This window comes from Geobacillus thermopakistaniensis, assembly GCF_000498995.1.
GTDB lineage: Bacteria > Bacillota > Bacilli > Bacillales > Anoxybacillaceae > Geobacillus > Geobacillus thermoleovorans.
Genome location: NZ_AYSF01000089.1, coordinates 1 through 53,001 on the forward strand (window position 1 = coordinate 1; position 53,001 = coordinate 53,001).

The following is a 53,001-nucleotide window of genomic DNA, read 5'->3' on the forward strand; positions in this document are numbered from 1 at the left end:
TTCCCATCCCGAACACGGAAGTTAAGCCCTCCAGCGCCGATGGTAGTTGGGGCCAGCGCCCCTGCAAGAGTAGGTCGCTGCTAGGCAATAAACGAGCAGCCAGTTGCATTGGTGCAATTGGCTGTTTTCGTTTTTTGAGGAAAAAACGATAAGGACCCGCTCAATGTCTCTCTTCCTTTCATCTACTAGTATAGAATGTTAGCAATGTGGGAAACATAGAGGATGGGAGGTGGAGAGCGTGAGGACATCAATAGCAGACCGGAATCAACGCGAACATGTATGCATCGTTTGTGAACAGGAAAAAAAGGAAGGGATTTTCCTTTTTGGCCATTTTCTTTGTTTGGACTGCAACCGGGCGATTGTGCAAACGAATACGGACGACCCGAACTACTCGTTTTATGTGCGGCAGCTGCGCAAAATGTTTACATCGAAAATTCACTCGTAATCAGGTCCTGCATTTGGGCCTGTTTTTATTTGCGATTGACGCGACTCGTGCGTTTTTTCGGGCGTTTGTGATACTATATGTTTGATGTTTCTCCTGCATATCCCATGCATTTCGGCAGTCTGCCCGGATGATGGCCGTTCTGGGACAGACAGCAAGGAAAGAGGATGATGATGGATCAAACGAAAACTCCTTTATATGACGCTCTCGTGCACCATTGGGCGCGCCGCCCGGTTTCGTTTCACGTGCCGGGACATAAATACGGCGCTTTGTTTTCGAAACGAGGGAGAGATATGTTTGCGCCGCTGTTGGCGTTGGATGCGACGGAAATTTCCGGCTTGGATGACTTGCATCATCCTGAGTCGGTGATTGCCGAGGCGCAGGCGCTGGCGGCGGAGCTGTATGGCGTTAGGGAGACGTTTTTCCTTGTGAACGGTTCGACGGCAGGGAATTTGGCAATGATCGCCGCCGTGTGTGATGGAAAGAGGAAGAAAGTGATTGTACAACGCAATTGCCATAAATCGGTGATGCATGCATTGCAACTCATGGAAGCCACTCCTGTTCTACTTGCTCCCGAGTTTGATCGTGATGTGTGTGTCGCTTCGCACATTCGTCCTAAAGCGGTCAAAGAGGCGTTGGCGCTTCATGATGATGTTGCTGCGGTTGTATTGACGAACCCAAATTATTATGGAATGGCCGCCGATTTGACAGAAATCGTCCGTCTAGTTCATGAACATGGCATTCCGGTGCTGGTTGATGAGGCGCATGGCGCCCATTTCGTTGTCGGCCCCCCTTTTCCGACATCGGCGCTTCGCTATGGCGCCGATGTTGTCGTGCAGTCGGCGCATAAAACGTTGCCGGCGATGACGATGGGAGCGTTTTTGCATGTAAACAGCGAGCGGGTTGATCTTGAGCGGTTGAAATATTTTTTGCAGTTGTTTCAGTCAAGCAGCCCGTCTTACCCGATTATGGCGTCGCTCGATTTGGCGCGGAGTTATGTCGCCCAGCTTTCAAAAAGCGATGCGGCGGCGATCGTGGCAGAAATTGAGAAGTTTAAAGCAGCCTTGGCCGATATTGACGGGGTGGCAGTCGTTTGTTCCCGCCATTTTGGCGTACAGACCGACCCGCTGAAAGTAACGGTGCAGACGCGCTGTTCCTTGACCGGGTATGAACTGCAACGTTGGCTTGAGCGCGAAGGGGTGTTTGTCGAGCTTGCTGATCGAATGAACGTGCTTTTCGTTTGCCCGCTGGCGGTAACCGGGCGGCTTCAGGAAGCAGCGGAGAAAATCAAACGAGCGTGGCGCGATTTGCCAGATGGCGAGGCGCCGGTGTGTGACGCTTCGCCTTTTCTCGGACCGCTTCTATCGGTTTTAGTCCCGTATAATGAACTGCGCCATTTGCGGACAAAAGCTGTGGCGCTCGAGGAAGCTGAAGGACATATAGCGGCGGAAACGGTCATTCCATATCCGCCTGGGGTGCCGCTCGTGTGGGTCGGAGAACGGATCGGCCGCGGCCATATTGAACAGATCCGCCAGCTTCTTTGTCAGCGGGCGCACATACAAGGCGGAAGCCGGCTGAAAGATGGTCAGCTGGTTGTATACGAATAGGAAGGATGGAAAGGATGCCGCGAGTGATGAACGGATGCTTTTTTTCGTTTGAAGGACCGGAAGGAGCCGGCAAAACGACGATGATCAGCAAATTGGAGTCGTTGTTGCGTGAGCGGGGGATTGACGTCGTGGCGACGAGGGAACCGGGCGGGGTGCGCATTGCCGAGGCGATTCGCTCAATCATTTTAAACCGTGATTATACGGAAATGGACGGGCGGACGGAGGCGCTTTTGTATGCGGCGGCGCGCCGGCAACATTTGCTTGAGAAAATCGTGCCGGCGCTTGAGGCTGGGTGCGTCGTCCTTTGCGACCGGTTTGTTGACAGTTCCCTCGCCTACCAGGGATTTGCCCGCGGGCTTGGCATTGAGGAAGTATGGAAAATTAATGAGTTCGCTATTGATGGGTATATGCCGTCGCTGACGATTTATTTTGATATCGATCCGCAAATTGGGCTTGAACGAATCCGACGAAACCGCAGCCGGGAAGTGAATCGGCTTGACCTTGAAACGTTGTCTTTTCATGAGAAGGTGCGAGAAGGGTATCGGGAACTCGCCAGACGGTTTGCCGACCGCATTGTCGTCATCGACGCGAACCGCCCGCTTGATGATGTATTCGCTGAAACAACGGCCGCGGTGCTTTCCCGTTTGAAAGGAAGATGACAGCGCCATTTCCATGAATCCGACCGTGATGATTCCTAGTGGACATGATAGAATAGAAATAAGAAATCAAGGAAGAGTGATGGCGATGCGATGGGAACAGCTAGCGAAACGCCAGCCGGTGGTGGCGAAAATGCTGCAAAGCGGCTTGGAAAAAGGGCGGATTTCTCATGCGTACTTGTTTGAGGGGCAGCGGGGGACGGGCAAAAAAGCGGCCAGTTTGTTGTTGGCGAAACGTTTGTTTTGTCTGTCCCCAATCGGAGTTTCCCCGTGTCTGGAGTGCCGCAACTGCCGGCGCATCGACTCCGGCAACCACCCTGACGTCCGGGTGATCAGCCCAGACGGAGGATCAATCAAAAAGGAACAAATCGAATGGCTGCAGCAAGAGTTCTCGAAAACAGCGGTCGAGTCGGATAAAAAAATGTACATCGTTGAGCACGCCGATCAAATGACGACAAGCGCTGCCAACAGCCTTCTGAAATTTTTGGAAGAGCCGCATCCGGGGACGGTGGCGGTATTGCTGACTGAGCAATACCACCGCCTGCTAGGGACGATCGTTTCCCGCTGTCAAGTGCTTTCGTTCCGGCCGTTGCCGCCGGCAGAGCTCGCTCAGGGACTTGTCGAGGAGCACGTGCCGTTGCCGTTGGCGCTGTTGGCTGCCCATTTGACAAACAGCTTCGAGGAAGCACTGGCGCTTGCCCAAGATAGTTGGTTTGCCGAGGCGCGAACATTAGTGCTACAATGGTATGAGATGCTGGGCAAGCCGGAGCTGCAGCTTTTGTTTTTCATCCACGACCGCTTGTTTCCGCATTTTTTGGAAAACCATCAGCTTGACCTTGGACTTGATTTGCTTTTATATTTATACCGCGATTTATTGCATATTCAAGCCGGGCAGATGGACGGCGTGTTATACCGCGATCAGCTGGACCGCCTGCAACGATGGGCGCTTGCTTGCCCGCAGCGGCGGATTTTGGCTGGCATGGAAGCAATTTTACAAGCGAAAACGCGTTTAAATACAACAAATATGAGCACAGCGTTGCTTGTTGAGCAGCTCGTTCTTCAATTAAAGCGGTAAAGGAGGGAGAGCCGTTGTATACGGTAGTCGGCGTCCGTTTTAAAAAAGCAGGGAAAATTTATTATTTTGACCCTGGCGATGCCGTTATTCCCGTCGGCGAATTCGTCATTGTCGAGACGGTCCGAGGCATTGAGTACGGAAAAGTCGTCATCGCCAATAAACAAGTCGACGAAAACGACATCGTGCTGCCGCTCAAAAAAGTGATCCGCGTGGCGAATGAGAAAGATAAATGGATTGTAGAAGAAAACAAAAAGGCGGCGCGCGAGGCGTATGACATTTGCTTGCGCAAAGTGGAGGAGCACGGGCTGGAAATGAAGCTCGTCGATGTGGAATATACGTTTGACCGCAATAAAGTGATCTTTTATTTCACTGCCGATGGGCGCGTCGATTTCCGCGAGCTTGTGAAAGACTTAGCGTCGATTTTCCGCACGCGCATCGAGCTGCGGCAAATCGGGGTGCGCGATGAGGCGAAAATGCTTGGCGGCATCGGGCCGTGCGGCCGCATGCTTTGCTGTTCGACGTTTTTAGGCGATTTTGAACCGGTGTCGATCAAAATGGCGAAAGATCAAAACTTGTCGCTCAATCCAACGAAAATTTCCGGGCTGTGCGGCCGGCTGATGTGTTGCCTGAAATATGAAAACGAAGAGTATGAGACGGCGAAAGAACAACTCCCGGATTTAGGGGAATATGTCGAAACACCGCACGGCTTCGGCAAAGTCGTCGGCTTGAACATTTTAGAGCGGGTGTTGCAAATCGAGCTTCCAGAATTCGGACGGGTCGTCGAATATACACTCGATGAGCTGATGAAAAACGGGACGTTGTCCATTCGCGTCGCGGATTAATTTGGGGTGGGGCCAGTGGAAAAAGTAGATAAAAAAGAAGTGTTTCGATCAGTGGCCAATATGGAAGAGCAACTTAGTTATTTTTACCGCGAGCTGGTGCAGCTGAAACAGCGCGTAACGGAGCTGTTAGAAGAGAATCACCAGCTGCAAATCGAAAATGCTCATTTGCGCCGTCGGCTTGAACAATTGTCAGAAGCATGGGAAGAAGGCAAACGAAAAGGGGACAAACATGGCAAAAAACTCATCGACATTGGCGAAGGGTATGACAATTTAGCCCGCCTTTACCAAGAAGGGTTTCATATTTGTCACATCCATTACGGAAGCATTCGCACCGAGGGCGATTGTTTGTTTTGCTTGTCGTTTTTGAACAAAAACTAAAGGCAGCGCCACCCTTTCCGTTTCGGAAAGGTTATTTTTTTCAATGGAGGATCGTGCGTCATGGTGGAATTGTACGAGGATGAACGGCTCGATTATTTGTTTAACGAAGAGCTCCGCATCATTCAAAGTCCATCTGTATTTTCGTTTTCCCTTGATGCCGTGCTCCTTGCTCATTTTGCCTATATGCCGATTCAAAAGGGGCAGATTGTTGATTTGTGCACGGGCAACGGGGTGATTCCCCTCTTGTTGAGCCGGCGAACAAAAGGGACGATCATCGGCATCGAAATTCAAGAACGGCTTTGCGACATGGCGAGGCGAAGCGTGCAATACAACGGGCTTGAAGGACAAATCGAGATCATACACGGCGACATTAAAGAAGCGCCGCAACGGATCGGTTACAGCCGGTACGATGTCGTCACGTGCAACCCCCCGTATTTTCCGGCAGTCGGCAAAGACGAACTGAGCAAAAATGAACATATCGCCATCGCCCGCCATGAAATTTATTGCACCCTAGAGGATGTGATTCGAGTCAGCAGCCAGCTGTTGAAGCAAGGAGGGAAGGCGGCGTTCGTCCACCGGCCCGGGCGGCTGCTTGATCTTGTGACGCTCATGCGCCAATACCGTCTTGAGCCGAAACGGCTCCGCTTTGTGTACCCGAAAGAGGGCAAAGAGGCGAACATGATTTTAATTGAAGGGACAAAAGACGCAAGCCCGGACTTAAAAGTGTTGCCTCCGCTTGTCGTGTATAATGAGAATAACGAATATACTGAGGAGACGAAGCGGATCTTATATGGCATTATTTCATCTTAAAGGGGCGGAACAAGGATGCTTTGGCAGCAAAAAAGTTTTACCGAACAAACGGAGCAAGGGACACTGTACATCGTGCCGACGCCGATCGGCAATTTGGAGGATATGACGTTTCGTGCGGTTAGGACGCTTCAGGAAGCTGACGTCATCGCCGCCGAGGACACAAGGCAGACGAAAAAGCTGCTCGCCCATTTCGGCATTCATACGCCGCTCGTCAGCTACCATGAGCATAATAAATACGCGAGCGGCCGGCAGCTTGTCGAATGGCTGAAGGAAGGAAAAACGGTGGCATTGGTGAGCGACGCCGGGATGCCCGGCATTTCCGATCCGGGTTATGAGCTTATTGTTGCGGCGCTTGCCGAGCGCTGCCGCGTCGTCCCTCTTCCTGGAGCGAACGCGGCATTGACAGCGCTTGTCGCCTCCGGGCTGCCCACGGACCGCTTTTTGTTTGTCGGCTTTTTGGAACGGGCGAAAAAAGAGAAAAAAGAGCAGCTGCTGTCATTAAAAACAGCGGCGGAGACGTTAATTTTTTATGAGGCGCCCCACCGCTTGAAAGAAACGCTCGCTCTTATGTATGATATATTCGGCAATCGGCGCATCGCTCTTGGCCGCGAGTTGACGAAACGGTTTGAGGAGTTCATCCGCGGCGATTTAAGCGATGCGGTCGCCTGGGCGGAAGAACATGACACCCGCGGTGAATTTTGCCTCATTGTCGAAGGGGCGCGAGACGGGAATAAACAAGAGCAAGAGGGAGAGGAATGGTGGCAGCCGCTTTCGCTTGTCGAACATGTCGATTATTATATTCGCGAGCACAGCCTTTCCGTCAAGGAGGCGGTGAAACAGGCGGCCAGTGATCGAAATATGTCGAAACGCGACGTTTATCGGCAGTATCATCAACAGCAAGAAGAAGAAAAAAAAGAGTTTCTCTGAAGCCAGAGAAACTTTTTTATTCTTTTTCTTTGTCTGTTGCTGCTTCTAGATGCTGTTGGATCTCCTGCAACAAAATTTCTGCGCCTTCGCGGCTTAAAATGATTTTGCCGCCGGCCAGTTTGAAGTTGTCGTCCGACACTTCGCCGGTGACGACACACGTCATGTTCGGCTTATACTTTTTCAAAATGATGCGGTCATCGTCAACATAAATTTCCAACGCATCTTTTTCGTTAATATCCAACGTACGTCGCAGCTCAATTGGAATGACGACGCGGCCTAACTCATCGACTTTACGCACGATCCCTGTCGATTTCATCGTCGATTCTCCTCTCCGCAAAAAAGTTTTTTGTCGTTTATTCGTCAATATTCGACAAATTTCCTACAACCTAATCATATCAGTGTTTCCATTAAGCGTCAATCCTTTAATATGTAAAATTTAAAAAAAATGTATATTGTTATTTCAAAAAAAGTTTGTTTAGAAAGAAAGGAGAAAACGAATGAATTTGCCCATCTAAACTCTATCCTTGTATAACAAATTCGCAGCGATGGCTGAAAACGCGGCCGTATTTTTGCCGGTTTGGGTATATTTTTTCAGCCCACGAGAAATAGATGTTTTTGTAGAATGAAAAAATTATGTAAAATAGAAGTAACGCCGCTCTCGTCGCCGGACGGGGGCTTTTGTGCTCAACAGTACGAGGGAGGGCCTAACCGATGGAGAAAAAAACGTTTTATTTGACGACGCCGATTTATTACCCGAGCGACCGCCTGCATATCGGTCATGCTTACACAACGGTGGCGGGGGACGCCATGGCTCGCTATAAACGGATGCGCGGCTACGATGTCATGTATTTGACCGGCACCGATGAGCATGGGCAAAAAATTCAGCGCAAGGCGGAAGAAAAAGGAGTAACGCCGCAGCAATACGTCGATGAGATCGTCGCTGGCATTCAGGAGCTATGGAAGAAGCTCGACATTTCCTACGACGATTTTATTCGCACAACGCAGGAGCGGCATAAAAAAGTCGTCGAACAAATTTTTACCCGTCTTGTCGAACAAGGCGATATTTATTTGGGCGAATATGAAGGCTGGTATTGTACGCCGTGCGAATCGTTTTACACTGAGCGGCAGCTTGTGGACGGCAACTGTCCGGACTGCGGCCGGCCTGTTGAGAAAGTGAAAGAAGAGTCCTATTTCTTCCGGATGAGCAAATATGTCGACCGCTTGTTGCAATATTACGAAGAAAATCCCGATTTTATCCAACCGGAATCGCGGAAAAATGAGATGATCAACAACTTCATTAAGCCGGGGCTTGAGGATTTGGCTGTGTCCCGGACGACGTTCGATTGGGGCATTAAAGTGCCAGGCAATCCGAAGCATGTCATCTATGTCTGGATCGACGCGCTTGCCAACTATATCACAGCGCTCGGCTACGGCACGGACAACGATGAAAAGTTCCGCAAATATTGGCCGGCGGACGTCCATTTGGTCGGCAAAGAAATCGTCCGTTTCCATACGATTTATTGGCCGATTATGTTGATGGCGCTCGGCTTGCCGTTGCCGAAAAAAGTATTCGGCCATGGCTGGTTGCTGATGAAGGATGGAAAAATGTCCAAATCGAAAGGAAATGTCGTCGACCCGGTGACGCTCATCGACCGGTATGGGCTTGATGCGCTCCGCTATTATTTGCTGCGGGAAGTGCCGTTCGGCGCTGATGGCGTGTTTACGCCGGAAGGATTTATTGAGCGCATCAACTATGACTTGGCCAACGACTTAGGCAACTTGTTGCACCGTACTGTGGCGATGATCGAGAAATATTTCGACGGCGTTATTCCGCCATACCGCGGGCCGAAAACACCGTTTGACCAAGAGTTGGCGCAAACGGCGCGCGAAGTGGTGCGTCAATATGAAGAAGCGATGGAGGGAATGGAGTTTTCCGTCGCGCTCGCCGCTGTTTGGCAGTTGATTAGCCGGACGAACAAATACATCGATGAAACGCAGCCATGGGTATTGGCGAAAGACGAACAGAAACGGGATGAGCTTGCCGCCGTCATGACCCACTTGGCTGAATCGCTTCGCCATACGGCGGTGCTGCTCCAGCCGTTTTTGACGCGCACGCCGGAGCGCATGTTCGCTCAGCTCGGCATCACTGATCATTCATTAAAAGAATGGGACAGCTTGTACGATTTCGGCCTCATTCCGGAAGGGACAAAAGTGCAAAAGGGAGAACCGCTCTTCCCGCGCCTCGACATCGAAGCGGAAGTGGAGTACATTAAGGCGCATATGCAAGGGGGCAAACCGGCCGCCGAACCGGTAAAAGAGGAAAAAAAAGCAGCGGAGGCGGCGGAAATTTCGATTGACGAGTTCGCCAAAATCGATTTGCGCGTCGCTGAAGTCATCCATGCCGAACGGATAAAAAACGCCGATAAGCTGTTGAAGCTTCAGCTTGACCTTGGCGGCGAGAAGCGGCAAGTGATCTCCGGCATTGCTGAGTTTTACAAACCAGAAGAACTAGTCGGCAAAAAAGTCATTTGCGTCGCCAATTTAAAACCAGCCAAGCTTCGCGGCGAATGGTCGGAAGGCATGATTCTAGCCGGAGGCAGCGGCGGGGAATTTTCGCTGGCGACGGTTGATCAACACGTGCCGAATGGAACGAAAATCAAATAACGGTTTGCTTGGCAGGGGGGTGTTGCGCTTGACACCTCCTTGTCGCTATTTTGTAATGGAAATGTTAACGAAATGTGACGTATGTAACCAATTTCTATGCTACACTTAACATCAAGGTGGAAAAGAGGGCATTAGTATGCTGTTTGATACGCACGCACATTTGAATGCAGTCCAATACGAAGAAGATTTGGAACAAGTCATTGAACGCGCCCGCGATGAAGGGGTTTCACACATTGTCGTCGTCGGGTTTGACCGTCCGACGATCGATCGGGCGATCGAGCTGGCCGAGCGGTATCCGTTTATTTATGCGGCGGTTGGCTGGCATCCGGTTGATGCGATCGAGATGACGGACGATGATTTGCAGATGATTGAACAGCTCGCCGCTCACCCGAAAGTCGTGGCGCTCGGCGAGATGGGGCTTGACTACCATTGGGATAAATCGCCGAAAGACGTGCAACAAGAGGTGTTCCGGCAGCAAATCCGGCTGGCTAAAAAGGTGAAGTTGCCGATCATTATTCATAACCGTGAGGCGACGGCAGATATTTTAAAAATTTTGCAAGAGGAAAACGCCGCCGAAGTCGGCGGGATTATGCATTGTTTCAGCGGCAGCGTCGAGGTGGCCAAACAGTGCATGGACATGAATTTTCTCATTTCCCTTGGCGGACCGGTCACGTTTAAAAATGCGAAAAAACCGAAGGAAGTGGCGAAGGAGATTCCACTGAGCCATTTATTGATCGAAACCGATTGTCCATATTTAACGCCTCACCCTTTCCGCGGCAAACGAAACGAGCCGAGCTATGTCAAATACGTTGCCGAAGCGATCGCACAGATCAAAAACATTTCTTTTGCCGAAGTAGCGGAAACAACGGCGGAAAATGCCAAAAAATTGTTCGCCATCGACCGCTAAAATTAGGCGTCGAACAGCGGGGAAGCTTGTCGAAGGTGCGGCGAAGACGATAAAATTCTACAAATTCAGCCGATATGAGCCAACCGCGTGTCGACAAGTCTTCCTTCCTTTTTCACTGAATTTTCTGCATAATAGAGTATGCTCGTGCGTACATGTTAAAGGGAGAGGGGAATTCCGTAGAAAAAGGAGGCGTTCATCTGATGTTGCCGAATGGGAGGAAATGGCTGGACTTATGGAGGAAAAACGTGACCGTCACAGCGGGCGGGTTTCTCGCCATCTCCGCGACGACAGGGGTTGCTGGATATGAGATGGCCAAAGACGATGTGACGCTGATCAAAAACGGAAACAAACAAGAAATTCGCACTCATGCGAAAACGGTGAAAGAGCTGCTTGCGGAGCAAAACATTCAACCGCGCAAAGAAGATTATGTTTATCCGTCTCTCCACTCACCGATCACCGACGATCTCCATATCGTTTGGGAAGCGAGCAAAGAAGTGACGCTGACGGTCAATGGAAAAAAGAAAAAGATATGGACGACAGCCGATACAGTCGCGGAGCTGCTCCGTTCGCAGCACGTGGCAGTCGGGCCGTATGACAAAGTGGCGCCGGCGCTTTCGGCGAAAATTCAAAAAGGCATGGACATCGGCGTTGAAAAGGCGTTTCCAGTCCACGTCAATGTCGGCGGTAAACAACAGCAGGTATGGACAACTTCGACTACGGTCGCTGACTTTTTGAAGCAGCAAGGGATTCAGCTAGGTCAACTCGATCGGATAGAGCCCTCCTTGCACGAAATGGTCAAAGAACAGATGACCATTTGTGTGGTCCGAGTAAAAAAAGTCACCGATGTAGTGGAAGAACCCGTCGACTTTGCCGTGGTGACAAAACGGGACGACTCATTGCCGAAAGGAGAGCGGCGCGTCATTCAGCCTGGAGAAAAAGGGATGGTTCAAAAAACGTATGAGGTGACATTGGAAAACGGCAAAGAAACGGCGCGCAAACTAATCGCTGCGAAAACGCTAAAAGAAAGCAAGGCGCGCATTGTCGCCATCGGCACGAAAACTGTGCGCTCAGCTGCCGCGCCCGACCGCCCGTCCTCGCGCGGCTCGGACCATGCCGCGAAGGAATTTTACGTCACCGCCACCGCCTACACTGCCTATTGTGCAGGCTGTTCAGGCATAACAAGCACGGGCATCAACTTGCGCAAAAATCCTTCCGCTAAAGTGATTGCGGTCGACCCGTCCATCATCCCCCTTGGGTCGAAAGTGTATGTGGAAGGATACGGATATGCCATTGCCGCTGACACCGGCTCAGGCATCCGCGGATATAAAATTGATGTGTTTTTCCCGGAACGATCGGATGCGTTTCGTTGGGGCAGAAAGCGCGTGAAAATACGGGTATTGCCATAGAGATGCGATGGGAGAACGAAGCGGAGGGTTTTTTCCCTCTGCTTTTTTTCGCTATAATGGCATTGTGCCGCGACAATGCGCGCCGTTTCTACTAAATTAGACGATGCAAACGGAAAAAAAGTTTCAGCGAAATTCAAAAAATAATAAGGGAATGAAGCGGCTTTCGGCGATGATTCGCCTTACTTTTGATTTTACCGGAAAGGAGGCATTGCAGAAATAGGAAAAAGAGACGATTCCGTTGTTTCTGCAATGGGAGGATGAAGATCAAAGAAGTGATCGTTGTGGAAGGAAAAGATGATACGGCGGCGATCCGGCGCGCCGTCGATGCCGATACAATCGAGACAAACGGAGCAGCAGTGGGCGCGGATGTCATTGAGCGGATCAAGCTGGCGAAAGAGCGCCGCGGCGTGATCATTTTTACCGATCCCGATTTTCCCGGCGAAAAAATTCGCCGCACGATTGCCGAACAGGTGCCGGGGTGCAAGCATGCCTTTTTGCCGCGCGAGGCAGCCAAAGCGAAAAACGGCAAGGGCATCGGGGTTGAGCACGCGTCCCCTGACGAAATCCGTCGGGCGCTCGCCAACGTGTATGAAGAGGCGTCGGATTGGAAGGAAGAAATTACGTTTGCTGAACTGATCGAGGCTGGGTTGATCGGCGGTGCGATGGCGCGCCGGCGGCGGCAGCGTCTCGGCGAGGAGCTGAAAATCGGCTATGCGAACGGTCGGCAGTTTCATAAGCGGCTGCAAGTGTTCCGCATTTCCCGTGATGCTTTTTATGCCGCGTTAGCGCACGTGATGCAGGAGGAGGCAGACGATGTATAAAGATATTGCAACACCGCGGCGGACGAAAGAAATTTTGGAGCGATATGGCTTTTCGTTTAAAAAGAGCCTTGGGCAAAACTTTTTGATCGATGCGAACATTTTGCGGAAAATCGTGGATGTTGCCGACATCTCCCCTGATACAGGAGCGATTGAAATCGGACCGGGCATCGGAGCGTTGACGGAACAATTGGCGCGACGGGCGAAAAAAGTCGTTGCTTTCGAAATCGACGGCCGACTGTTGCCCATTTTGGCCGACACGCTGTCTCCTTATGACAATGTGCGCATCTTTCACCAAGATGTATTAAAGGTCGACTTGCATGCCGTCATCGCCGAGGAACTGGCTGATGTAAGCGACCGGATGGTCGTCGCCAACTTACCTTATTATGTGACGACACCGATCATTATGAAGCTGCTTACCGAGCGGTTGCCGATCCGAGGCATGGTCGTCATGCTGCAAAAAGAAGTCGCCGACCGTCTTGCCGCTAAGCCAGGGACAAAAGATTACGGCTCGCTGACGATCGCTGTGCAGTATTATACCGAAGCGGAAGTCGTCATGACGGTGCCGCGCACCGTCTTTATGCCGCAGCCGAACGTTGATTCTGCTGTCATCCGGCTCGTAAAGCGGCAGCATCCGCCTGTTGTTGTCGACGATGAGGGCGTGTTTTTCCAAGTGGTGCGGGCAAGCTTCGCCCAGCGCCGCAAAACGCTGTTCAACAACTTAACAAACAATTTGCCGGGAGGAAAAGAGAACAAAGAGAAAATTGAACGAGTGCTCGTTGCTTTGGGCATTGACCCGCGCCGCCGCGGAGAGACGCTTGACATCGCTGAGTTTGCTTCATTAAGCAACGCGTTGGCACCGCTTTTCGGCAAATGAAGGAGTCGTAAAGAAAGCGCTCCTCTAGGGGGCAGCGGTCTTTTCGTCAACCAAAGCCGTCCAAACAGGCGTCTATCACCTATTGTCCGCACGTGCATATCGTATGGATGACAACGATTATGCAATGGAGTGAGCGGTGATGGACGTCATTAAAATCGGCGATATTGTCGCCCGCAAGTCTTACCAATGTGATTTATTGTTCCGAGTGATTGATATTAAAGAAAAAAACGGCGAGTGGGAAGCGATTTTGTATGGTGAAGACGTGCGCCTCGTCGCGGACGCTCCGTGCAGCGATTTAGTCGTCATCGATGAGCAGGAGCAACAGGAACGGAAAAAGCGGGAAATCGAGCTGATCGAACAATCGTATCGGCTTTTTCGCCAAGATTATCAGGCGATCAAGCAAAAAGTCGAATATCGGGCGACCGGCGGATACCGGGTGGAGAAAGATTTTTTTCAAATTCCGGGGCGCGTTCTTCATTTGGATGGCGACCCGTTATATTTGCGCAAATGTATGGATTTGTATGAGCGGATCGGCGTGCCGGTGCACGGCATTTACTGCGAGGAAAGCGAAATGCCGGAAAAAGTTGGCTACTGGATCGAGCAGTTTCGCCCTGATATTTTAGTCATCACCGGGCATGATTCGTATTCGAAGTCAAAAGGAAAGGTGCATGAGTTAAAAGCGTACCGCCATTCGCGCCATTTTGTGCAAACGGTGAAAGAGGCGCGCAAAAAAGTGCCCCATTTGGACCAACTGATCATTTTCGCCGGCGCCTGCCAGTCGCACTTTGAGTCGCTCATCCGCGCTGGGGCGAATTTTGCTAGTTCACCAGCGCGGGTGAACATTCATGCTCTGGACCCCGTCTATATCGTTTCGCGCCTCAGCTTCACCCCGTTCACCGAAACGGTCGACGTATGGGATGTGTTGCGCAACACGTTAACTGGGGAAAAGGGGCTTGGTGGGGTGGAAACGAAAGGCGTGCTCCGCACCGGGATGCCGTTTCGCCTCATTGAGAATCGAGAGGAAAACCGCCGCAGTTGATGGGCGGTTTTTTCTATACGTCCGTCACATTTTTTTACAAAAAAGTTCCACATCACACATAAAAAGAAGGATATTGTAGAAAAATATACATTGACAGAAATAAAAATGCCCTGATATAATTTTTATTTTTTGACTTTAGATATCATCTTTGTTATAATTACAAATAGTGAGGTGGATGATGAATGCCAAAGACTTTATCCGATATTAAAAAAACGCTGGATTCCAATATCGGGAAACGGTTGACGCTGCGGGCCAACGGCGGACGCAGAAAAATGATTGAGCGTTGTGGTATTTTGGCGGAAACATATCCATCCGTATTTGTCATTGAGCTGGATCAAAAAGAGAATTCGTTTGAACGCGTATCGTTCAGCTACGCCGACGTATTGACAGAGACAGTAAAGTTGACGTTTTGGGATGATGAGCAAGCAGGGGGGCAGTAGACAGATTTGTTTGCTGCTTTTTGTTTTTTGTTTTGTCATAAATAGGTGACGTGAACTACTCCCACTTCGTTTTGTTTGAAGCGGGAGTTTTCTTTCGGAACTATGATAAAACCGCCCTCTTTATTTCATACTAAAACTGCCGCAGCCGCCTTTTGCCCGGCCAAATGCAAAGCCGGCTTGTTGATGCGCCGGCGGGTTGCCAAACGTTTCATGCCATAGCGCCAATGAACATGGAAAGGGGTTGCTGACATTGGGTCGACGCCGCGGGATTATGTCGCAACGCTTGAAAGAAGAGCTGGCGAAAGAGTTGGGCTTTTACGATGTCGTGCAACGTGAGGGGTGGGGCGCCATCCGCGCGAAAGACGCAGGAAACATGGTCAGATTGGCGATTGAACGGGCGGAGCGGCAGCTGGCCGGAACAACGGAATAGCGCCGGCAGCGGGGCGTGTTGCGGCGAGGGTGTCCCGAACGGGGCGCCCTTTTTTGCATACATATATTGTTTGGCGTCGTCGCCAGAACATGGTAATATGATAAAATGGGTTGACGAAAGAAAGGCGGATGAGACGGGGCAAAGACGGCGGAGACGGAAAGCAGCCGATGGATGCCGATCCGCTTATTCATGATTGCGCGTGGAAGCAGGTGAGGATGAGTGAGGTTGTCGATAAAAGCGCCGGCGAAAATCAATTTGTCACTCGACGTTCTTTATAAGCGCCCGGATGGTTACCATGAAGTGAAAATGGTGATGACGACGATCGATTTGGCCGATCGCATTGAGCTTGTCGCGTTGCCGGAGGAAGATGCGATCCGCATCGTTTCGCAAAACCGCTTTGTGCCGGATGATTGCCGCAACTTGGCGTATCAGGCGGCTAAGCTTCTTAAAGAGACGTTTTCGATCCGCCAAGGGGTGGCCATTTCGATTACGAAGCATATTCCGGTGGCCGCCGGATTGGCGGGAGGAAGCAGCGATGCGGCGGCGACGCTGCGTGGGTTGAACAAGCTTTGGCAACTTGGATTAACGATGGATGAACTGGCAGAGCTCGGGGCGAAAATCGGATCAGATGTCGCTTTTTGCGTCTACGGCGGAACCGCCTTGGCGACGGGACGCGGGGAAATCATCACTCCGATCCCTTCACCGCCGCCGTGCTGGGTTGTGCTGGCCAAGCCCCCGATCGGTGTATCGACGGCGGAAGTGTACCGAAACTTGGAACTTGAGCGTGTCAGCCATCCAGACGTCGATGCGATGGTGAGAGCGATCGAGCGGCAAGATTATGCGGCGATCTGCCGGTTGGTCGGCAATGTTCTTGAGGAAGTGACGTTGAAAAAATATCCGGAAGTCGCGCATATTAAAGAACAAATGAAGCGGTTTGGCGCTGATGCGGTGCTGATGAGCGGCAGCGGGCCGACCGTGTTTGGACTGATCGAGCACGATTCGAGAATGCAGCGGGTATACAATGGGTTGCGCGGCTTTTGTGACCAAGTGTTTGCGGTGAGAATGTTAGGAGAACGACATTCTCTTGATTAAACACGTACATTTTTGTTAAAATATATTTATAATATTCGGTTTCAGGAGGTCGGCTATGAAGCTAAGGCGAAGCGGCCGTTTAGTTGATATGACGCATTATCTTCTTGAACGGCCACATCAGCTCATTCCGCTTACATTTTTTGCCGAGCGGTACGAATCGGCCAAATCGTCGATCAGCGAAGATTTGGCCATCATTAAGCAGACGTTCGAGCAGCAAGGAATCGGAACCGTTCGGACGCTGCCCGGCGCTGCCGGTGGCGTGCAATACATTCCAAAAATGGCTGCTGAGGAAGCGGAAGAAGTGGTTGCGTATTTGTGTGAACAACTGTCGCGTCCGGATCGGCTTCTTCCCGGCGGATATTTGTATATGACCGACATTCTTGGCGATCCCCGTATTATGAACAAAATCGGCCGCCTTTATGCGTCGATGTTTGCCGACCGTCCGGTGGATGTCGTCATGACGATCGCCACCAATGGGATTCCGTTCGCGTATGCCATCGCCAACTTTTTGTATGTGCCCGTTGTCATCGTCCGCCATGACAATAAAGTGACAGAAGGACCGATGGTGAGCATCAATTACGTATCCGGCTCGTCCAAACGCATCCAAACGATGGTCCTATCGAAGCGCAGCTTAGCGGAAGGAGCCAATGTGCTCATCGTCGACGATTTTATGAAGGCGGGGGGTACAATCAACGGCATGATCAGTTTGCTGCAGGAGTTTAACGGCAATGTCTCCGGCATTGGCGTGCTCGTCGAGTCGGAGGAGGCGAAAGAACGGTTGGTCGACGAATACATTTCACTCGTCAAACTGTCCGAGGTCGACGTAAAAGAAAAGCGGATCGCTGTCAAAGAAGGCAATTACAAAGCGTTTTTATAGCACTCGCTGCTTGACATAAAAATCAAGAAAGGAGACTGGCTCATGAGAAAGGTAGAGACAACGAAGGCGCCGCAAGCGATCGGCCCATATTCGCAAGGGATCATCGTCAACAACATGTTTTACAGCTCGGGGCAAATCCCGCTCACTCCAGAAGGGGAATTGGTGAAAGGCGACATTCAAGCGCAGACGCATCAAGTGTTCCAAAACTTGAAGGCCGTATTGGAAGCGGCCGGCGCTTCGCTCGATACGGTGGTGAAAACGACCGTATTTCTGAAAAATATGGATGATTTCGCGGCCATGAATGAAGTGTACAGCCAATACTTCCCGAACCATAAGCCGGCGCGCTCGTGCGTGGAAGTAGCCCGGCTGCCGAAAGATGTCCTTGTCGAAATTGAAGTCGTTGCCCTCGTTCCGTAATGATTAGCCCCACTTTTTCCCTACATAAAAATTTATAAAAAATTTTTCGAAAAAAGAAGGAAATGACTCGAGCACGTGGAATTAATTACATCGAGTCTCATATAGGGGAAAAGGTGGTGAGCAAAATGGAAGTGACAGACGTAAGATTACGCCGCGTCAATACCGAAGGACGGATGAAAGCGATCGCCTCCATTACGTTGGACAACGAGTTCGTCGTCCATGACATCCGCGTCATCGACGGAAACAATGGGCTGTTCGTCGCGATGCCGAGCAAGCGCACACCAGATGGGGAGTTCCGTGATATCGCTCATCCGATCAATTCCGCCACGCGCGGGAAAATCCAGGAGGCGATCCTCGCTGAATATCACCGCCTCGGGAAGTTGGAAGAAGAACTTGAAGAAGCTGGCGCTTCGTAAACATATGAAAGGGAGCTTAGGTGAAATTCACCAAGCTCTCTATTTTTTTGGCAACCGCATTGTTTCCTTGAAAAGTGCCACTGATTCATATATATTCAATTATGGATAAAAGGGTAATTGGAGGCCTTTCACATGAAGCGATATGCGGTCATTTTGGCGGCCGGACAAGGGACGAGGATGAAATCAAAGTGGTATAAAGTGCTTCATCCCGTTTGCGGCAAGCCAATGGTTCAGCACGTCATCGACCAAGTGTCGAAGCTTGGGGTGGAAAAAACGATTGCGGTAGTGGGATTTGGGGCGGAACAAGTGAAAGAACAGCTCGGCTCTCAGTGTGAATATGCCCTGCAGGAGGAGCAACTCGGGACGGCGCATGCAGTAATGCAGGCGGCTCCGCATTTGCGCGGCCTTGAAGGAGTGACGATTGTCGTCTGTGGGGATACGCCGCTCATCACCGCTGAGACGATGGAGACGCTCGTCGAGCATCATATGGCCGCCAAGGCGAAGGCGACCGTATTGACGGCCATCGCTGATGATCCGTCCGGATATGGCCGCATTGTCCGCAACCAGGCTGGCCATGTCGAGAAAATTGTCGAACATAAGGATGCGAGCGAGCAAGAGCGGAACATTCGCGAGATTAACACGGGAATCTATTGCTTTGACAACCAGACATTGTTTCAAGCGCTTACAAAAGTGACCAACCACAACGCTCAAGGTGAATATTATTTAACGGATGTGATTGAAATTATCAAAGCCGACGGCGGCGTTGTATCCGCCTATCAGGCGCCGTCGTTTGAGGAAACGATCGGCGTAAACGACCGCATCGCCCTCGCCGAAGCGGAGCGGATCATGCGTGCTCGAATTTGCCGTCAGCATATGAAAAACGGGGTCACGATCATCGATCCGGCTTCCACTTATATTTCCGCCGAGGCGATGATCGGACGCGACACGGTCATTTACCCCGGCACGGTGATTGAAGGCGAGACGGTGATCGGTGAAGACTGCGTCATTGGACCAAATTCGGAAATTAAAAATTGCTATATCGGCCATCGCACATCGATTCGCCATTCGGTCGCCCATGACAGCGAGATTGGTTCGGATGTGACGATCGGCCCGTTCGCCCATATTCGACCGCTGTCAAAAATCGACGATGAGGTGCGGATCGGCAATTTCGTCGAGGTGAAAAAATCGACGTTCGGCAAAGGAAGCAAGGCGCCGCATTTGAGTTATATCGGCGATGCTGAAGTCGGCGCCGATGTCAATCTTGGCTGCGGGTCGATTACGGTCAACTACGACGGCGTGAATAAGCATATGACCAAAATCGAAAATGGGGCGTTTATCGGTTGCAATGTCAATTTGATTGCACCGGTTACGGTAGGACAAGGCGCTTACGTCGCCGCCGGATCGACGATCACGAATGACGTCCCCGGTCGCGCGCTCGCCATTGCCCGCGCCCGGCAAGTCAATAAAGAAAATTATGTCGATCGCCTGCCAGGCAAGAAAAAATCTTAGCGGAGGTCTATCATGTCTGACTGTCAGCATCAATTAAAATTGTTCGCTCTGAACTCGAACATGAAGTTGGCGAAGGAAATTGCAGAAGTCATGGGAATCGAGCTCGGCAAATGTTCCGTTTCCCGTTTCAGCGACGGGGAAATTCAAATCAACATTGAAGAAAGCATCCGCGGCGACGATGTGTTCGTCATTCAATCGACGAGCGTGCCGGTCAATGAGCATTTGATGGAGTTGCTTATCATGATCGACGCGTTAAAGCGCGCCTCGGCCCGCACGATCAATATCGTGATGCCGTATTACGGCTATGCCCGTCAAGACCGGAAAGCGCGTTCGCGCGAACCGATTACAGCGAAGCTGGTCGCCAACTTGCTCGAGACGGCCGGAGCGTCGCGCGTCATCACGCTTGATTTGCATGCCCCCCAAATTCAAGGATTTTTCGATATTCCAATCGATCATTTGATGGGTGTGCCCATTTTGGCGGATTATTTCAAAAGCAAACAATTGGAAGATATTGTCGTCGTCTCTCCGGACCATGGGGGTGTCACAAGGGCGCGCAAGCTCGCCGACCGCTTGAAAGCGCCGATTGCCATTATCGATAAGCGCCGGCCGAAGCCGAACGTGGCGGAAGTGATGAACATTGTCGGGCAAGTGGCGGGGAAAACGGCCATTTTGATTGATGACATTATCGATACGGCCGGCACGATTACACTCGCGGCCAACGCTCTAGCGGAAAGCGGAGCGAAGGAAGTGTACGCGTGCTGCACCCATCCGGTGCTGTCTGGTCCAGCGATCGAGCGCATTCAAAGTTCCAAAATTAAGGAACTGGTCGTCACCAATTCAATTGCCTTGCCAGAAGAGAAAAAAATTGATAAAATTGTAGAGCTGTCGGTGGCTCCGCTTATTGCTGAAGCGATTACGCGCGTGTATGAAATGAAGTCTGTCAGCGTCCTGTTCGACTAACGCAAGAAAACATGTTTAGCCCTTCTTGTTTTAGGATAAAGTAGTCAATAGATTCTAATTCAGGAAGGTGAAGAAACATGGCGATTGTGTTGGAAGCGAAAGAACGCACAGACAAAAAACGTTCGACATTGCGGCGTATTCGTTCGCAAGGCGGCATTCCAGCGATTTTGTACGGCAAAAAAGTCGAAAACAAAATGATTTTCGTCAGCGCCGCTGAACTGGAAAAAGTGCTTCGTGAAGGCGGACGCACAAGCTTGCTGACGCTGAAAGTCGGCGGCGAGGACTACTCGGTGTTGCTGCGCGAGATGCAGCGCGATCCGTTGCGTGGCGAGTTGCTTCACGCCGATTTTCAAGCGGTTGATCTATCGACAGAAGTTGATATTGACGTTGAAGTTCGCTTAGTAGGCGAGGCGCCTGGCGTGAAGGATGGCGGCGTGTTGCAGCAAAACTTGCATGAGCTGTCCATCCGCGTCCTGCCGGCGAACATTCCTCCAGTGATCGAAGTGGACATTTCCGGACTGCAAGTCGGTGATACCGTCACCGTTGGCGACGTGCAAACGGACGGCAAATTTGAAATCAATCATGAACCTTCCGAAGTGATCGCCACGATCTTGCCGCCGCAACAAGAGGAAGAAATCGATAGCGGCGAACAGCAAGAGGCAGGGCAGCCTGACGCTGCGGAAGGAAGAGAAACGACGCCAGAAGAGTGACAGACGTAACCGTTTCGGTTACGTCTTTTGTAGTATCATGCAAAGAGAGGAGCGCGAGGATTGAAGCTGTTTGTCGGGCTCGGCAATCCGGGCAAGGAGTATGAGCAAACAAGGCACAATGTCGGCTTTTTCGTCATCGACGAACTGGCGAAGCGCTGGAATGTATCGTTAAAAACCGCTAAATTTCGCGGCTTGTTCGGAACGGCGTCCGTTTCTGGCGAAAAAGTGGCATTATGCAAACCGTTGACATATATGAATTTATCAGGGGAATGTGTTCGCCCACTTATGGATTACTACGACATTGCCATCGATGATGTCATCGTCATTTACGATGACCTCGATCTCCCGCCGGGAAAAATCCGCCTTCGTCTGAAAGGAAGCTCCGGCGGCCATAATGGCGTCAAATCGCTCATTCACCACCTTGGCACCGAGCAGTTTAAGCGCATTCGCATTGGCATCGGTCGGCCAACGAACGGGCAACCGGTTGCGGATTACGTGCTCAGCCGCTTTACGGAAGAGGAGAAACCGGCGGTGGACAAAGCGGTGCTGCGGGCTGCCGATGCGTGTGAACAGGCGGTGAAGGCGCCATTTATTCAAGTGATGAATGATTTTAACGAGTGAATATTTTCCTCTGAACTGGTGCACAATGTGAGTACGGGAGGCGGCCGAAGCGTCGGCTTCGCCTGCCTTGTGGGCGGAACAGCCCGGTGCCCAGTGAGGAGGTTGGCTTGAATGGCGCTACATTACTATTGCCGCCATTGCGGTGCAAAAGTCGGAACGATTGAGCAAATGCCGATATACAGCGAGAAACTGGGATTCCACCACTTAACGGAAGAGGAACGGCTCGAGATGATTTCGTATGAACCGAACGGTGACATTCATGTGAAAACGATTTGCGAAGACTGTCAAGAGGCGCTGGCGCGAAACCCAGAATGGCATCAATACGAAAAATTCATCCATTAAGGGCGGCTTTGGGCGACCAAAGCGTTTTTGTGTTTGCGCCAGGCCAATGAAACGGAAAGAAACTGGCGTTGAGAGGAGGGAGAATAGGGGTGCTTTCGTTGCATCGCTATTTAGCTGAAAACCAAGATGTCCGTACGATCATCGAGGGGCTCCATGTCCGTTTGAAGGAACAGCTTGTCGCCGGGCTGTCCGGATCGGCCCGGTCTGTTTTTATTTCCACGCTTTACAAGGAGACAGGCCGGCCGCTGTTAGTCGTCTCTCACAATTTGTTTCAGGCGCAAAAAATGTATGACGATCTCGTTTCGTTGCTCGGGCCGGAAGACGTGTTCCTTTATTCAGTAAACGAAGTGATCGCCGCTGAGATGGCGGTCGCCAGCCCGGAGCTGAAGGCACAGCGCCTAGAGATTATGAACCATTGGGCGCAAGGCGGAAAAGGAGTCGTCGTCTGCCCGGTCGCCGGCTTGCGGCGTTTGTTGCCGCCGCCGTCGCTTTGGAAGCAGTATTTGTTCACCTTCTCCGTTGGACAAGAGTTCGATGTAGAACGTTGTAAACAGAAGTTTGTGCAAATGGGGTACAAACGGGTCGGCACCGTTTCCGCCCCCGGAGAGTTCAGCGTCCGCGGCGGCATCATCGACATTTATCCATTGACCGCTGAGCTTCCGTACCGCATCGAGCTGTTTGATACGGAAATCGAATCGATTCGGACGTTCACCCCTGACGACCAACGTTCGCAAGGGCAAATCGAGCGCATCATGATCGGGCCGGCCGATGAAATCATTCTCGATGGTGAGACGCGGTGCCGAGGAATCGAGCGGATTGAAGCGGGGCTTGCGTCGAGTTTGGAGACGATGAAAGATGAGGCCGCCAAACAGCGGATGTATGAACATATTCACGCTGAGCTTGAGCAATTGCGCGAGGGGCAGGAAATCGAGCAACAATATAAATATATGTCCCTTTTTTATGAAAAGGTTGCGAGTTTGCTAGATTACCTGCCAGAAGACGGCGTGCTGCTCATGGATGAAATGAGCCGGCTGCAAGAGGCGGCGGAACGGTTGGACCGCGAAGAGGCGGAATGGTATACGAGTTTGCTTGACAGTGGGAAAATGATTCATGGCGTGCCGCTTTCGCATTCGTTTTCTGAATTATTGCAAAAACATCGATTCCAGCGGGTATACTTATCGTTGTTTTTGCGCCATGTTCCGTATGCCCACCCACAAAACGTCGTCAATATTACGTGCAAACAAATGCAAAACTTCCATGGGCAAATGGCGCTTCTTCAATCCGAAGTCGAGCGGTGGAAAAAGGCAAACTATGCGGTCGTCTTTTTGGCGCCGAATGCAGAGCGGGTGAAAAAGCTGCAATCATTGCTTCAAGATTATGAGATTGACGCGCTGCCGCTCGCGCGCGATGCGGCTTTGCTGCATGGCAAATGCCAGCTCCTTGAAGGAGATTTAAATACCGGGTTTGAATTGCCGTTGCAAAAAATTGCCGTCATCACAGAAGAAGAGTTGTTCAAAAAACGGGTCAAACGCCCGGTGCGCCGGCAAAAGCTGTCCAACGCCGAGCGGATCAAAAGCTACGCCGAATTGCAAGTCGGCGACTACGTCGTCCATGTCAACCATGGCATCGGGAAATATTTAGGCATCGAGACGTTAGAAATCAACGGGGTGCATAAAGACTATATTCATATCCAGTACCAAGGCGGCGATACGCTGTATGTTCCGGTCGACCAAATGGATCAAGTGCAAAAATACGTCGGCTCGGAAGGAAAAGAACCAAAAATTTACAAACTAGGCGGTTCGGAATGGAAAAAGGTCAAAAAGAAAGTGGAATCATCCGTCCAGGATATTGCTGAAGATTTAATCAAGCTGTACGCCGAGCGTGAGGCAAGCAAAGGATATGCGTTTTCGCCGGACACCGAGATGCAGCGCGAATTTGAAGCGGCGTTTCCGTATCAAGAGACGGAAGATCAGCTTCGGTCGATTGAGGAAATTAAGCGTGATATGGAGAGCGACAAACCGATGGACCGCCTCCTTTGCGGCGACGTCGGCTACGGGAAGACGGAAGTGGCGTTGCGGGCGGCGTTTAAAGCCATTATGGACGGCAAACAAGTGGCCTTTCTTGTGCCGACCACGATTTTGGCCCAACAGCATTACGAAACGGTGCGCGAACGGTTTCAAGGGTTCCCAATCAACGTCGGACTGTTGAACCGCTTCCGGACGAAAAAGCAACAAGCCGAGATCATCAAAGGGCTAAAAGATGGGACGATCGATATGGTCATTGGAACGCATCGGCTGCTGTCGAAAGACGTGAAGTTTAAAGATTTAGGCTTGCTCATTATCGACGAGGAGCAACGGTTTGGCGTGGCGCATAAAGAAAAAATTAAGCAGCTGAAGGCGAACATCGACGTGCTCACCTTAACGGCGACGCCGATTCCGCGTACGTTGCATATGTCGATGATCGGCGTGCGCGATTTGTCGATCATCGAGACGCCGCCTGAAAACCGATTCCCGGTGCAAACGTATGTCATGGAATATACGCCCGAACTCGTCAAAGAGGCGATTGAACGTGAGCTCGCCCGCGACGGGCAGGTGTTTTTCCTTTACAACCATATTGAAGATATCGACTTGAAAGCGGAAGAAATCGCACAGCTTGTCCCGGAAGCGCGCGTCACTTACGTGCATGGTCGCATGTCGGAAACGGAGCTCGAATCGACGATTTTGGCGTTTTTGGAAGGGCAATACGATGTGCTGGTGACGACGACGATCATTGAAACGGGCATCGATATTCCGAATGTCAACACGCTTATCGTCTATGACGCCGACCGGATGGGATTGTCGCAGCTGTATCAGCTGCGCGGGCGCGTCGGCCGCTCCAACCGCGTCGCTTATGCGTATTTCACCTATCGGAAAGATAAAGTGCTCAATGAAGCGGCAGAAAAGCGGCTGCAAGCCATTAAAGAGTTTACCGAGCTCGGCTCTGGTTTTAAAATTGCCATGCGCGATTTGTCGATCCGCGGCGCGGGCAACATTCTCGGCGCCGAACAGCACGGCTTTATCGACTCGGTCGGATTCGATTTGTATTCGCAAATGTTGAAAGAAGCGATCGAGAAACGGCGCGGCATCAAGCGAGAAGACGAGCGGCCGGATGTCGTCATCGATGTCGAAGTCGACGCCTATATTCCGAGCACATACATTGCAGACGAGTTGCAAAAGATCGAGATGTACAAGCGATTTAAGGCAGTGGAGACGCTCGAAGACGTTGAGGCGCTGCGTGAGGAAATGGTCGACCGCTTCGGCGATTATCCAGATGAAGTTGCGTATTTGTTCCAAATTGCTGAGTTGAAGGTGTTGGCCAAGCAGCTTGGCGTCGAATCGATGAAGCAACATAAGCAGCAAATTGACATCTTGTTTACTGAACAGGCATCGAAAACGGTGGAAATCCAGCGTCTATCTGACATCGGACGCCGGCATGGCCGCTTATTCGGGTTTGGCATGGACGGAGCGAAGCTGAAAATTGTGCTCTATATCAAGGAAATGAAGCCGCACGAGTGGCTGATGATTTTAGAGGAGACGCTGCGGCGGCTGTCTGGGGTGGAAAATGAGAAGTCGGTGACGGCATAATCAAGAAAAAGTTTTATGATGTTTATCGTTTCCTGCATGTGGCGATAATGAAGGATGGGCAATTTTATCTAAAATGGCCAAAATCACTTTCATCACGTATAGAACGTGGATTGTGAAGGATACTAATGACAACAATGGTGAATTCCCCATTGAAAGGGTTCATCGGAGTATCCTTCAAATCCTAGATGAAAGTGAGGGTATACAAGGCATGAAAGCAACCGGTATTGTTCGTCGCATTGATGATTTAGGGAGAGTTGTCATTCCGAAGGAAATTCGCAGAACGTTGCGCATTCGCGAAGGAGATCCGCTCGAAATATTTGTTGACCGCGATGGAGAAGTCATTTTGAAAAAATATTCGCCGATCAGTGAATTAGGCGACTTTGCCAAAGAGTACGCCGAAGCGCTGTTTGACAGCCTCGGCCAGCCTGTGCTCATTTGCGACCGCGATGTATACATCGCTGTCGCCGGCGTTTCGAAAAAAGAGTATATGAACAAAAGCGTCAGCCCGTTGGTGGAAAAAGCCATGGAAGACCGCAATTCCATCCTCCATACGGAGGAAGGGGAAGTCGAGCTCGTTGACGGGATGACGGAAACGTTGAAGTCGTATACGATCGGCCCGATTGTCGCCAACGGCGATCCGATCGGAGCAGTCATCATTTTATCGCGCGAGAAAACGCTTGGTGAAGTGGAGCATAAAGCAGTAGAAACAGCCGCCAGCTTTTTGGCTCGACAAATGGAACAATAGGCGAAACAACAAGGCAGCTTCACAGGCTGCCTTTTTTTCCGCCCGGCAAATGGGGGCGAGATGCCTTGAATCCCGGAATCGCTTCCACATCCTGCTTTTTCGTCCGCTTGGCTTGCGGAACAGCGCATGAAGCCGTGCGAGTTGACCATCACCTTTGTCCAACAGGCGGAAGTTGCGCTATAATATCGAGCGTAGCCATAATGGCGCTTGGCGGCTTCTATCGCCCTCCGGCGTCTAGGTTGAGTGGGTTGTCTATGCGAGGGGAGAAACTGGATGGGAAACGTATGGAAAGGGGCGGCGATCTTAACGGCCGCCGCTTTGGCCGCGAAACTATTAAGCGCTTTGTACCGTGTTCCGTATCAAAATATGGTCGGGGACATTGGTTTTTATATTTACCAACAAGTGTACCCGATTTATGGCATCGTCGTCGCACTCTCGCTGACCGGCTACCCGGTTGCCGTCTCGAAGCTTGTCGCCGAGCGGTTGGCGGGACAGGATGAAGCGGGCGCTGCCGCTAGTGTGCGCGTCGCCTTGTTGGTGTTAAGCGTCCTTGGCGTCATCCTGTTTGCTTCGCTGTATCTAGGGGCGGGGGTGATTGCCTCGGCGATGGGCGATGGACGGCTTACGCCGCTCGTGCGCTTGCTTTCATTTTCGTTTTTGCTGTTTCCGCCCATCGCATTGTTGCGTGGCTATTTCCAAGGGCGGCATGATATGACGCCGACAGCGGCGTCCCAAGTTGGCGAGCAATTCGTCCGGGTGACGGCGATTTTAGGGCTGTCGTATGGAGCGGTGCAGCGCGGCGCCGACGTCTATGCTTGCGGCATGGCAGCGGTCGCAGGGACGCTAGTAGGCATGGCGGCGGCGCTTTTCATTTTGCTTTTCTTCCTGTCCCGGCGTCGGCGGCTAAAAACGTCGGGCCGCACGCCGCCAGCTTGGGATCGACAGGTGGGCCGGCGTTTATTGACGGCGGGGACGGTCATTTGCTTGACGAATATGGCGTTGACGCTGATTCCACTCGTCGATTCATTTTTATTCGTTCCGCTTCTACAGGAAGCGGGGGCAAGGCTCGATGAGGTGCAGCGGCTAAAAGGAGTGTACGACCGCGGTCAGCCGCTCATTCAGCTCGGCACGGTCGTCGGCACGTCGTTTTCATTGGCGCTTGTTCCACTTCTTTCCGGAGCGCGCCGCCAAGGTGCCGTTTTCGCCTATGGAGCGCTGTCCATCCGGCTTGCCGTTGTCATTGGGCTTGGTGCTTCGTTAGGGCTCATTTGCCTCATTCGACCGATCAATGCGATGTTGTTCGAGAATGACTACGGTTCGTCGGTTCTCGCCGTCTTGTCCTCCTCTGTCTTTTTTACTACGATCGCGTTGACCGCCTCTGCATTATTGCAAGGAATGGGGAGGGAATGGACGGCCGCTGCCGGCGTGGCGTTGGCAGTGGCGGGGAAGGCCGCGCTTATGCATTGGCTTGCTCCGCGGTTTGGAGCGCTTGGCGCCGCCGCGGCGACGACGGGTGCTTATGCGCTCATGGCAGGCTTTTTATGCGCCTTTTTGCCGCGTGAATATCGGACGGCGGGCCGGAAATACATGTACCCAACCGTGAAAGCGGCCGCTATGATGGCCGTCGTCTTGCATGGGTATAGGTGGCTGATGGACAGCTCGAGCGAGGGGCGGCTATGGGCGGCTGCCGAGGCGCTTGGCGGCGTTGCCATCGGTGCTGTCGTTTACCTTGCGTGTATTGTGAAAGGACATGTTTTTTCTGAACAGGAGTTGGAAGCTTTCCCATTGGCTAATAAATTCCGTCTACGATTAGGAGGCAGGTGATCGGCGATGAATACGATTTATGTGTTCGGCCTCGGCGCCGGAGATGTAAAACAGCTGCCGATCGGTGTGTACCGAAAGCTAAAGCGGGCGCATCCGCTCTTTTTGCGGACGAAAGAACACCCGGTGGTCAAATGGCTTACGGAGGAAGGGATTGCGTTTACGTCATTTGATGAAGTGTATGAAAAACACGAGCAGTTTGCGGATGTGTACGCTGACATCGTCGATCGATTGACGGAACAGGCGAAGCGCGGCGATGTGTTTTACGCTGTTCCCGGCCATCCGCTTGTTGCCGAGCGGACGGTGCAACTTCTTTTCGAAGCTGAGCGGCGCGGCGTCTGCCGAATCGTTATCGAAGGTGGTCAAAGCTTTTTGGATGCGCTGTTTACGGCGGTGCGCATCGATCCAATTGAAGGGTTTCAGTTGCTTGATGCGACGACTTTTCGAGGAGAAGAATGGTCGCCTTCACTGCATGCTGTTTTTTGTCAAGTGTACGATTCGTTTGTGGCCTCAAACGTGAAGCTTTCTTTGATGGAGCAGCTTCCCGACGATTACCCGATCTACATTGTCACCGCGGCAGGCACGAAGGACGAGCAAGTAAAGCGCGTGCCGCTTTATGAGTTGGACCGCGAGACGGGGCTTGACAACTTGACAAGCGTCTACGTGCCGCCGGTGAAGGACGAGCCGTTGCTTTACCACCGGTTTGAGACGCTGCGCCGCGTCATCGCCACGCTGAGAGGGCCGAACGGCTGTCCATGGGATCGGAAGCAGACGCATGCGTCGCTGAAGCGCTATTTGCTTGAGGAGGCGTATGAGCTGCTCGAGGCGATTGACGAGGGTGACGATGATCATATGGTCGAGGAGCTCGGCGACGTATTGCTGCAAGTAATGCTCCATGCGCAAATCGGCGCCGACCGAGGGTTGTTTTCGATCGACGACGTCATCCGCACGCTGACGGCGAAAATGATCCGACGCCACCCGCATGTGTTTGGCGATGTCACGGCCGAGACGGCCGAACAAGTCGTTGCCAACTGGGAGAAGATCAAGGAGAAAGAAAAAGGAGGCGGGCTTTCGGAATCGATTCTTGCCGACATTCCGAAAAGTCTGCCGGGGACGATGCGGGCGTACGAGCTGCAGAAACGAGCGGCGAAAGTCGGGTTTGACTGGGATGATGCCGCGCCGATATGGCAAAAAGTCGAAGAAGAAATGGCCGAGTTTCGAGCCGAAACGTCCGGCGGCCGTCGCGATCGGCTTGTCGGCGAGTTTGGCGATCTATTGTTCGCGCTCATCAACCTTGCCCGTTATTACGGGATTCAACCGGAAGAAGCGTTGCAAATGGCCAACGACAAATTTGCCCGCCGTTTCGCTTATATCGAGGAACAAGTGCGAAAAAGCGGCCGGTCGATCACCTCGTTTTCGCTTGCCGAACTCGATCGTTTTTGGGAAGAAGCCAAAGAAAACGAACGGTAAGGGGGATCATGCAATGCGCCTTGATAAATTTTTAAAAGTGTCCCGCCTCATCAAACGCCGCACGTTGGCGAAGGAAATCGCCGATCAAGGGAGAGTGTGGATCAACGGCCATGTCGCCAAAGCGAGCTCCGATGTGAAAGTCGGCGATGAATTGACGATTCAATTTGGGCAAAAGCGGGTAACGGTAAAAGTGACGGATCTAAAAGAAACAACGAAAAAAGAGGAGGCAACCGGGCTGTACGAATTGATCCGCGAAGAACGGACCACCCCGGCGCCGGAACAAGACGACGTCTAATTTGTCCTGCAGGCTTGTTCTAAACCATCCCCCGCTGACATACATATGGTACAAACAACGGATGAGAAAAGGCGGTTGGCCTTGCCGGCTTTCTATACTAAATGGAAATGCGGGGGATGAACATGAGTCGACACGATGAATTTGGCGGAAGCACGAACAAAGGTCCGGTCCAGGAACATGATGTGATCATGCGCGGCCGGCGCCTTCTTGACATCACCGGGGTGAAACAAGTCGAGAGCTTTGACAACGAGGAGTTTTTGCTTGAGACGGTCATGGGCTTTTTGGCCATCCGCGGGCAAAACTTGCAGATGAAAAACTTAGATGTCGACAAAGGCGTTGTTTCGATTAAAGGGCGCATTTTCGACCTCGTTTATTTAGATGACCATCAGGAGAAGGCTAAAGGATTCTTTAGCAAGTTGTTCAAATGAATGTCAGCATACAGCTGTACACCATGCTGGCGATGATTGGCATGGGCGGCTGGCTTGGCCTGGCGTGGGATACGTACAGCCGGATGTTGAAACGGCATGAGCGGGCGCACTGGCTCGTCTTTGTGAATGACGTGCTGTTTTGGGCGGTGCAGGCGCTCATCGTGTTTTATGTGCTTCTTTTCGTCAATGAAGGCGAGCTTCGCTTTTATTTGTTTCTCGCGCTTTTATGCGGATATGCCGCTTATCAAAGCTTGCTCCGCTCCTTTTATGTTCGGGTGCTCGAGTGGTTCATTGGGCTGGCGGTAAGACTCGGACAGACGCTCGTTCAGCTGTTCCGCCTCATGGTCATGCGCCCGCTCATCCTCCTTGGGCAAATGGCGCTGGCACTTCTATTGTTCGCTTGGCGGCTTTTGTTGTGGATCGTTCGGTTTGTGCTGCTGGCTGTTTGGAAGATGATCCGCCTTTTGCTTGCTCCGCTGCGTTGGACGGGCATCATGATTTGGCGGCGGGTGCCGCCGCAAAGACGAGCCGGGGTGGAAAAATTTTTTCGACGTTTAAAAGGATTTGCTGGACAAATCAAGAATACAAAAGAGAAAATAAGCATGTGGTTTGCGAAATGGCGCGAGTAAAAGAGGTGTAAACGCGATGAACGTGCCCCGGAGAACGAATGTGACGAAGCTGTCGTCGACGTACATAGCGGAGCATGAGGAGAAAAAGCAGAAGGCGGCGAGAAGACGGCGGGTTGTCGCTGTCCGTTTGGTTGTCTGGTCGTTGTTGTTTGCGATATTCGCCTCCGCTCTTGTCTACACCTTGCACTCGCAAGCGAAGGCGATCGATGCAAAAACGGCGGAACAGCAAAAGCTGAAAGAGCAGCTTGCGGAGCTTGAACGGAAGGAAAAGCAACTGAAAGAGGAAATGAAAAAGTTGCATGATGATGACTATATCGCCGAGCTGGCGCGGAAAAAATATTACTTATCGAAAGATGGAGAAATTATTTTCGTCTTGCCGGAAAAATAATTTTGCCTGCGAATGCCCGTTTTCTATGGGCATTCGTCATATTGACACGCATTTTTTTCATTCGCTATAATAAAAAAAACACCATCTTTAAAGCGTTTTAAGGAGGAGCACTTTTTTTATGTCGATTGAAGTAGGCAGCAAGTTACAAGGCAAGGTCACGGGCATTACGAAATTTGGGGCGTTTGTGGAGCTGCCGGAGGGGGTCACAGGACTCGTTCACATTAGCGAGGTAGCCGATAACTATGTCAAAGACATCAACGATCATCTGAAAGTCGGCGATATGGTGTATGTCAAAGTCATCAACGTCGGTCAAGATGGAAAAATCGGCCTGTCCATTCGCAAAGCAAAAGACACGCCTTCTTCGCAGCGGCCGCGCCATCGGACAAACGACCGCTCCGCGGCGGACAGCTTAGAACAAAAAATCAGCCGATTCTTAAAAGAGAGTGAAGACCGATTGGCATCGCTGCGCCGTCATACGGAGTCGAAGCGGGGAGGTCGTGGAGCGAGACGAGGGTAACTTGCTGCTGAAAGATTGTTTGAAGGATGACAAATTCGGAAACAAGCATCCGTCGCTATGGATGCTTTTTTGTTTCTGTATGGAATAAGAGGATATATTTCCCCTCTGCATTTTCCGCCTATATGTATTGACAATCGTCATCTCCTCCGTTATGATATAAACTGTTGTCACACGGCGGTGTAGCTCAGCTGGCTAGAGCGTACGGTTCATACCCGTGAGGTCGGGGGTTCGATCCCCTCCACCGCCACCAACAATCCAAAATGGCCCGTTGGTCAAGTGGTTAAGACACCGCCCTTTCACGGCGGTAACACGGGTTCGAATCCCGTACGGGTCATCGCAAACGAGCATGCGCCATCAAGCGACATGCTCGTTTTTCTTTTTTGTCTCTTTCTGTCGGAACAAGCCTGTTGACCGCGTTTTGCCGTGGAAAACGTCGAACGATTTTTTATTTTTCTCTGTGGTTTTGACAAATTTCTGACAATTCAAGCGATATAATAGGGGGTAATAGAAAGGTAAAGGAGAGGATCGGGAATGGAAAGAGTAGAAAGAGGGACGGTGCGCCGCAGCATTTCGGAAGTGCCGATTCATGACACGCAAGCAACGGTGTCGCGCTGGATGCGCCATGTGAAGCTGCGCCTCGGTCATCTGTTCATCCATCAAGGCTTTTTGCTTCTTCTTGTCGGCTTTTTGCTTGGACGAGCATTGATTTTATCGAAGCTGACCCCGTTCGCTTTGCCATTTTTCGTTTCGGTCTATATGCTGCGCCGCGACAAGGCCGCTTTTGCGTTGATCTCGCTGTTGGCCGGTGCTTTGACGCTGTCGCTTGATGTGGCGCTGTTTGTCGGCGTTTCCATTTTTGGCTTTCTCTTTATTTACGGATGGGTGCGGAGGGTGATCAGTGAGTCACTGAAAATCGTTCCATTTGTTGTGTTTGTGCTGTCTCTTTCCGCCAAATGGCTGATCTCCTATTATTGGCTCGGAGAGCGATCGGTCTACGGCGCCGCCATGGCGGTCGTCGAAGCCGGGCTGTCGCTTGTATTGACCTTGATTTTTATGCAAAGCATCCCGTTGTTGACAGTGCAGAAGCATAAACATGCGTTGCGAGCGGAAGAGATCATTTCGTTGATCATTTTGCTCGCCTCGATGTTGACCGGGATGATCGGTTGGGCTGTGTACGGTTTGTCGCTTGAGCATGTGATGTCGCGCTACCTCGTTTTGTTGTTCGCGTTTGTCGCCGGAGCGGCGACCGGCTCCACCGTCGGCGTTGTCACCGGGCTTGTACTGAGCTTGGCAAATGTCGGCAACTTGTCGGAAATGAGTTTGCTTGCTTTCGCCGGGCTGCTTGGCGGGTTGCTGAGGGAAGGGAAAAAACTTGGGGTGGCGTTCGGCCTCCTCGTCGCGACGCTGTTGCTTGGTTTATACGGCGAAGGGAAGAGTGAGCTTGTGCCGACGCTGTTTGAATCCGGCATCGCAATTATGCTGTTTTTTGGTACATCCCGTTCACTGACGGAGAAAATCGCCAAATACATTCCCGGCACGGCAGAATATATAAATGAGCAACAACAATACGTCCGGAAAATCCGCGATATGACGGTGCAACGCGTCTCGCAGTTTTCCAACGTCTTTCAGGCGCTGGCGGAAAGCTTTTCGCCCGAACCGCTTCCGGATGCTAATGAATACAGCGACCGTGAAGTCGACTATTTTTTGAGCGACATCACGGAAAAAACGTGCCAAACGTGCTTTAAGAAGACGCAATGCTGGGCGGACAACTTTCGTACAACCTATGCGTACATGAAGCAAATGATGGGCGAGGCGGACGAAAAAACATTGTCGCAAAACCATCAGTTGCTGCGCGAGTGGGAGCGGTATTGCGTCAAGGCCGGCAAAGTCGTCGACGCGATTGAAAAAGAGATGGTTGCTTATCAAGCAAACCGCAAGCTCAAACGGCAAATCCACGAAAGCCGGAAGCTTGTCGCTGAACAGCTGTTGGGCGTTTCGCAAGTGATGGACGATTTCGCCAAAGAAATGCAGAAAGAACAGGAAAACCATTATTTGCAGGAAGAACAAATTTACCATGCGCTGCAAGAGTTTGGCATCGAAGTGGGCCATGTCGACATTTACAGTTTGGAAAAAGGAAATATCGATATTGAAATGAGCATTCCTTACTGCGAAGGGCGGGGTGAGTGCGAAAAACTGATTGCGCCGATGCTGTCAGATATTTTGGGAGAGACGATCGTCGTCAAGCGCGAAGAGTGCGCCGCCTACCCGAACGGCTACTGCCGCGTCGCCTTCGGCTCGACGAAAGCGTTCGTCGTCGAAACGGGCGTCGCGTTTGCCGCCAAAGGAGGGGGGTTCATTTCTGGCGACAGTTATGCAACGATTGAACTTGCTACCGGCAAGTACGCCGTTGCCATCAGCGATGGCATGGGCAATGGGGAGCGGGCGCATGACGAAAGCCGCGAGACGCTGCGCCTGTTGCAAAAGATTTTGCAGACGGGAATGGACGAGTCGATTGCCATCAAATCGATCAATTCGATTTTGGCATTGCGGACGACAGAAGACATGTATGCGACGCTGGATTTGGCCATCATCGACTTGCAAAACGCGGCGACGAAGTTTTTGAAAATCGGATCGACGCCAAGCTTTATTAAGCGCGGTGACAAGGTGATGAAAGTGGAAGCGAGCAACTTGCCGATGGGCATCATTAAAGAAGTGGAATTTGACGTTGTCACCGAGCAGCTGAAATCGGGCGACTTGCTCATTATGATGAGCGATGGTGTGTTTGAAGGGCCGATGAACGTCGAAAACCATGATGTTTGGATGAAGCGGAAAATTCAAGAATTAAAGACGAACGACCCGCAGGAAGTCGCCGATTTGATCATGGAAGAAGTGATCCGCCAATGCGGCGGCGAGATTGAAGACGATATGACCGTCGTTGTCGCCAAAGTTCGGCACAATACGCCGAAATGGGCGACGATTCCGGCATACATGTATATGAAAAAGGCGCAATAGCTAGCGTATAAAAACGTTCCCCTGCGGCGATGATGGTAATACATTCGCCAAGGAGGGGAACGAACGTGCGAAAGGGAACGTTGCGGCAAATTTTGCTCATTACCGATGGCTGCTCCAACCATGGTGAGGACCCAGCCGCCATGGCGGCGCTAGCCCGTGAGCAAGGCATTACGGTGAACGTGATCGGCATCTTGGACCAAGGTGCGATGGATGAAAACGGACGGCGGGAAATTGAAGCGATCGCCGCGGCTGGCGGCGGGATGAGCCAAGTCGTGTACGCGAAACAGCTGTCGCAAACCGTGCAAATGGTGACGCGCCAAGCGATGACTCAGACGTTGCAAGGGCTCGTCAATCGCGAGTTGAAACAAATCTTTGGTTCTGACGTTTCGCTTGAGGACTTGCCGCCGGACAAGCGCGGCCAAGTGATGGAAGTCGTCGATGAACTCGGGGAAACGGTTGCCCTTGATGTGCTCATTTTGATCGATACGAGCGGGAGCATGAAAACAAAACTGCCGACCGTCAAAGAGGCGCTCATCGATTTATCGCTCAGCTTAAATGCGCGCATGGGCGAAAACCGCTTTTCGGTGTTCATCTTCCCGGGAAAACGGGCGCACGCCGAAAAAATGATCGACTGGACGCCAAGGATTGAAGAGTTGTCCACTATCTTTCCGAAATTGGCGTCGGGCGGGCTGACGCCGACCGGACCGGCGCTGCGTGAGGCAATCGCCTATTTTGAGCGTAAACGGTCGTTAAGGAGCTGGATCGGCGATGGCGATGAGCCATACATCGAAGAATCGTCTTTGTAATTTGCCGCCTGGTACGGTCATCACTGGGAAATGGCACGGCCGTTCCTACCGGCTGCTGCGGCGGCTTGGCAGCGGGGCGAACGGCGTCGTCTATTTGGCGGAGAACGGCCGGACTCGCGTCGCCGTCAAGTTGAGCGATGACTATGCGTCATTGGCATCGGAAATGAATATATTGCGCCGTTTTGCTAAGGTCCAGGGAGCCGCCCTCGGGCCTTCTTTGCTGGAAGCCGATGACTGGCAAAGCCCGTTTGCGCGGGAGACGATCCCGTTTTATGTGATGGAGTATATTGAAGGGGAGAATTTCGCTGCTTTCATCCGCCGCCGTGGAAAAGAATGGGCGCCCGTGCTCGTGATGCAGCTGTTGTCGGTGCTTGATCGGCTTCATCAAGAAGGATGGGTATTTGGGGATTTAAAGCCGGATAATTTGATCGTTACCGGGTCGCCGCCGTCGGTTCGGTTGCTTGATGTGGGCGGGACGACGCTGCAAGGAAGGGCGGTAAAAGAGTTTACTGAGCTGTATGACCGCGGCTATTGGGGGCTTGGATCGCGCAAAGCGGAGCCATCTTACGACTTGTTTGCGGCGGCGATGGTGATGATTTCTTCTTGCTGCCCGGGGCCGATTGAGAAAAAGGGTGACGGTCGGGCGCAGCTGTTGTCCATCATCGAAACGGACCGCTTTTTAACCCGATACAAGGAGGTGCTGCAAAAGGCGCTTGACGGCCGATATCGAAAGGCGGCCGATATGCGTCGCGACTTATTGGCCGCCTCTTCCCGCCATACATCGGCGGAAAACGAAAGAAAGGCAGTGCCAAGCCGTCGGTCGGGGCGGCAGGTGAAACGGCGCCGCCAAGCGAGAGGGATTGTCGAAACGTTGGTCATCGCCGCCGCATTGCTGGGCGCCTATGCCTTTTATATATATTGGCAGCTGGCGATGTAATTTTTTTTGAGAAAACAGGGCGGACGTGTTACGATGAAGCTGAAAGAAACGCAAAGAGGTTGGCTCGGATGATCGACAAAGTGCGCGCCTTTATCCACAGGCATCAACTGCTTTCAGAAGGAGCGGCCGTCATCGTTGGCGTCTCCGGAGGCCCGGATTCGCTTGCGTTGCTGCACGTTTTTTTGTCGCTGCGCGACGAATGGAAGCTTCAGGTCATAGCGGCCCATGTTGACCATATGTTTCGTGGGCGGGAGTCAGAAGAAGAGATGGAGTTTGTGAAACGTTTTTGCGTGGAGCGCCGTATTTTATGTGAGACTGCGCAAATCGACGTCCCGGCCTTTCAGCGCAGCGCAGGTCTCGGCGCCCAAGAGGCGGCGCGGATCTGCCGCTACCGCTTTTTTGCCGAACTGATGGAAAAGCATCAAGCGGGGTACGTCGCCGTAGGCCATCATGGCGACGATCAAGTCGAGACGATTTTAATGCGGCTTGTGCGCGGCAGCACAAGCAAAGGATACGCTGGTATCCCCGTCAAACGGCCGTTTCACGGCGGCTATCTCATCCGTCCGTTTTTGGCTGTCAGCCGGGCGGAGATTGAAGCGTATTGCCGGCAGATGGGGCTGTCTCCACGCCGCGATCCGAGCAATGAAAAAGACGATTATACGCGCAACCGGTTCCGCCATCATATTGTCCCGTTGCTGCGGCAGGAAAATCCGCGCCTGCACGAGCGGTTTCAGCAATACAGCGAAATGATGGCGGAAGATGAGCAATTTTTGGAGGAATTAGCCGCGGACGCGCTGAATAAAGTAATGGAAAAACAACATCGCGATGCGGCGCTTTCCATCGGACCATTTTTGGAGCTGCCGCGACCGCTGCAGCGCCGGGTGCTGCAGCTGTTGCTTCTCCGTCTTTATGGCGGCGTTCCGCCGACATTGACTTCCGTACATATCGGCCATATACTGATGCTTTGTGAGCGCGGCCGCCCTTCCGGAATGATCGATTTGCCAAAAGGGCTCAAAGTGATTCGCTCGTACGACCGCTGTTTGTTTACTTTTGACGCAGAAAGCGGCGAGAAAGGCTATTGGTTTGAACTGCCGGTTCCGGCGCTATTGCCCCTCCCAAACGGCTATGCAATCATCAGTGAATTTGGGGAACACTATCCAAGAAAGCAGGCCGGGAATGATTGGTTCGTCGTGGATCCTGCTTCCGTCTCCTTGCCGCTTCGCGTGCGGACGCGTCGGCGCGGCGACCGGATGGTGCTCAAGGGGACGGGAGGCACGAAAAAATTGAAAGAAATTTTCATTGAAGCAAAAATTCCGCGGATGGAAAGGGATCGCTGGCCGATTGTCGAAGATGCCGACGGTCGCATCCTTTGGATGCCTGGCTTGAAAAAATCGGCTTTCGAAGCGCAAAACCGTGGGCAAGCTCGCTATATTTTGCTGCAATATCAGGCGATGAACAGCTAGGAGGAAAAATAAGATGGGGATGAAAGACGATATTCAAAAAGTGTTGATCACTGAAGAGGAAATTCAGGCAAAAGTCAAAGAACTCGGCGGTTTGTTAACGAAAGAATATGAAGGCCGTTTTCCGCTCGCTGTCGGCGTTCTCAAAGGGGCGATGCCGTTTATGGCCGATTTGCTCAAACATATTGATACATATTTAGAAATGGATTTTATGGACGTATCAAGCTATGGCAATGCGACCGTTTCATCCGGCGAAGTGAAAATCGTCAAAGACTTGAACACCTCCGTCGAAGGACGGGATATTTTGATCATTGAGGATATTATTGACAGTGGGCTGACGCTCAGCTATTTGGTCGACTTGTTTCGCTACCGGAAGGCGAATTCGATCAAAATCGTCACGCTTCTTGACAAGCCGTCTGGACGGAAGGCGGACATTCAAGCCGATTACACCGGATTTACCGTCCCGGATGAATTCGTCGTCGGCTATGGGCTCGATTACGCGGAAAAATACCGCAACCTCCCGTTTATCGGCGTCTTAAAGCCGGAAGTGTACCAAAAGTAGAACGGTTGCTGGGCGACGGCCGAATTGTTTGTATTGAAACAAATTTCTATGATAGTATTGAGTATAGTGTGTTTCATATGGGAGGAGGCAAGAAATGAACCGGATTTTCCGCAATACCATCTTTTATTTGCTGATTTTCCTCGTCGTGATCGGCGTCGTCAGCTTTTTTAACGGCACGAACCAGCGAACGGAGCCGATGACGTACGATGCGTTCATCACTCATCTGGAAAACGGGGATGTCAAGTCGTTTTCCATTAAGCCGGAGCGCGGCGTATATGAAATCAAAGGCCAGTTGAAAACATATAGCGAAGGGCAGTACTTTTCCACCTACGTCATGAACAGTGACAAAGTGCTTGACCGCATCGATGCGGCGGCGGCGCGGACGCGGGTGGAAGTCGTGCCAGCGGACGAAACGAGCGGATGGGTGACGTTTTTCACTTCCATCATCCCATTTGTTATTATTTTTATTTTGTTCTTCTTCCTTTTGAACCAGGCACAGGGCGGCGGCAGCCGGGTGATGAATTTCGGCAAAAGCCGGGCGCGGCTGTATACGGATGACAAGCGGAAAGTCCGCTTCCGCGATGTGGCTGGGGCAGATGAGGAAAAGGAAGAGTTGGTGGAAATCGTCGAGTTTTTAAAAGATCCGCGCAAGTTTGCGGAACTTGGCGCCCGCATTCCGAAAGGGGTATTGCTCGTTGGGCCGCCTGGAACCGGGAAAACGCTGTTGGCGCGCGCGGTTGCCGGAGAAGCGGGCGTGCCGTTTTTCTCGATCAGCGGGTCGGATTTCGTGGAAATGTTCGTCGGGGTCGGGGCATCGCGGGTGCGCGACTTGTTTGAGACGGCGAAAAAAAATGCCCCGTGCATCATCTTCATTGATGAGATCGACGCCGTCGGCCGCCAGCGCGGCGCCGGCCTTGGCGGCGGCCATGACGAGCGTGAGCAGACGCTCAACCAACTGCTTGTCGAAATGGACGGCTTTAACGGCAACGAAGGGATCATTATTATCGCGGCCACCAACCGGCCGGACATTTTAGACCCGGCGCTGTTGCGCCCGGGTCGCTTCGACCGGCAGATTACCGTCGACCGCCCGGACGTCAAAGGGCGCGAAGCGGTGCTGCGCGTGCATGCCCGCAACAAGCCGCTCGATGAATCCGTTGACCTGAAGACGATCGCGATGCGGACGCCTGGATTTTCCGGCGCCGACTTGGAAAACTTGCTGAATGAGGCGGCGCTCGTTGCAGCGCGCCGCAACAAAAAGAAAATTGATATGAGCGACATCGACGAGGCGACGGACCGGGTGATTGCCGGACCGGCGAAAAAAAGCCGCGTCATTTCGGAAAAAGAACGGCGCATCGTCGCGTTTCACGAAGCTGGGCATACGGTCATCGGCATGGTGCTCGCCGATGCGGAAATGGTGCATAAAGTGACGATTGTGCCGCGCGGCCAAGCCGGAGGCTATGCGGTCATGCTGCCGAAAGAAGACCGCTACTTTATGACGAAAGCCGAACTGATGGATAAAATCACCGGACTGCTCGGCGGGCGCGTTGCCGAGGAAATCGTGTTCAATGAAGTGAGTACAGGGGCCCACAACGATTTTCAACGGGCGACAAACATCGCGCGCCGGATGGTGACGGAGTTTGGTATGAGCGAAAAGCTTGGTCCGCTTCAATTCGGCCAACCGAGCGGGCAAGTGTTTTTAGGACGTGACTTACACAACGAGCAAAACTACAGCGACAAAATCGCCTATGAAATTGACTTAGAGATTCAGCGCATCATTAAAGAGTGCTATGAAAAAGCGAAACAAATTTTGACCCAACATCGGGACAAATTGGATTTGATCGCCAACACGCTGTTGGAAGTCGAGACGCTCGATGCGGAGCAAATTAAACATTTGTTCGAACATGGCACGCTGCCCAAAGACCGGAACGGGCGCGAGGAGTCCGGCAAAAGCGACGGCGATGTGAAAATCAACATCCAAAAGAAAGAGGAGTAATCGATGTCTCTGTTCGGAGGCATCTTTTTTTTTGCCGGCGGCCCAGGGAAAGAAGGACAGTTTTTTTCCCGTAAGTATGATATGATAAAGAATGGGAATTTATCGAGGAAAAGCGAGGAATGAAGCGATGATTTTTGTATTGGACGTCGGCAATACAAACACGGTGTTAGGGGTGTATGACGGGGACGAACTGAAACATCATTGGCGCATTGAAACAAGCCGCTCGAAAACGGAAGACGAATACGGCATGATGATCAAAGCGCTCTTGAACCATGTCGGCTTGCAGTTTTCCGACATTCGAGGCATCATCATTTCCTCGGTCGTGCCGCCGATTATGTTTGCTCTTGAACGCATGTGTCTAAAATATTTCCATATCAAACCGCTCATCGTCGGTCCGGGCATTAAAACCGGGCTCGACATCAAATATGACAATCCGCGTGAGGTGGGCGCCGACCGGATTGTCAACGCGGTCGCCGGCATCCATTTGTACGGCAGTCCGCTGATTATCGTCGATTTTGGCACGGCGACGACGTATTGTTATATTAATGAACATAAACAATATATGGGAGGGGCCATTGCCCCGGGAATTATGATCTCGACAGAGGCTCTGTTCGCGCGGGCGGCGAAATTGCCGCGCATTGAAATCGCCCGCCCGGATGATATCATCGGCAAAAATACGGTCAGCGCCATGCAAGCCGGCATTTTATACGGTTATGTCGGACAAGTGGAAGGCATCGTGTCGCGAATGAAGGCGAAAAGCAAAATCCCGCCGAAGGTGATTGCTACTGGCGGTTTGGCTCCGCTCATTGCCAGCGAATCGGACATCATCGATGTCGTTGATCCGTTTTTGACGCTGACTGGCTTAAAATTGTTGTACGAGAAAAACACCGAGAAAAAAGGATGAAAGGCTTGATGAAGATGGGAGACTACTTAGTCAAAGCACTCGCTTACAATGGACAAGTGAGAGCGTATGCCGCAAGAACGACGGAAACTGTCGCCGAGGCGCAACGCCGCCACCAAACATGGCCGACCGCCTCAGCGGCTCTCGGCCGGGCGTTGACCGCCGGTGTTATGATGGGAGCGATGCTGAAAGGCGAGGAAACGTTGACGATTAAAATTGACGGCGGCGGCCCGATCGGCGTCATTTTAGTTGACAGCAACGCCAGAGGGGAAGTGCGTGGCTATGTAACGAATCCACATGTACATTTTGAGCTGAACGAGCATGGGAAACTTGATGTGGCACGGGCGGTCGGCAAAAATGGGATGTTGACGGTTGTGAAGGATCTTGGGCTGCGCGACTTTTTCACCGGACAAGTGCCGCTTATCTCCGGGGAGCTTGGCGATGATTTTACGTATTATTTTGCTTCGTCCGAACAAATTCCGTCATCGGTTGGCGTCGGGGTGCTCGTCAATCCCGACCATACCATCCGAGCCGCCGGAGGATTTATTATCCAGTTGATGCCCGGGACGGAGGAGAACACGATCACTCGCATTGAAGAGCGGCTGAAACAAATTCCGCCCGTGTCGCGCATGATCGAAAGAGGGCTCAGCCCGGAACAGCTGCTCGAACAACTGTTGGGAGATGGAGGCGTCCGTGTGCTCGAGACGATGCCGGTGTCATTCGTCTGCCGCTGTTCGCGCGAGCGGATCGCTGATGCCCTTATCAGCCTAGGGCCCGAGGAAATCCAAGACATCATCGACAAAGAAGGGCAGGCGGAAGCTTCGTGCCATTTTTGCAATGAAACGTACCATTTCGACAAAGCGGAGCTGGAACAGTTGAAACAACTCGCAAAAAAAGAATGAAAACAGTAAAATGATTGACAATTACGCCAATAGTTGATACATTGGAGACAAAGTCGATAAAATTAATGGGGATTAGAGGTGGAACAATGGCACGCACAGTCAACTCGATAACCGAATTGATCGGCGATACGCCGGCCGTGAAACTGAACCGCATCGTTGATGAAGACAGCGCGGATGTGTATTTGAAACTGGAATTTATGAACCCGGGCAGCAGCGTCAAAGACCGGATTGCGTTGGCGATGATTGAAGCGGCGGAAAAAGCGGGCAAGCTGAAGCCGGGCGACACGATCGTTGAGCCGACAAGCGGCAACACTGGGATCGGATTGGCGATGGTCGCGGCGGCGAAAGGATATAAGGCGGTATTAGTCATGCCGGATACGATGAGCTTGGAGCGCCGCAACCTGCTGCGGGCGTATGGAGCCGAGCTTGTGCTCACACCGGGTGCACAAGGGATGCGCGGAGCAATCGCAAAGGCGGAAGAGCTCGTCCGCGAGCACGGCTACTTTATGCCACAGCAATTTAAAAACGAGGCGAACCCGGAAATCCATCGCTTGACGACCGGGAAAGAGATCGTGGAGCAAATGGGCGACCAGCTTGATGCGTTTGTTGCCGGCGTTGGCACGGGCGGAACGATCACCGGAGCAGGCAAAGTGTTGCGCGAAGCTTACCCAAACATTAAAATTTACGCCGTTGAACCGGCCGATTCCCCAGTCTTGTCGGGAGGAAAACCGGGCCCGCACAAAATCCAAGGGATCGGCGCTGGCTTTGTTCCAGATATTTTGGATACGAGCATTTACGATGGGGTTATTACGGTAACGACGGAAGAAGCGTTTGCGGCGGCCCGCCGCGCGGCTCGCGAGGAAGGCATTCTCGGCGGCATTTCGTCCGGCGCTGCGATTCATGCGGCATTGAAAGTGGCGAAAGAGCTCGGCAAAGGGAAAAAAGTGCTCGCCATCATCCCGAGCAACGGCGAACGTTATTTGAGCACGCCTCTTTACCAATTTGAAGACTAAGCAGACTTTTTCGGCAGGGGCAACCCTGTCGAATTTTTTTACGAGGATGGTGACCCAGACGGACAATCATTGTACAATAAAAGTAACTATGGACATCGTAAGGAGCTGACGAGGATGGAACAGCGGCGCAGGCGACTGAAACGAACTATCGATTATCGCGGACGGGATTGGTTCCGCCAGTACGAACAGCTGGCCTATAGCCGGCCTCATCATGTGTTGCTTGAGAGCGGCCAAGGGGGAAGGTACAGCATTATCGGCCTTGACCCGATCGGAGTGATCCGCGCTGACGAGCGGCGGCTCATCATCAAGCAGCGCGGGGTTGAAACGGTGCTGGATGGCTCGCCGCTCGAAGGGCTCCGGCAATGGCTTCGGTGTTTCGCCGTGCCGGATGAGGGGGAGTCGTTGCCTTGCCAAGGCGGGCTGATCGGTTTCATTAGCTATGATGCGGTTCGCTATATGGAACGGCTCCCGGTGCTCGCGCAAGATGATTTGCGGCTGCCGCTCATGTATTTTTTCCTCTTTGACGACGTAGCGATTTATGATCACCAAACTGAACAGCTTCATTTGCTTGCCTACGCGAATGAAGGGGAGGAAAGCGAAGCAAACCGGCGGCTTGCGCGGCATGCACGGATGTGGCTCGAGGATCGGAATGAAGCGCTGGTCTGGCCGCTTGCTGCCTCGACAGCTGCGCCGTCTGTTTCAATGACAAAAGAGAGGTTTATGGATGCGGTTCGCCGCGTACAACGCTATATTGCGGCGGGCGATGTGTTTCAAGTCAACTTATCGGTGCGTCAGTCGCAGCCGCTGGTGACGCATCCATTTGCCGTCTACAAGCAGTTGCGGATGCTGAATCCGTCCCCTTACATGGCGTATTTGCATACCCCGGAATTTCAAGTCGTCAGCGGCTCGCCGGAGTTGCTCGTCCGCAAGCGGGGATGGCGTCTTGAGACGCGGCCGATTGCCGGCACACGTTCGCGCGGTCGGACGGCGGCAGAGGATGAACAAATTGCTCGCAAGTTGCTTGCGAGTGAAAAGGAGCGGGCCGAGCACGCCATGCTCGTTGATCTTGAACGGAATGACCTTGGGCGCGTCTGTGCATACGGGACGGTTCGAGTTGACGAATGGATGACCGTCGAAAAGTATTCTCATGTGATGCATATCGTTTCTCACGTATCCGGCACCATGACGATGGAGCACGATGCGTTTTCCGTCATTCGCGCCATGTTTCCCGGCGGGACGATCACCGGCGCCCCGAAAGTGCGAACAATGGAAATTATTGAAGAGTTGGAACCGGTCCGCCGCGGCTTGTACACGGGCTCGATCGGTTGGATCGATTTTCAAGGAAACATGGAGCTAAACATCGCCATTCGAACGATGGTCGTCAAAGACGGATTGGCGCATGTACAGGCAGGAGCGGGCATCGTCATCGATTCCAACCCAGAGCATGAGTACAAGGAATGTGTAAAGAAAGCGGCTGCCCTTTGGAAAGCGAAAGAGCTGAGCGAAGCAGAGGCATTATTTCCGAGCATGAGGTGAGAATGATGATCGTCATGATTGATAACTACGATTCATTTACGTACAATTTGGTGCAATATTTGGGCGTGTTGGGAGAAGAGCTGATTGTCAAACGGAATGATGAAATTACGGTGGCTGAAATCGAACGACTCCGCCCTGATTTTATTATGATTTCCCCCGGTCCATGCACACCGAATGAGGCAGGGGTCAGCCTGGAAGTCATCGATCGCTTTGCCGGCCAAATTCCGATTTTCGGCGTCTGCCTCGGGCATCAAGCCATCGCCCAGGCGTTCGGCGGCCGCGTTGTCCGCGCTCCAAGGCTGATGCACGGGAAAACATCGTCCGTCTACCATGATGGGGAGACGATTTTCTGCGGCGTGCCGAACCCGTTTACGGCAACGCGCTACCATTCCCTTATCGTCGAGAAAGAGACGCTTCCGGACTGTTTCGTCGTGTCGGCTTGGACGAAAGAGGATGAAGTGATGGCGATTCGCCATAAAACGCTGCCGGTGGAAGGCGTGCAGTTTCACCCGGAATCGATTATGACAAGCCATGGGATGCAACTGTTGAAAAACTTTATCAACACGTATAAAAAGGCGTGACAGTCATGTACGTGTATATCAACGGCGCGGTCGTTCCGCGCGAAGAAGCGCAGTTATCAGCGTTTGATCACGGCTTTTTATATGGGCTCGGCTTATTTGAAACATTCCGCACGTATAGCGGCCACCCTTTTTTGCTTGACGATCATTTGGCCCGATTGAACAAAGGGCTGTCTGAGCTTCACATCGAAAGGCAGTTCGGCCGCGCCGAAGCGGTGGCGATCATCGAGCAGTTGCTCGAGGCCAATGGCTTGCGCGACGCTTATGTGCGCTTCAATGTATCGGCCGGGGTCGGCGATCTCGGCTTGCCGATCGAACGTTACCGAAACCCGACCGTCATCGTCTATATGAAGCCGCTTCCGCCGCCCGTCCCTCCGGAAGGAAAAGAAGGGGTGGTGCTCGCGGCAAGGCGAAACAGCCCGGAAGGCAATGAGCGACTAAAGTCGCACCATTATTTAAACAATATGATTGGGAAATGGGAGCTCGGACATCGACCTCATGCGGAAGGAATTTTTTTGAATTCAGATGGTGCGGTAGCGGAGGGGATCGTTTCCAATATTTTTTGGGTGAAAGACGGCATCGTCTACACGCCAGCGCCGGCTGTCGGCATATTAAACGGCATCACAAGACAATTCATCATTGCTTTGCTCAAGCAGTTGCGCATCCCAGTTGAAGAAGGGGTATATCCGCTGTCCCATTTGTTGCAGGCTGATGAAGCATTTATCACCAACTCTGTGCAGGAAATTGTACCCCTTTGCCGCATTGGCCATTGCGTTTACCAAGGAAAAAATGGTCCGGTGGTCCGGGCCTTGCAGCACCATTACCGACGCTTGACCCATCGGTTATGGACGAGGAACGAATTGGCAGAAAGGATGAACGACTGATGACAACATCGATGCGCCCTCTTCGGCTTCAATGCCGCGGGCATGAGCTTGACTTAAACAAAAAAACGTTGATCATGGGCATTGTCAACGTCACGCCCGATTCGTTTTCCGACGGCGGCCGGTTTTACGACGTGGAAAACGCGGTCAAGCACGCGAAGCGGCTCGTGGCGGAAGGAGCAGACATCATTGACATCGGCGGTGAATCGACTCGTCCGGGGGCGGATCCAGTGCCGCTTGATGAAGAATTGCGCCGCGTCATTCCGGCGGTAAAAGCGATTGCTAAGGCGGTGAGTGTACCGATCTCAATTGACACGTACAAAGCGGAAGTAGCGCGGCAAGCCATGGAAGCCGGGGCGCACATCATCAACGACGTTTGGGGAGCCAAGGCGGACCCTGATATGGCCCGCGTCGCCGCCACGTACGGCGCGCCGATCATTTTAATGCACAACCGCCGCGATATGGCCTATCGCGATTTGATTTCCGACATGATCGCCGATTTGAAAGAAAGCATTCGCATTGTCAAAGAGGCGGGTGTGAAAGATGAGAACATTATTTTAGATCCGGGGATCGGCTTCGCCAAGACGGTCGAGCATAACTTGGAGGTGATGCGGCGCCTTGATGAATTTGCCGCTCTCGGCTATCCGCTTTTGCTTGGCACGTCGCGCAAACGATTTATCGGCCATGTGCTCGGCGTGCCTGTCGAGGAGCGGGTCGAAGGAACAGGAGCGACCGTTTGTCTCGGCATCATGAAAGGGGTGCACATCGTCCGAGTCCATGATGTATTGCCGATTGCCCGCATGGCCAAAATGATGGATGCTATGCTTGGGAAGGGAGAGAGCGGTCATCGATAAAATTTATGTGCAAGGCATGGAGTTTTACGGCTACCACGGGGTGTTTCGCGAAGAAAACATCCTCGGCCAGCGATTTTTGGTCGATGTGACGTTGGAGCTCGACTTGCAGCCTGCCGGGCGGAGCGATTGTCTTGAGTATACCGTCAACTACGCCGATGTGTACGAGCGCTGCCGGGCGATCGTTGAGGAGCGGACGTTCGCCTTGATCGAGGCGGTCGCTGAAGCGATCGCCGCCGACTTGCTCGCTGCCTTTCCTGTTGTCGAGCGCTGCATTGTCAAAGTGACGAAGCCGAATCCGCCGATTCGCGGCCATTATCAACATGTCGCAGTCGAAATTGATAGGGGTCGTTAAATGGAAAACATCGCATATCTCGCTTTAGGCTCCAACCTCGGAGATCGTGTTTCCTATTTGCGTTCTGCCATTGAAGCGCTCCATCATCATCAGGAAATTTTTATCACATCGAGCTCATCGATTTATGAAACCGATCCGGTCGGCTATGTCAACCAAGGCAAGTTTTTAAACATGGTGATCGAGGTGGCGACCACGTTGTCGCCGTTTGCCTTGCTTGACGTGACCCAGCAAATCGAACGACAACTTGGAAGAAAAAGGGAAATTCGCTGGGGACCACGGACGTTAGACCTTGACATTTTGCTGTATAATCATGAAAATATTGAAACAGAGCAGCTGACGATCCCGCATCCGCGCATGGCGGAGCGGGCGTTCGTGCTCATCCCGTTGTTTGAAGTCAACTCCCACGTGGCAATACCGAACCTTTCCGAGCCGTTAATCGACATCATTGGCCGACTACCTGACAAAAAAGGAGTTCATGTATGGAAGCGGAAAGATGGGGAAGACGTATTCGCGCTTTTCGAAAGTTGAAAGGATATACGCAAGAAAGACTGGCGAAAGAACTAGGCATTTCCGTATCGATCCTTGGTGAAATTGAACGGGGGAACCGGATGCCGTCCGATTCGCTCGTTGGACAAATCGCCGAACGGCTGAATATATCGGTGGAAGAACTGGCGCCGCCGAAACTCGAATCGAACAAGTAGAAAGGAGGCATCTGCGATGTTTCGCATTGGCGATGTCGAAATTAAAAACCGCGTCGTGCTCGCTCCGATGGCAGGCGTATGCAACTCCGCGTTCCGCCTGACCGTCAAAGAATTCGGCGCCGGGCTTGTATGCGCCGAGATGGTAAGCGACAAAGGAATCGTATACAACAACGAAAAGACGTTAAACATGTTATATATTGATGAACGGGAAAAGCCGATCAGCTTGCAAATTTTCGGCGGCGAGAAAGAAACGCTCGTCAAAGCGGCGAAATTTGTCGATAAAAATACGAATGCAGATATCATCGACATCAACATGGGTTGCCCAGTGCCGAAAATTACGAATTGCGACGCTGGAGCGAAATGGCTGCTTGACCCGAATAAAATTTATGATGTCGTTGCCGCGATCGTCGATGCCGTTGAAAAACCGGTCACGGTGAAAATGCGGATCGGTTGGGATGAAAAGCACATTTACGCCGTCGAAAACGCTCAAGCCGTTGAGCGCGCCGGCGGGAAGGCCGTCGCCGTCCACGGACGGACAAGGGTGCAAATGTATGAAGGAAAAGCGGACTGGAACATCATCAAGCAAGTGAAAGAAGCCGTCAACATCCCGGTTATCGGCAACGGAGATGTCAAAACGCCTCAAGATGCAAAGCGGATGCTTGAAGAAACAGGGGTCGACGGCGTCATGATCGGACGGGCGGCGCTTGGAAACCCTTGGATGATCTATCGCACTGTCCGTTATTTAGAAACTGGAGAGCTCATCCCGGAACCGACGCCGAGGGAAAAAATCGATGTCTGCCTGCTGCATTTAGACCGATTAATTGCCTTAAAAGGCGAATATATCGCCGTCAAAGAAATGCGTAAACACGCTGCTTGGTATTTAAAAGGCATTCGCGGCGCAGCGAAAATCCGCAACGCCATCAATGAATGTGAAACGCGGGACGAACTGGCCGCACTGTTGCTTCGCGTGGCGGAGGAAGCGGAAGTCCAAGCAGCGGCGAACGCCGAAGCCGTTTAAACAACGGAGATGACGTTCATGCAGCGGAGGACTGCCAGCGAGCGCTGGCAGTATTTTTCGTAAAAAATCGCTAAATGGAGTGAATGAGGTATGAGTCATGAAGAATTGAACGACCAACTGCGCGTCCGCAGGGAAAAGCTGAAAAAAATTGAGGAATTGGGTGTCGACCCGTTTGGCAAACGGTTCGAGCGCACTCATAAAGCGCAAGAACTGTTCGAACTGTACGGTGATTTGTCGAAAGAGGAACTTGAAGAAAAGCAAATTGAAGTCGCCGTCGCCGGCCGCATCATGACAAAGCGCGGCAAAGGAAAAGCCGGGTTCGCCCATATCCAGGATGTCACCGGGCAGATTCAAATTTACGTCCGTCAAGACGATGTTGGCGAACAGCAGTACGAACTGTTTAAAATCTCTGACCTTGGCGATATCGTCGGCGTGCGCGGCACAATGTTTAAAACAAAAGTTGGTGAACTTTCCATCAAGGTGTCGTCGTACGAATTTTTGACGAAAGCGCTGCGTCCGCTGCCGGAAAAATACCATGGTTTGAAAGACATAGAGCAACGCTATCGCCAGCGTTATCTCGATTTAATTATGAATCCGGAGAGCAAAAAGACGTTCATCACCCGCAGTTTGATCATTCAATCGATGCGGCGGTATCTTGACAGCCGTGGCTATTTGGAAGTTGAAACGCCGATGATGCACGCTGTGGCTGGAGGCGCTGCGGCGCGCCCGTTCATTACGCATCATAACGCATTGGATATGACGCTTTATATGCGAATCGCTATCGAGCTCCATTTAAAACGGCTTATCGTCGGCGGTTTGGAAAAAGTGTACGAGATCGGCCGCGTTTTCCGGAACGAGGGCATTTCCACCCGCCATAACCCGGAGTTTACGATGCTCGAATTGTACGAGGCGTACGCCGATTTCCGCGACATTATGGAACTAACGGAAAACTTGATCGCCCACATTGCCACTGAAGTGCTTGGAACGACGAAAATTCAATACGGCGAGCATGTCGTCGACTTAACGCCCGAGTGGCGGCGCCTCCATATGGTCGATGCGATCAAGGAATATGTCGGCGTCGACTTCTGGCGGCAGATGAGCGACGAAGAGGCGCGGGAGCTGGCGAAAGAACACGGAGTGGAAGTTGCTCCACATATGACGTTTGGCCATATTGTCAACGAATTTTTTGAACAAAAAGTCGAGTCTCACCTCATTCAGCCGACGTTCATTTATGGCCATCCGGTTGAAATTTCACCGTTGGCCAAGAAAAATCCGGACGACCCGCGTTTTACCGACCGATTTGAGCTGTTTATCGTCGGGCGCGAACATGCCAACGCCTTTACCGAATTGAATGATCCGATCGATCAGCGCCAACGCTTTGAGGCGCAGCTGAAAGAGCGTGAACAAGGAAACGATGAAGCACATGAAATGGACGAAGACTTCCTTGAAGCGCTCGAGTACGGCATGCCGCCAACAGGCGGGCTTGGCATCGGGGTCGACCGTCTGGTCATGCTGCTGACGAACTCGCCGTCGATCCGCGACGTGTTGCTTTTCCCGCAAATGCGTCATAAATAAATTTGATCGCTCCCTGCAAAGACAAGCAGCAGGGGGCTTTTCATTTATGTAAAAATAGTTGTCGTTGTTTTGTTGAAAAACAAACACAGGAAGTCGAGTTGACAAACCACTCCCAACGTGTTATATTATGATAGCACGTTGAAATGACAGCACTAATCAAAAACAAGGACCTATTGACAAATAAATAAATTTAATTATAATATAACTTGTCTGTTGATTGTCTAGTGATGATAGCGGAGGGGAAACACCCGTTCCCATCCCGAACACGGAAGTTAAGCCCTCCAGCGCCGATGGTAGTTGGGGCCAGCGCCCCTGCANGGAAACACCCGTTCCCATCCCGAACACGGAAGTTAAGCCCTCCAGCGCCGATGGTAGTTGGGGCCAGCGCCCCTGCAAGAGTAGGTCGTCGCTAGGCAATCTTGTGGAGGATTAGCTCAGCTGGGAGAGCACTTGCCTTACAAGCAAGGGGTCGGCGGTTCGATCCCGTCATCCTCCACCATCACCTATTATGAGCCATTAGTTCAGTGACGAGTATTACATCTTTGAATCTACTTCGAGTTGTCCCGACGCATCCGACATCTTCGAATATGCTAGCAGAGGAAGGGACATCGTTCACTGTGAGTGTATACTTGACTATGAGCCATTAGCTCAGTAACGAGCGCTGCATCTTCGAGTTTGCTTCGAGTTGCCTCGACGCACTTGGCATCTTTGAATCGGCTGGGAGAGGAAGAGGCAGGTAGAGTGAAACGAAGCTGTAGAGTGTTATCCTAACCATGAGCCATTAGCTCAGTAGGTAGAGCAACGAGCGAAGCATCTTCGGATTTGCTTCGAGTTGTCCCGACGCATCCAACATCTTCGAATATGCTAGCAGAGGAAGGGGCATCGTTCATTGTGAGTGTATACTTGACTATGAGCCATTAGCTCAGTAGGTAGAGCATCTGACTTTTAATCAGAGGGTCGGAGGTTCGAGTCCTCCATGGCTCACCACAATTGATTTGCGGGTGTGGCGGAATTGGCAGACGCGCTAGATTCAGGGTCTAGTGCCCTTTACGGGCGTGGGGGTTCGAGTCCCTTCACCCGCATGTTGATTCGAGCGGAAGTAGTTCAGCGGTAGAACACCACCTTGCCAAGGTGGGGGTCGCGGGTTCGAGTCCCGTCTTCCGCTCCATTTATTTGCCCATTTAGCCGGGGTGGCGGAATTGGCAGACGCACAGGACTTAAAATCCTGGGGTAGGTCACTACCGTGCCGGTTCGAGTCCGGCCCTCGGCACTTGCGCTCGTAGCTCAATTGGATAGAGCATCTGACTACGGATCAGAAGGTTAGGGGTTCGAATCCTCTCGAGCGCGTTGGCGGGAAGTAGCTCAGTTTGGCAGAGCACATGGTTTGGGACCATGGGGTCGCAGGTTCAAATCCTGTCTTCCCGATAGCGGATATATGGGGCCTTAGCTCAGCTGGGAGAGCGCCTGCTTTGCACGCAGGAGGTCATCGGTTCGATCCCGATAGGCTCCACTGTTGCTTTATGTCTGTGCCTGCCGCTTGCAAGGGAATTTGAAGACGTGAGGTTCCTCGGTAGGATTACAGAGAAGCAAACTAAAGTAGCAGCCTTGTGTCCTGCAAGTGAATGGAGAGAAGCGGGATTCTTCGACGAAAACCAGCAGAGAAGTTGTTTCAATGCAGCAACTTTGCGCCTGTGTCTTCTAGTGAATTCGGGGGAATTGGGTTCCTCGGCGCAAGACTGCAA

General features: G+C 52.0%; 53 protein-coding genes, 10 tRNA genes, 2 rRNA genes and 1 other annotated feature. Of the genes, 64 read left to right on the plus strand and 1 reads right to left on the minus strand.

Translation table 11 applies throughout. From position 1 onward, the window contains the following. The 9 genes from rrf (T260_RS1000000138350) to rsmI form a co-directional block, all read left to right on the plus strand. Positions 1 to 86, plus strand: a 5S ribosomal RNA gene (gene rrf, locus T260_RS1000000138350); the annotation flags it as partial. A gap of 152 nt (positions 87 to 238) precedes the next feature. Beyond that, complete coding sequence (locus T260_RS123845) at positions 239 to 445, plus strand: sigma factor G inhibitor Gin (protein WP_011229538.1); 207 nt, start codon at positions 239 to 241, stop codon at positions 443 to 445. A gap of 170 nt (positions 446 to 615) precedes the next feature. Next, entirely contained in the window at positions 616 to 2,049 is a 1,434-nt protein-coding gene (locus T260_RS123840) for an aminotransferase class I/II-fold pyridoxal phosphate-dependent enzyme (protein WP_025039043.1), read from the plus strand. Positions 2,050 to 2,075: 26 nt separating this feature from the next. Beyond that, positions 2,076 to 2,708, plus strand: a complete 633-nt coding sequence (gene tmk, locus T260_RS123835) for a dTMP kinase (RefSeq protein WP_014194560.1) — start codon at positions 2,076 to 2,078, stop codon at positions 2,706 to 2,708. Between the two features lie 79 nt (positions 2,709 to 2,787). Then, the gene (gene holB, locus T260_RS123830; RefSeq protein ID WP_021322628.1) at positions 2,788 to 3,780 is read left to right on the plus strand and encodes a DNA polymerase III subunit delta'; all 993 of its coding nucleotides are present in this window, start codon (positions 2,788 to 2,790) and stop codon (positions 3,778 to 3,780) included. Between the two features lie 14 nt (positions 3,781 to 3,794). Beyond that, on the plus strand, positions 3,795 to 4,622 hold the full coding sequence (locus tag T260_RS123825; protein WP_012820432.1) for a PSP1 domain-containing protein: 828 nt from the start codon (positions 3,795 to 3,797) through the stop codon (positions 4,620 to 4,622). A gap of 15 nt (positions 4,623 to 4,637) precedes the next feature. Next, entirely contained in the window at positions 4,638 to 5,000 is a 363-nt protein-coding gene (yabA, locus tag T260_RS123820; protein ID WP_011229543.1) for a DNA replication initiation control protein YabA, read from the plus strand. A gap of 60 nt (positions 5,001 to 5,060) precedes the next feature. After that, the gene (locus tag T260_RS123815; protein WP_014194562.1) at positions 5,061 to 5,810 is read left to right on the plus strand and encodes a tRNA1(Val) (adenine(37)-N6)-methyltransferase; all 750 of its coding nucleotides are present in this window, start codon (positions 5,061 to 5,063) and stop codon (positions 5,808 to 5,810) included. Between the two features lie 15 nt (positions 5,811 to 5,825). Next, positions 5,826 to 6,737: a 16S rRNA (cytidine(1402)-2'-O)-methyltransferase gene (gene rsmI / locus T260_RS123810; RefSeq protein WP_014194563.1), complete on the plus strand. Its 912-nt coding sequence runs from the start codon at positions 5,826 to 5,828 to the stop codon at positions 6,735 to 6,737. Positions 6,738 to 6,753: 16 nt separating this feature from the next. Here rsmI and abrB read toward each other — a convergent pair whose 3' ends face one another. After that, entirely contained in the window at positions 6,754 to 7,053 is a 300-nt protein-coding gene (gene abrB / locus T260_RS123805; RefSeq protein WP_011229546.1) for a transition state genes transcriptional regulator AbrB, read from the minus strand. 395 nt (positions 7,054 to 7,448) lie between these two features. On the opposite strand from abrB, the gene metG reads away from it, so the two are divergent. The 55 genes from metG to T260_RS123535 all read left to right on the plus strand — a co-directional run bounded on the left by metG (position 7,449) and on the right by T260_RS123535 (position 52,769). After that, entirely contained in the window at positions 7,449 to 9,401 is a 1,953-nt protein-coding gene (gene metG, locus T260_RS123800; protein WP_014194565.1) for a methionine--tRNA ligase, read from the plus strand. 136 nt (positions 9,402 to 9,537) lie between these two features. Beyond that, positions 9,538 to 10,308, plus strand: a complete 771-nt coding sequence (locus T260_RS123795) for a TatD family hydrolase (RefSeq protein WP_013143959.1) — start codon at positions 9,538 to 9,540, stop codon at positions 10,306 to 10,308. A 200-nt stretch (positions 10,309 to 10,508) separates the two neighbouring features. Beyond that, positions 10,509 to 11,714 carry a G5 and 3D domain-containing protein gene (locus tag T260_RS123790; protein ID WP_014194566.1) on the plus strand — a complete coding sequence of 402 codons (1,206 nt, stop codon included), beginning with the start codon at positions 10,509 to 10,511 and terminating at the stop codon, positions 11,712 to 11,714. A gap of 257 nt (positions 11,715 to 11,971) precedes the next feature. Continuing rightward, the gene (rnmV, locus tag T260_RS123785) at positions 11,972 to 12,535 is read left to right on the plus strand and encodes a ribonuclease M5 (RefSeq protein WP_014194568.1); all 564 of its coding nucleotides are present in this window, start codon (positions 11,972 to 11,974) and stop codon (positions 12,533 to 12,535) included. Next, on the plus strand, positions 12,528 to 13,409 hold the full coding sequence (gene rsmA / locus T260_RS123780; protein WP_023634488.1) for a 16S rRNA (adenine(1518)-N(6)/adenine(1519)-N(6))-dimethyltransferase RsmA: 882 nt from the start codon (positions 12,528 to 12,530) through the stop codon (positions 13,407 to 13,409). The genes rnmV and rsmA overlap by 8 nt, the downstream gene beginning before the upstream one ends. 139 nt (positions 13,410 to 13,548) lie before the next feature. Continuing rightward, positions 13,549 to 14,448 (plus strand): sporulation peptidase YabG, encoded by a 900-nt coding sequence (yabG, locus tag T260_RS123775; RefSeq protein ID WP_014194570.1) that lies wholly within the window; start codon positions 13,549 to 13,551, stop codon positions 14,446 to 14,448. A 182-nt stretch (positions 14,449 to 14,630) separates the two neighbouring features. Then, the gene (veg, locus tag T260_RS123770; RefSeq protein ID WP_011229553.1) at positions 14,631 to 14,888 is read left to right on the plus strand and encodes a biofilm formation stimulator Veg; all 258 of its coding nucleotides are present in this window, start codon (positions 14,631 to 14,633) and stop codon (positions 14,886 to 14,888) included. A 250-nt stretch (positions 14,889 to 15,138) separates the two neighbouring features. After that, positions 15,139 to 15,318: a small, acid-soluble spore protein, alpha/beta type gene (locus tag T260_RS123765; RefSeq protein ID WP_013143961.1), complete on the plus strand. Its 180-nt coding sequence runs from the start codon at positions 15,139 to 15,141 to the stop codon at positions 15,316 to 15,318. 219 nt (positions 15,319 to 15,537) lie between these two features. Next, complete coding sequence (gene ispE / locus T260_RS123760; protein ID WP_023634489.1) at positions 15,538 to 16,410, plus strand: 4-(cytidine 5'-diphospho)-2-C-methyl-D-erythritol kinase; 873 nt, start codon at positions 15,538 to 15,540, stop codon at positions 16,408 to 16,410. A 55-nt stretch (positions 16,411 to 16,465) separates the two neighbouring features. Then, on the plus strand, positions 16,466 to 17,287 hold the full coding sequence (gene purR, locus T260_RS123755) for a pur operon repressor (protein WP_014194574.1): 822 nt from the start codon (positions 16,466 to 16,468) through the stop codon (positions 17,285 to 17,287). 42 nt (positions 17,288 to 17,329) lie between these two features. Then, complete coding sequence (locus T260_RS123750) at positions 17,330 to 17,704, plus strand: RidA family protein (protein WP_011229557.1); 375 nt, start codon at positions 17,330 to 17,332, stop codon at positions 17,702 to 17,704. A gap of 125 nt (positions 17,705 to 17,829) precedes the next feature. Next, the gene (gene spoVG, locus T260_RS123745) at positions 17,830 to 18,120 is read left to right on the plus strand and encodes a septation regulator SpoVG (RefSeq protein ID WP_003247437.1); all 291 of its coding nucleotides are present in this window, start codon (positions 17,830 to 17,832) and stop codon (positions 18,118 to 18,120) included. A 132-nt stretch (positions 18,121 to 18,252) separates the two neighbouring features. Beyond that, entirely contained in the window at positions 18,253 to 19,629 is a 1,377-nt protein-coding gene (glmU, locus tag T260_RS123740) for a bifunctional UDP-N-acetylglucosamine diphosphorylase/glucosamine-1-phosphate N-acetyltransferase GlmU (RefSeq protein ID WP_023634490.1), read from the plus strand. Positions 19,630 to 19,641: 12 nt separating this feature from the next. Further along, entirely contained in the window at positions 19,642 to 20,589 is a 948-nt protein-coding gene (locus T260_RS123735) for a ribose-phosphate diphosphokinase (RefSeq protein WP_012820445.1), read from the plus strand. A 77-nt stretch (positions 20,590 to 20,666) separates the two neighbouring features. Beyond that, the gene (locus tag T260_RS123730; protein ID WP_012820446.1) at positions 20,667 to 21,299 is read left to right on the plus strand and encodes a 50S ribosomal protein L25/general stress protein Ctc; all 633 of its coding nucleotides are present in this window, start codon (positions 20,667 to 20,669) and stop codon (positions 21,297 to 21,299) included. 60 nt (positions 21,300 to 21,359) lie between these two features. Beyond that, the gene (pth, locus tag T260_RS123725; protein WP_021322636.1) at positions 21,360 to 21,920 is read left to right on the plus strand and encodes an aminoacyl-tRNA hydrolase; all 561 of its coding nucleotides are present in this window, start codon (positions 21,360 to 21,362) and stop codon (positions 21,918 to 21,920) included. Positions 21,921 to 22,031: 111 nt separating this feature from the next. After that, complete coding sequence (gene fin / locus T260_RS123720) at positions 22,032 to 22,262, plus strand: anti-sigma-F factor Fin (RefSeq protein ID WP_011229562.1); 231 nt, start codon at positions 22,032 to 22,034, stop codon at positions 22,260 to 22,262. Between the two features lie 89 nt (positions 22,263 to 22,351). Next, a complete protein-coding gene (gene mfd, locus T260_RS123715; RefSeq protein ID WP_023634491.1) occupies positions 22,352 to 25,885 on the plus strand; it encodes a transcription-repair coupling factor in 3,534 nt (1,177 codons plus the stop codon). Between the two features lie 208 nt (positions 25,886 to 26,093). Beyond that, positions 26,094 to 26,630, plus strand: a complete 537-nt coding sequence (gene spoVT / locus T260_RS123710) for a stage V sporulation protein T (RefSeq protein ID WP_011229564.1) — start codon at positions 26,094 to 26,096, stop codon at positions 26,628 to 26,630. A gap of 273 nt (positions 26,631 to 26,903) precedes the next feature. After that, on the plus strand, positions 26,904 to 28,454 hold the full coding sequence (locus T260_RS123705; RefSeq protein ID WP_023634492.1) for a putative polysaccharide biosynthesis protein: 1,551 nt from the start codon (positions 26,904 to 26,906) through the stop codon (positions 28,452 to 28,454). A 6-nt stretch (positions 28,455 to 28,460) separates the two neighbouring features. Then, positions 28,461 to 29,921 carry a bifunctional methyltransferase/pyrophosphohydrolase YabN gene (gene yabN, locus T260_RS123700; RefSeq protein ID WP_014194579.1) on the plus strand — a complete coding sequence of 487 codons (1,461 nt, stop codon included), beginning with the start codon at positions 28,461 to 28,463 and terminating at the stop codon, positions 29,919 to 29,921. 13 nt (positions 29,922 to 29,934) lie between these two features. After that, positions 29,935 to 30,216: an RNA-binding S4 domain-containing protein gene (locus tag T260_RS123695; protein WP_012820451.1), complete on the plus strand. Its 282-nt coding sequence runs from the start codon at positions 29,935 to 29,937 to the stop codon at positions 30,214 to 30,216. Between the two features lie 122 nt (positions 30,217 to 30,338). Next, positions 30,339 to 30,644 (plus strand): sporulation protein YabP, encoded by a 306-nt coding sequence (yabP, locus tag T260_RS123690; protein ID WP_012820452.1) that lies wholly within the window; start codon positions 30,339 to 30,341, stop codon positions 30,642 to 30,644. After that, a complete protein-coding gene (gene yabQ / locus T260_RS123685; protein ID WP_012820453.1) occupies positions 30,641 to 31,273 on the plus strand; it encodes a spore cortex biosynthesis protein YabQ in 633 nt (210 codons plus the stop codon). The genes yabP and yabQ overlap by 4 nt, the downstream gene beginning before the upstream one ends. A 16-nt stretch (positions 31,274 to 31,289) precedes the next feature. Continuing rightward, positions 31,290 to 31,661, plus strand: coding sequence for an FtsB family cell division protein (locus T260_RS123680; RefSeq protein WP_014194581.1), 372 nt, complete (start codon positions 31,290 to 31,292; stop codon positions 31,659 to 31,661). Positions 31,662 to 31,779: 118 nt separating this feature from the next. Next, the gene (locus T260_RS123675) at positions 31,780 to 32,178 is read left to right on the plus strand and encodes a S1 domain-containing RNA-binding protein (protein WP_011229571.1); all 399 of its coding nucleotides are present in this window, start codon (positions 31,780 to 31,782) and stop codon (positions 32,176 to 32,178) included. Positions 32,179 to 32,351: 173 nt separating this feature from the next. Beyond that, positions 32,352 to 32,428, plus strand: a tRNA-Met gene (locus T260_RS123670). 12 nt (positions 32,429 to 32,440) lie between these two features. Next, a tRNA-Glu gene (locus T260_RS123665) sits at positions 32,441 to 32,512 on the plus strand. Between the two features lie 197 nt (positions 32,513 to 32,709). After that, positions 32,710 to 35,190 (plus strand): stage II sporulation protein E, encoded by a 2,481-nt coding sequence (gene spoIIE, locus T260_RS123660; protein ID WP_011229572.1) that lies wholly within the window; start codon positions 32,710 to 32,712, stop codon positions 35,188 to 35,190. A gap of 29 nt (positions 35,191 to 35,219) precedes the next feature. Continuing rightward, positions 35,220 to 35,996, plus strand: a complete 777-nt coding sequence (locus T260_RS123655; protein ID WP_020754013.1) for a vWA domain-containing protein — start codon at positions 35,220 to 35,222, stop codon at positions 35,994 to 35,996. Next, positions 35,959 to 36,933 (plus strand): serine/threonine protein kinase PrkT, encoded by a 975-nt coding sequence (prkT, locus tag T260_RS123650; protein ID WP_023634493.1) that lies wholly within the window; start codon positions 35,959 to 35,961, stop codon positions 36,931 to 36,933. Before T260_RS123655 ends, prkT begins: the two co-directional genes overlap by 38 nt. A gap of 68 nt (positions 36,934 to 37,001) precedes the next feature. Continuing rightward, a complete protein-coding gene (gene tilS / locus T260_RS123645) occupies positions 37,002 to 38,396 on the plus strand; it encodes a tRNA lysidine(34) synthetase TilS (protein ID WP_023634494.1) in 1,395 nt (464 codons plus the stop codon). Positions 38,397 to 38,409: 13 nt separating this feature from the next. Further along, positions 38,410 to 38,955 (plus strand): hypoxanthine phosphoribosyltransferase, encoded by a 546-nt coding sequence (hpt, locus tag T260_RS123640; RefSeq protein WP_012820458.1) that lies wholly within the window; start codon positions 38,410 to 38,412, stop codon positions 38,953 to 38,955. Between the two features lie 94 nt (positions 38,956 to 39,049). Further along, a complete protein-coding gene (ftsH, locus tag T260_RS123635; RefSeq protein WP_011229577.1) occupies positions 39,050 to 40,948 on the plus strand; it encodes an ATP-dependent zinc metalloprotease FtsH in 1,899 nt (632 codons plus the stop codon). A 127-nt stretch (positions 40,949 to 41,075) separates the two neighbouring features. Beyond that, a complete protein-coding gene (locus tag T260_RS123630) occupies positions 41,076 to 41,852 on the plus strand; it encodes a type III pantothenate kinase (protein WP_011229578.1) in 777 nt (258 codons plus the stop codon). Positions 41,853 to 41,866: 14 nt separating this feature from the next. Further along, positions 41,867 to 42,751, plus strand: coding sequence for an Hsp33 family molecular chaperone HslO (hslO, locus tag T260_RS123625; protein WP_025039044.1), 885 nt, complete (start codon positions 41,867 to 41,869; stop codon positions 42,749 to 42,751). Between the two features lie 86 nt (positions 42,752 to 42,837). Beyond that, positions 42,838 to 43,764 (plus strand): cysteine synthase A, encoded by a 927-nt coding sequence (gene cysK / locus T260_RS123620; protein ID WP_011229580.1) that lies wholly within the window; start codon positions 42,838 to 42,840, stop codon positions 43,762 to 43,764. Positions 43,765 to 43,878: 114 nt separating this feature from the next. After that, positions 43,879 to 45,300 (plus strand): aminodeoxychorismate synthase component I, encoded by a 1,422-nt coding sequence (gene pabB, locus T260_RS123615; protein ID WP_011229581.1) that lies wholly within the window; start codon positions 43,879 to 43,881, stop codon positions 45,298 to 45,300. A gap of 5 nt (positions 45,301 to 45,305) precedes the next feature. Next, a complete protein-coding gene (gene pabA / locus T260_RS123610) occupies positions 45,306 to 45,881 on the plus strand; it encodes an aminodeoxychorismate/anthranilate synthase component II (protein ID WP_023634495.1) in 576 nt (191 codons plus the stop codon). A gap of 5 nt (positions 45,882 to 45,886) precedes the next feature. Continuing rightward, positions 45,887 to 46,762, plus strand: coding sequence for an aminodeoxychorismate lyase (gene pabC, locus T260_RS123605; RefSeq protein ID WP_011229583.1), 876 nt, complete (start codon positions 45,887 to 45,889; stop codon positions 46,760 to 46,762). Continuing rightward, positions 46,762 to 47,613 carry a dihydropteroate synthase gene (gene folP, locus T260_RS123600; RefSeq protein ID WP_011229584.1) on the plus strand — a complete coding sequence of 284 codons (852 nt, stop codon included), beginning with the start codon at positions 46,762 to 46,764 and terminating at the stop codon, positions 47,611 to 47,613. Before pabC ends, folP begins: the two co-directional genes overlap by 1 nt. Next, complete coding sequence (gene folB / locus T260_RS123595) at positions 47,576 to 47,965, plus strand: dihydroneopterin aldolase (RefSeq protein WP_014194586.1); 390 nt, start codon at positions 47,576 to 47,578, stop codon at positions 47,963 to 47,965. The genes folP and folB overlap by 38 nt, the downstream gene beginning before the upstream one ends. Further along, complete coding sequence (folK, locus tag T260_RS123590) at positions 47,966 to 48,493, plus strand: 2-amino-4-hydroxy-6-hydroxymethyldihydropteridine diphosphokinase (RefSeq protein WP_011229586.1); 528 nt, start codon at positions 47,966 to 47,968, stop codon at positions 48,491 to 48,493. Continuing rightward, a complete protein-coding gene (locus tag T260_RS0120980; protein WP_011229587.1) occupies positions 48,445 to 48,666 on the plus strand; it encodes a helix-turn-helix domain-containing protein in 222 nt (73 codons plus the stop codon). The genes folK and T260_RS0120980 overlap by 49 nt, the downstream gene beginning before the upstream one ends. A 16-nt stretch (positions 48,667 to 48,682) precedes the next feature. Continuing rightward, positions 48,683 to 49,684 carry a tRNA dihydrouridine synthase DusB gene (gene dusB / locus T260_RS123585; RefSeq protein ID WP_011229588.1) on the plus strand — a complete coding sequence of 334 codons (1,002 nt, stop codon included), beginning with the start codon at positions 48,683 to 48,685 and terminating at the stop codon, positions 49,682 to 49,684. A 90-nt stretch (positions 49,685 to 49,774) separates the two neighbouring features. Next, positions 49,775 to 51,259 carry a lysine--tRNA ligase gene (lysS, locus tag T260_RS123580; protein WP_011229589.1) on the plus strand — a complete coding sequence of 495 codons (1,485 nt, stop codon included), beginning with the start codon at positions 49,775 to 49,777 and terminating at the stop codon, positions 51,257 to 51,259. A gap of 220 nt (positions 51,260 to 51,479) precedes the next feature. Next, positions 51,480 to 51,563: a sequence feature (5S ribosomal RNA rRNA prediction is too short), on the plus strand. Between the two features lie 7 nt (positions 51,564 to 51,570). Continuing rightward, positions 51,571 to 51,664: ribosomal RNA gene (rrf, locus tag T260_RS123575) — 5S ribosomal RNA — on the plus strand. An 18-nt stretch (positions 51,665 to 51,682) separates the two neighbouring features. After that, positions 51,683 to 51,758: transfer RNA gene (locus T260_RS123570), tRNA-Val, on the plus strand. 412 nt (positions 51,759 to 52,170) lie between these two features. Continuing rightward, positions 52,171 to 52,246: transfer RNA gene (locus T260_RS123565), tRNA-Lys, on the plus strand. Between the two features lie 10 nt (positions 52,247 to 52,256). Continuing rightward, a tRNA-Leu gene (locus tag T260_RS123560) sits at positions 52,257 to 52,341 on the plus strand. Positions 52,342 to 52,352: 11 nt separating this feature from the next. Continuing rightward, positions 52,353 to 52,427, plus strand: a tRNA-Gly gene (locus T260_RS123555). A gap of 16 nt (positions 52,428 to 52,443) precedes the next feature. After that, positions 52,444 to 52,529 (plus strand) — tRNA-Leu (locus T260_RS123550). Between the two features lie 3 nt (positions 52,530 to 52,532). Then, positions 52,533 to 52,606 (plus strand) — tRNA-Arg (locus tag T260_RS123545). 4 nt (positions 52,607 to 52,610) lie between these two features. Further along, positions 52,611 to 52,684: transfer RNA gene (locus T260_RS123540), tRNA-Pro, on the plus strand. 12 nt (positions 52,685 to 52,696) lie between these two features. Further along, positions 52,697 to 52,769, plus strand: a tRNA-Ala gene (locus T260_RS123535). Positions 52,770 to 53,001: the final 232 nt, after the last annotated feature.

Coding starts and splice junctions, on each gene's coding strand:
- T260_RS123840 (WP_025039043.1), top strand. CDS start 616: ATGGATCAAACGAAAACTCCTTTATATGACGCTCTCGTGCACCATTGG.
- tmk (WP_014194560.1), top strand. CDS start 2,076: ATGAACGGATGCTTTTTTTCGTTTGAAGGACCGGAAGGAGCCGGCAAA.
- holB (WP_021322628.1), top strand. CDS start 2,788: ATGGCGATGCGATGGGAACAGCTAGCGAAACGCCAGCCGGTGGTGGCG.
- T260_RS123815 (WP_014194562.1), top strand. CDS start 5,061: ATGGTGGAATTGTACGAGGATGAACGGCTCGATTATTTGTTTAACGAA.
- rsmI (WP_014194563.1), top strand. CDS start 5,826: ATGCTTTGGCAGCAAAAAAGTTTTACCGAACAAACGGAGCAAGGGACA.
- abrB (WP_011229546.1), bottom strand. CDS start 7,053: ATGAAATCGACAGGGATCGTGCGTAAAGTCGATGAGTTAGGCCGCGTC.
- metG (WP_014194565.1), top strand. CDS start 7,449: ATGGAGAAAAAAACGTTTTATTTGACGACGCCGATTTATTACCCGAGC.
- T260_RS123795 (WP_013143959.1), top strand. CDS start 9,538: ATGCTGTTTGATACGCACGCACATTTGAATGCAGTCCAATACGAAGAA.
- T260_RS123790 (WP_014194566.1), top strand. CDS start 10,509: ATGTTGCCGAATGGGAGGAAATGGCTGGACTTATGGAGGAAAAACGTG.
- rnmV (WP_014194568.1), top strand. CDS start 11,972: ATGAAGATCAAAGAAGTGATCGTTGTGGAAGGAAAAGATGATACGGCG.
- rsmA (WP_023634488.1), top strand. CDS start 12,528: ATGTATAAAGATATTGCAACACCGCGGCGGACGAAAGAAATTTTGGAG.
- yabG (WP_014194570.1), top strand. CDS start 13,549: ATGGACGTCATTAAAATCGGCGATATTGTCGCCCGCAAGTCTTACCAA.
- veg (WP_011229553.1), top strand. CDS start 14,631: ATGCCAAAGACTTTATCCGATATTAAAAAAACGCTGGATTCCAATATC.
- purR (WP_014194574.1), top strand. CDS start 16,466: ATGAAGCTAAGGCGAAGCGGCCGTTTAGTTGATATGACGCATTATCTT.
- T260_RS123750 (WP_011229557.1), top strand. CDS start 17,330: ATGAGAAAGGTAGAGACAACGAAGGCGCCGCAAGCGATCGGCCCATAT.
- spoVG (WP_003247437.1), top strand. CDS start 17,830: ATGGAAGTGACAGACGTAAGATTACGCCGCGTCAATACCGAAGGACGG.
- glmU (WP_023634490.1), top strand. CDS start 18,253: ATGAAGCGATATGCGGTCATTTTGGCGGCCGGACAAGGGACGAGGATG.
- T260_RS123735 (WP_012820445.1), top strand. CDS start 19,642: ATGTCTGACTGTCAGCATCAATTAAAATTGTTCGCTCTGAACTCGAAC.
- T260_RS123730 (WP_012820446.1), top strand. CDS start 20,667: ATGGCGATTGTGTTGGAAGCGAAAGAACGCACAGACAAAAAACGTTCG.
- fin (WP_011229562.1), top strand. CDS start 22,032: ATGGCGCTACATTACTATTGCCGCCATTGCGGTGCAAAAGTCGGAACG.
- spoVT (WP_011229564.1), top strand. CDS start 26,094: ATGAAAGCAACCGGTATTGTTCGTCGCATTGATGATTTAGGGAGAGTT.
- T260_RS123705 (WP_023634492.1), top strand. CDS start 26,904: ATGGGAAACGTATGGAAAGGGGCGGCGATCTTAACGGCCGCCGCTTTG.
- yabN (WP_014194579.1), top strand. CDS start 28,461: ATGAATACGATTTATGTGTTCGGCCTCGGCGCCGGAGATGTAAAACAG.
- T260_RS123695 (WP_012820451.1), top strand. CDS start 29,935: ATGCGCCTTGATAAATTTTTAAAAGTGTCCCGCCTCATCAAACGCCGC.
- yabP (WP_012820452.1), top strand. CDS start 30,339: ATGAGTCGACACGATGAATTTGGCGGAAGCACGAACAAAGGTCCGGTC.
- yabQ (WP_012820453.1), top strand. CDS start 30,641: ATGAATGTCAGCATACAGCTGTACACCATGCTGGCGATGATTGGCATG.
- T260_RS123680 (WP_014194581.1), top strand. CDS start 31,290: ATGAACGTGCCCCGGAGAACGAATGTGACGAAGCTGTCGTCGACGTAC.
- T260_RS123675 (WP_011229571.1), top strand. CDS start 31,780: ATGTCGATTGAAGTAGGCAGCAAGTTACAAGGCAAGGTCACGGGCATT.
- spoIIE (WP_011229572.1), top strand. CDS start 32,710: ATGGAAAGAGTAGAAAGAGGGACGGTGCGCCGCAGCATTTCGGAAGTG.
- T260_RS123655 (WP_020754013.1), top strand. CDS start 35,220: ATGATGGTAATACATTCGCCAAGGAGGGGAACGAACGTGCGAAAGGGA.
- prkT (WP_023634493.1), top strand. CDS start 35,959: ATGGCGATGAGCCATACATCGAAGAATCGTCTTTGTAATTTGCCGCCT.
- tilS (WP_023634494.1), top strand. CDS start 37,002: ATGATCGACAAAGTGCGCGCCTTTATCCACAGGCATCAACTGCTTTCA.
- hpt (WP_012820458.1), top strand. CDS start 38,410: ATGGGGATGAAAGACGATATTCAAAAAGTGTTGATCACTGAAGAGGAA.
- ftsH (WP_011229577.1), top strand. CDS start 39,050: ATGAACCGGATTTTCCGCAATACCATCTTTTATTTGCTGATTTTCCTC.
- T260_RS123630 (WP_011229578.1), top strand. CDS start 41,076: ATGATTTTTGTATTGGACGTCGGCAATACAAACACGGTGTTAGGGGTG.
- hslO (WP_025039044.1), top strand. CDS start 41,867: ATGGGAGACTACTTAGTCAAAGCACTCGCTTACAATGGACAAGTGAGA.
- cysK (WP_011229580.1), top strand. CDS start 42,838: ATGGCACGCACAGTCAACTCGATAACCGAATTGATCGGCGATACGCCG.
- pabB (WP_011229581.1), top strand. CDS start 43,879: ATGGAACAGCGGCGCAGGCGACTGAAACGAACTATCGATTATCGCGGA.
- pabA (WP_023634495.1), top strand. CDS start 45,306: ATGATCGTCATGATTGATAACTACGATTCATTTACGTACAATTTGGTG.
- pabC (WP_011229583.1), top strand. CDS start 45,887: ATGTACGTGTATATCAACGGCGCGGTCGTTCCGCGCGAAGAAGCGCAG.
- folP (WP_011229584.1), top strand. CDS start 46,762: ATGACAACATCGATGCGCCCTCTTCGGCTTCAATGCCGCGGGCATGAG.
- folB (WP_014194586.1), top strand. CDS start 47,576: ATGCTATGCTTGGGAAGGGAGAGAGCGGTCATCGATAAAATTTATGTG.
- folK (WP_011229586.1), top strand. CDS start 47,966: ATGGAAAACATCGCATATCTCGCTTTAGGCTCCAACCTCGGAGATCGT.
- T260_RS0120980 (WP_011229587.1), top strand. CDS start 48,445: ATGGAAGCGGAAAGATGGGGAAGACGTATTCGCGCTTTTCGAAAGTTG.
- dusB (WP_011229588.1), top strand. CDS start 48,683: ATGTTTCGCATTGGCGATGTCGAAATTAAAAACCGCGTCGTGCTCGCT.
- lysS (WP_011229589.1), top strand. CDS start 49,775: ATGAGTCATGAAGAATTGAACGACCAACTGCGCGTCCGCAGGGAAAAG.